56 protein-coding genes and 1 tRNA gene (1 of these 57 running past the window's edge) are annotated in these 56,918 nt (G+C 60.4%); 34 read left to right on the forward strand and 23 right to left on the reverse strand.

The features are described from left to right. The first annotated feature begins 237 nt into the window (after positions 1–237). The gene (locus tag H6B51_RS02735) at positions 238–492 is read left to right on the forward strand and encodes a cysteine-rich KTR domain-containing protein (RefSeq protein ID WP_204882228.1); all 255 of its coding nucleotides are present in this window, start codon (positions 238–240) and stop codon (positions 490–492) included. A 1,822-nt stretch (positions 493–2,314) separates the two neighbouring features. On the opposite strand, the gene H6B51_RS02740 is transcribed toward H6B51_RS02735, so the two are convergent. Next, entirely contained in the window at positions 2,315–2,584 is a 270-nt protein-coding gene (locus H6B51_RS02740; protein WP_204882229.1) for a hypothetical protein, read from the reverse strand. A 315-nt stretch (positions 2,585–2,899) separates the two neighbouring features. Here H6B51_RS02740 and H6B51_RS02745 point away from each other — a divergent pair, with 315 nt between their 5' ends. Both H6B51_RS02745 and H6B51_RS02750 read left to right on the forward strand, forming a co-directional pair. Then, entirely contained in the window at positions 2,900–3,127 is a 228-nt protein-coding gene (locus H6B51_RS02745; RefSeq protein ID WP_204882230.1) for an Arc family DNA-binding protein, read from the forward strand. Positions 3,128–3,450: 323 nt separating this feature from the next. After that, positions 3,451–3,789, forward strand: coding sequence for a hypothetical protein (locus tag H6B51_RS02750; protein WP_204882231.1), 339 nt, complete (start codon positions 3,451–3,453; stop codon positions 3,787–3,789). A 46-nt stretch (positions 3,790–3,835) separates the two neighbouring features. Here the strand turns inward: H6B51_RS02750 and H6B51_RS02755 are convergent, their stop codons facing one another. After that, positions 3,836–4,306 (reverse strand): tyrosine-type recombinase/integrase, encoded by a 471-nt coding sequence (locus H6B51_RS02755; protein WP_335342092.1) that lies wholly within the window; start codon positions 4,304–4,306, stop codon positions 3,836–3,838. A 70-nt stretch (positions 4,307–4,376) separates the two neighbouring features. Continuing rightward, on the reverse strand, positions 4,377–5,279 hold the full coding sequence (locus tag H6B51_RS02760; protein WP_204882232.1) for a tyrosine-type recombinase/integrase: 903 nt from the start codon (positions 5,277–5,279) through the stop codon (positions 4,377–4,379). A 142-nt stretch (positions 5,280–5,421) separates the two neighbouring features. Here H6B51_RS02760 and H6B51_RS02765 point away from each other — a divergent pair, with 142 nt between their 5' ends. The 3 genes from H6B51_RS02765 (at position 5,422) to H6B51_RS02775 (ending at position 7,004) form a co-directional block, all read left to right on the forward strand. Next, positions 5,422–5,982, forward strand: a complete 561-nt coding sequence (locus tag H6B51_RS02765) for a stalk domain-containing protein (RefSeq protein ID WP_243421109.1) — start codon at positions 5,422–5,424, stop codon at positions 5,980–5,982. A gap of 249 nt (positions 5,983–6,231) precedes the next feature. Then, positions 6,232–6,744 carry a hypothetical protein gene (locus H6B51_RS02770; protein WP_204882234.1) on the forward strand — a complete coding sequence of 171 codons (513 nt, stop codon included), beginning with the start codon at positions 6,232–6,234 and terminating at the stop codon, positions 6,742–6,744. 17 nt (positions 6,745–6,761) lie between these two features. Continuing rightward, positions 6,762–7,004, forward strand: a complete 243-nt coding sequence (locus tag H6B51_RS02775) for a hypothetical protein (protein ID WP_204882235.1) — start codon at positions 6,762–6,764, stop codon at positions 7,002–7,004. A gap of 367 nt (positions 7,005–7,371) precedes the next feature. Here the strand turns inward: H6B51_RS02775 and H6B51_RS02780 are convergent, their stop codons facing one another. The 6 genes from H6B51_RS02780 to H6B51_RS02805 all read right to left on the reverse strand — a co-directional run bounded on the left by H6B51_RS02780 (position 7,372) and on the right by H6B51_RS02805 (position 11,881). Further along, complete coding sequence (locus H6B51_RS02780) at positions 7,372–8,802, reverse strand: tyrosine-type recombinase/integrase (RefSeq protein ID WP_204882236.1); 1,431 nt, start codon at positions 8,800–8,802, stop codon at positions 7,372–7,374. Then, positions 8,760–9,620 (reverse strand): MobP3 family relaxase, encoded by an 861-nt coding sequence (gene mobP3 / locus H6B51_RS02785; protein ID WP_335342093.1) that lies wholly within the window; start codon positions 9,618–9,620, stop codon positions 8,760–8,762. Before mobP3 ends, H6B51_RS02780 begins: the two co-directional genes overlap by 43 nt. Next, entirely contained in the window at positions 9,608–10,027 is a 420-nt protein-coding gene (locus H6B51_RS02790; RefSeq protein ID WP_204882237.1) for a hypothetical protein, read from the reverse strand. Before H6B51_RS02790 ends, mobP3 begins: the two co-directional genes overlap by 13 nt. A gap of 349 nt (positions 10,028–10,376) precedes the next feature. Continuing rightward, positions 10,377–10,784, reverse strand: coding sequence for a helix-turn-helix domain-containing protein (locus H6B51_RS02795; RefSeq protein WP_101691962.1), 408 nt, complete (start codon positions 10,782–10,784; stop codon positions 10,377–10,379). Further along, complete coding sequence (locus tag H6B51_RS02800; protein ID WP_204874784.1) at positions 10,781–10,990, reverse strand: helix-turn-helix transcriptional regulator; 210 nt, start codon at positions 10,988–10,990, stop codon at positions 10,781–10,783. Before H6B51_RS02800 ends, H6B51_RS02795 begins: the two co-directional genes overlap by 4 nt. 183 nt (positions 10,991–11,173) lie before the next feature. After that, a complete protein-coding gene (locus H6B51_RS02805) occupies positions 11,174–11,881 on the reverse strand; it encodes a hypothetical protein (protein WP_204882238.1) in 708 nt (235 codons plus the stop codon). 214 nt (positions 11,882–12,095) lie between these two features. Between H6B51_RS02805 and H6B51_RS02810 the strand changes: the two genes are divergently transcribed. The 7 genes from H6B51_RS02810 (at position 12,096) to H6B51_RS02840 (ending at position 19,077) form a co-directional block, all read left to right on the forward strand. Next, positions 12,096–13,073, forward strand: a complete 978-nt coding sequence (locus H6B51_RS02810; protein WP_087397099.1) for a substrate-binding domain-containing protein — start codon at positions 12,096–12,098, stop codon at positions 13,071–13,073. A 92-nt stretch (positions 13,074–13,165) separates the two neighbouring features. Next, positions 13,166–14,251 carry a phosphate/phosphite/phosphonate ABC transporter substrate-binding protein gene (locus H6B51_RS02815; protein ID WP_204882239.1) on the forward strand — a complete coding sequence of 362 codons (1,086 nt, stop codon included), beginning with the start codon at positions 13,166–13,168 and terminating at the stop codon, positions 14,249–14,251. Between the two features lie 75 nt (positions 14,252–14,326). Continuing rightward, positions 14,327–15,079, forward strand: coding sequence for a phosphonate ABC transporter ATP-binding protein (gene phnC, locus H6B51_RS02820; protein WP_204882240.1), 753 nt, complete (start codon positions 14,327–14,329; stop codon positions 15,077–15,079). After that, positions 15,076–15,897: a phosphonate ABC transporter, permease protein PhnE gene (gene phnE, locus H6B51_RS02825; RefSeq protein WP_204874788.1), complete on the forward strand. Its 822-nt coding sequence runs from the start codon at positions 15,076–15,078 to the stop codon at positions 15,895–15,897. The genes phnC and phnE (H6B51_RS02825) overlap by 4 nt, the downstream gene beginning before the upstream one ends. A 12-nt stretch (positions 15,898–15,909) precedes the next feature. Beyond that, complete coding sequence (gene phnE, locus H6B51_RS02830) at positions 15,910–16,719, forward strand: phosphonate ABC transporter, permease protein PhnE (protein WP_204882241.1); 810 nt, start codon at positions 15,910–15,912, stop codon at positions 16,717–16,719. Positions 16,720–16,721: 2 nt separating this feature from the next. Further along, entirely contained in the window at positions 16,722–18,242 is a 1,521-nt protein-coding gene (locus H6B51_RS02835) for a bifunctional metallophosphatase/5'-nucleotidase (RefSeq protein ID WP_204882242.1), read from the forward strand. Positions 18,243–18,306: 64 nt separating this feature from the next. After that, on the forward strand, positions 18,307–19,077 hold the full coding sequence (locus H6B51_RS02840; protein ID WP_204882243.1) for an inositol monophosphatase family protein: 771 nt from the start codon (positions 18,307–18,309) through the stop codon (positions 19,075–19,077). Between the two features lie 226 nt (positions 19,078–19,303). Here H6B51_RS02840 and H6B51_RS02845 read toward each other — a convergent pair whose 3' ends face one another. The 11 genes from H6B51_RS02845 to H6B51_RS02895 all read right to left on the reverse strand — a co-directional run bounded on the left by H6B51_RS02845 (position 19,304) and on the right by H6B51_RS02895 (position 30,722). Continuing rightward, complete coding sequence (locus tag H6B51_RS02845; RefSeq protein ID WP_087337329.1) at positions 19,304–19,840, reverse strand: flavodoxin domain-containing protein; 537 nt, start codon at positions 19,838–19,840, stop codon at positions 19,304–19,306. Between the two features lie 59 nt (positions 19,841–19,899). Beyond that, positions 19,900–20,967 carry a hypothetical protein gene (locus H6B51_RS02850; RefSeq protein WP_204882244.1) on the reverse strand — a complete coding sequence of 356 codons (1,068 nt, stop codon included), beginning with the start codon at positions 20,965–20,967 and terminating at the stop codon, positions 19,900–19,902. Then, a complete protein-coding gene (locus H6B51_RS02855) occupies positions 20,937–21,578 on the reverse strand; it encodes a 5-bromo-4-chloroindolyl phosphate hydrolysis family protein (RefSeq protein WP_087337322.1) in 642 nt (213 codons plus the stop codon). Before H6B51_RS02855 ends, H6B51_RS02850 begins: the two co-directional genes overlap by 31 nt. Position 21,579: 1 nt before the next feature. Then, a complete protein-coding gene (locus H6B51_RS02860) occupies positions 21,580–23,199 on the reverse strand; it encodes a vWA domain-containing protein (protein ID WP_204882245.1) in 1,620 nt (539 codons plus the stop codon). A gap of 194 nt (positions 23,200–23,393) precedes the next feature. Continuing rightward, positions 23,394–24,218, reverse strand: a complete 825-nt coding sequence (locus H6B51_RS02865; RefSeq protein WP_204882246.1) for a MurR/RpiR family transcriptional regulator — start codon at positions 24,216–24,218, stop codon at positions 23,394–23,396. Positions 24,219–24,228: 10 nt separating this feature from the next. Next, positions 24,229–25,014 carry an inositol monophosphatase family protein gene (locus tag H6B51_RS02870; RefSeq protein WP_204874802.1) on the reverse strand — a complete coding sequence of 262 codons (786 nt, stop codon included), beginning with the start codon at positions 25,012–25,014 and terminating at the stop codon, positions 24,229–24,231. Further along, entirely contained in the window at positions 25,011–25,808 is a 798-nt protein-coding gene (locus H6B51_RS02875) for a PHP-associated domain-containing protein (protein WP_204882247.1), read from the reverse strand. The genes H6B51_RS02870 and H6B51_RS02875 overlap by 4 nt, the downstream gene beginning before the upstream one ends. Before the next feature lie 18 nt (positions 25,809–25,826). Further along, the gene (locus tag H6B51_RS02880) at positions 25,827–26,663 is read right to left on the reverse strand and encodes an energy-coupling factor transporter transmembrane component T family protein (RefSeq protein WP_204882248.1); all 837 of its coding nucleotides are present in this window, start codon (positions 26,661–26,663) and stop codon (positions 25,827–25,829) included. Between the two features lie 5 nt (positions 26,664–26,668). Further along, complete coding sequence (locus tag H6B51_RS02885) at positions 26,669–28,360, reverse strand: ABC transporter ATP-binding protein (RefSeq protein WP_204882249.1); 1,692 nt, start codon at positions 28,358–28,360, stop codon at positions 26,669–26,671. A gap of 1 nt (position 28,361) precedes the next feature. Then, positions 28,362–29,207 carry a DUF8171 family membrane protein gene (locus tag H6B51_RS02890; protein WP_087337301.1) on the reverse strand — a complete coding sequence of 282 codons (846 nt, stop codon included), beginning with the start codon at positions 29,205–29,207 and terminating at the stop codon, positions 28,362–28,364. A 141-nt stretch (positions 29,208–29,348) separates the two neighbouring features. Beyond that, positions 29,349–30,722, reverse strand: a complete 1,374-nt coding sequence (locus H6B51_RS02895; protein ID WP_087239155.1) for a PhoH family protein — start codon at positions 30,720–30,722, stop codon at positions 29,349–29,351. Between the two features lie 410 nt (positions 30,723–31,132). Between H6B51_RS02895 and H6B51_RS02900 the strand changes: the two genes are divergently transcribed. Continuing rightward, the gene (locus tag H6B51_RS02900; RefSeq protein WP_204882250.1) at positions 31,133–33,406 is read left to right on the forward strand and encodes a choice-of-anchor I family protein; all 2,274 of its coding nucleotides are present in this window, start codon (positions 31,133–31,135) and stop codon (positions 33,404–33,406) included. Positions 33,407–33,422: 16 nt separating this feature from the next. Continuing rightward, a complete protein-coding gene (locus H6B51_RS02905) occupies positions 33,423–33,665 on the forward strand; it encodes a hypothetical protein (protein ID WP_204874808.1) in 243 nt (80 codons plus the stop codon). Positions 33,666–33,735: 70 nt separating this feature from the next. Here the strand turns inward: H6B51_RS02905 and H6B51_RS02910 are convergent, their stop codons facing one another. After that, a complete protein-coding gene (locus H6B51_RS02910; protein ID WP_204874809.1) occupies positions 33,736–34,383 on the reverse strand; it encodes a PepSY domain-containing protein in 648 nt (215 codons plus the stop codon). A gap of 258 nt (positions 34,384–34,641) precedes the next feature. Here H6B51_RS02910 and H6B51_RS02915 point away from each other — a divergent pair, with 258 nt between their 5' ends. The 6 genes from H6B51_RS02915 to H6B51_RS02940 all read left to right on the forward strand — a co-directional run bounded on the left by H6B51_RS02915 (position 34,642) and on the right by H6B51_RS02940 (position 40,601). Continuing rightward, a complete protein-coding gene (locus H6B51_RS02915) occupies positions 34,642–35,388 on the forward strand; it encodes a sigma factor (protein WP_243413643.1) in 747 nt (248 codons plus the stop codon). Further along, positions 35,385–36,344 (forward strand): anti-sigma-I factor RsgI family protein, encoded by a 960-nt coding sequence (locus H6B51_RS02920; protein ID WP_204882251.1) that lies wholly within the window; start codon positions 35,385–35,387, stop codon positions 36,342–36,344. Before H6B51_RS02915 ends, H6B51_RS02920 begins: the two co-directional genes overlap by 4 nt. Positions 36,345–36,517: 173 nt before the next feature. Beyond that, complete coding sequence (locus H6B51_RS02925) at positions 36,518–37,768, forward strand: PepSY domain-containing protein (protein WP_204882252.1); 1,251 nt, start codon at positions 36,518–36,520, stop codon at positions 37,766–37,768. Next, positions 37,737–38,447, forward strand: coding sequence for a polyphosphate polymerase domain-containing protein (locus H6B51_RS02930; protein WP_087337285.1), 711 nt, complete (start codon positions 37,737–37,739; stop codon positions 38,445–38,447). Before H6B51_RS02925 ends, H6B51_RS02930 begins: the two co-directional genes overlap by 32 nt. 26 nt (positions 38,448–38,473) lie before the next feature. Next, positions 38,474–39,154, forward strand: coding sequence for a DUF4956 domain-containing protein (locus H6B51_RS02935; RefSeq protein ID WP_204874813.1), 681 nt, complete (start codon positions 38,474–38,476; stop codon positions 39,152–39,154). 4 nt (positions 39,155–39,158) lie between these two features. Continuing rightward, a complete protein-coding gene (locus tag H6B51_RS02940; RefSeq protein ID WP_204882253.1) occupies positions 39,159–40,601 on the forward strand; it encodes a CotH kinase family protein in 1,443 nt (480 codons plus the stop codon). Between the two features lie 752 nt (positions 40,602–41,353). Here H6B51_RS02940 and H6B51_RS02945 read toward each other — a convergent pair. After that, a tRNA-Val gene (locus tag H6B51_RS02945) sits at positions 41,354–41,429 on the reverse strand. 169 nt (positions 41,430–41,598) lie between these two features. Here H6B51_RS02945 and ymfI point away from each other — a divergent pair. The 8 genes from ymfI (at position 41,599) to H6B51_RS02985 (ending at position 49,642) form a co-directional block, all read left to right on the forward strand. Continuing rightward, positions 41,599–42,321, forward strand: coding sequence for an elongation factor P 5-aminopentanone reductase (ymfI, locus tag H6B51_RS02950; RefSeq protein ID WP_204882254.1), 723 nt, complete (start codon positions 41,599–41,601; stop codon positions 42,319–42,321). A 142-nt stretch (positions 42,322–42,463) separates the two neighbouring features. Beyond that, complete coding sequence (locus H6B51_RS02955; protein ID WP_204882255.1) at positions 42,464–43,699, forward strand: ABC transporter substrate-binding protein; 1,236 nt, start codon at positions 42,464–42,466, stop codon at positions 43,697–43,699. 165 nt (positions 43,700–43,864) lie between these two features. After that, a complete protein-coding gene (locus H6B51_RS02960; protein ID WP_204882256.1) occupies positions 43,865–44,785 on the forward strand; it encodes a branched-chain amino acid ABC transporter permease in 921 nt (306 codons plus the stop codon). 10 nt (positions 44,786–44,795) lie between these two features. Then, positions 44,796–45,929, forward strand: a complete 1,134-nt coding sequence (locus H6B51_RS02965; protein ID WP_418055054.1) for a branched-chain amino acid ABC transporter permease — start codon at positions 44,796–44,798, stop codon at positions 45,927–45,929. Next, positions 45,922–46,773 (forward strand): ABC transporter ATP-binding protein, encoded by an 852-nt coding sequence (locus H6B51_RS02970; protein ID WP_204882257.1) that lies wholly within the window; start codon positions 45,922–45,924, stop codon positions 46,771–46,773. The genes H6B51_RS02965 and H6B51_RS02970 overlap by 8 nt, the downstream gene beginning before the upstream one ends. Before the next feature lie 2 nt (positions 46,774–46,775). Beyond that, positions 46,776–47,486, forward strand: coding sequence for an ABC transporter ATP-binding protein (locus H6B51_RS02975; protein ID WP_204882258.1), 711 nt, complete (start codon positions 46,776–46,778; stop codon positions 47,484–47,486). 268 nt (positions 47,487–47,754) lie between these two features. Beyond that, a complete protein-coding gene (locus H6B51_RS02980) occupies positions 47,755–48,477 on the forward strand; it encodes a stalk domain-containing protein (protein ID WP_204882259.1) in 723 nt (240 codons plus the stop codon). Between the two features lie 313 nt (positions 48,478–48,790). Continuing rightward, positions 48,791–49,642, forward strand: a complete 852-nt coding sequence (locus H6B51_RS02985; RefSeq protein ID WP_204882260.1) for a zinc dependent phospholipase C family protein — start codon at positions 48,791–48,793, stop codon at positions 49,640–49,642. Between the two features lie 47 nt (positions 49,643–49,689). Here the strand turns inward: H6B51_RS02985 and H6B51_RS02990 are convergent, their stop codons facing one another. Beyond that, positions 49,690–50,004, reverse strand: coding sequence for a TIGR04076 family protein (locus H6B51_RS02990; protein WP_204882261.1), 315 nt, complete (start codon positions 50,002–50,004; stop codon positions 49,690–49,692). Positions 50,005–50,367: 363 nt separating this feature from the next. Between H6B51_RS02990 and H6B51_RS02995 the strand changes: the two genes are divergently transcribed. From H6B51_RS02995 to recJ, 5 genes are all read left to right on the forward strand, one after another. After that, complete coding sequence (locus H6B51_RS02995) at positions 50,368–50,739, forward strand: metal-dependent transcriptional regulator (protein WP_204882262.1); 372 nt, start codon at positions 50,368–50,370, stop codon at positions 50,737–50,739. A 151-nt stretch (positions 50,740–50,890) separates the two neighbouring features. Beyond that, positions 50,891–51,532, forward strand: a complete 642-nt coding sequence (locus H6B51_RS03000) for an HAD family hydrolase (RefSeq protein ID WP_335342094.1) — start codon at positions 50,891–50,893, stop codon at positions 51,530–51,532. A 63-nt stretch (positions 51,533–51,595) separates the two neighbouring features. Continuing rightward, complete coding sequence (locus H6B51_RS03005; protein WP_204882263.1) at positions 51,596–53,197, forward strand: peptide chain release factor 3; 1,602 nt, start codon at positions 51,596–51,598, stop codon at positions 53,195–53,197. Between the two features lie 141 nt (positions 53,198–53,338). After that, positions 53,339–55,642, forward strand: a complete 2,304-nt coding sequence (locus H6B51_RS03010) for an S-layer homology domain-containing protein (RefSeq protein WP_204882264.1) — start codon at positions 53,339–53,341, stop codon at positions 55,640–55,642. A 411-nt stretch (positions 55,643–56,053) separates the two neighbouring features. Then, positions 56,054–56,918, forward strand: partial view of a single-stranded-DNA-specific exonuclease RecJ gene (gene recJ, locus H6B51_RS03015; RefSeq protein WP_204882265.1) — the beginning only. The gene runs 1,202 nt beyond the window's last position; only the first 865 of its 2,067 coding nucleotides appear in the window; its start codon is at positions 56,054–56,056; its stop codon lies off the right edge, out of view.

Here is a 56,918-nt window from a genome sequence, read left to right on the forward strand (position 1 = left end):
CTGCGCCAGCTCATCACTAAGCGCAGACATTGTCATCTGTTTATCCATGTTTTTATTATATCATGTCGGGCTGTATCACGCTTACTTTTCTGTGCGGTGTTGCCTTAGAACAGGCCCTGGAGAATCAAGGCATAGCCCATTGTATCGGTGCTCCGGGTGCGCTATGCTGGTAACAGGGCGGACTTTCACACGCACGAGCGGCGGCGGGCGTGAAAAATTGAACCAGGAGGTGATAGCATGAGTGGGACAGCGGCGCAGCTGGTTTGTAAAATAACCCCGGGCGGCACATGGGTCATGTGCCCGGTATGTCGGCGGGGGAAGCTGCTGAAGCTGACGGAGAACACCAGAGCGCAGGGGCTGGTGCTGTTCTGCCGGAATTGCAAACATGAGACCGTGGTGGAGATCGGGCGGGGAGGCAGCGGCCTGCCCAGGGTGTGGGAAGAGGCCAGGGAGGAGCCCTTGCACGGAAGCGCAGCCCGGGCGTGCTGCTGATCCTGGCCAAGGAGCGGGGAATTTCACGGGGAAAACGGTGATTTTTTGCGGGGTGATCTTGCCGGTTGGCTACGTGCAGGCGCACGGGTGCCCATGTGCGGGCAGGGGCGCACGGGTGCGGGGCCTACGGCCCACCCACCCCCCGGCCCGAAAAAGTTTCAGGGGGCGGGGGTGCAAGACCGTGTGGCCCCTCTGGTGCGAGAAATTCTCCCCAATGGGAGTTGAGGCCAAAACAGTCATAAAGCCGGGGGAAAAGTGTACTTTTGCAGGGGCGATTTAAAGGCAAACTACCAGGAGGCTTGGGCGCACACGTGGGCGGGCGCGGATGCGTGCGGGCCTTCGGCCAGAGGTGCCCCGGCCCCAAAAAAATTTACGGCCTTGTGGGTAAGACCGTGGGCCACCCTCCATGCGGGAATTTTTCCCCATGCAAAAAACTGTTTCCCCACCCCCTAGCCAAAAAACAGCACGGCCCAAAGAATGGCCTAATCGGGTGGGTTCGAGACAATCCCGAATTGCTCGTACGTGTGCGCGCGCAGCAGCCGAGACTGGTTACGCAGCCGGTGACCTCCGGCTTATGCTTGGGTAAGCCCTGCTCCCCAGCGGTGCCTAGTGAGTGCCTGGTGGCGCTCCTGGCCCATCCTGCGGGATGGTTAGCCCCTGGGATACCCGCTCGTGCCGGAGGGCCTTTACGTGGGGCGCAGCTTGGCCCCAGCTGGCCTGCTGAGGCCCTGGTACGTAGCCGGTGGCCCCCGGTCTATCCCGGGGTATGCCGCCGCTCCTGGCGGTGCCCGGCGAGTGCCTGGCGGCGCTCCAGGCCCCTCCTGCGGGGTGGCAGCCCCTTGGGATACCCGCTTGTACTGGAGGGCCTTTACGTGGGGCGCAGCTTGGCCCCAGCTGGCCTGCTGAGGCCCTGATATGCAGTCGGAGGCCCTGGGTATGCCCGCTCCGGGGCGGTGTCTGGTGAGTGCCTGGCGGTGCTCCTGGCCCCTCCTGTGGGGCGGCAGCTCCTGGGATACCCGCTCGTGTTGGAGGCACAGACGTGGGGCACAGTCTGGCCCCTTCTGGTCTGCTGAGGCCCTGCTACGTAGCTAGAGGCCCCCGGTCTATCCCAGGGTATGACGCCACTCTCAACGGTGCCCGGTGAGTGCCTGGTGGTCTTGCTGTCCAGAGGAGATCCAGCAGGCGAACCGCAGACGGAGACCTATCTCAAATCCGTCTGCGCTGGCGTATTTGGGGGAGTATCTTGGGAGCCTTTTGCCCGCCCAGGATGCGCCCGGTTCCTGCGGAGGTTGGTAAGCCTCCATCTTCAAATACGAAATCGCTTGCGGATTTGGGGAAGTATTCCGCTTTTCGTTCTGCCCAGGTCTGTAGCCTGGGATACCCGCCCGTATGAGAGAATAGCAGCGGGGCGCAGCACAGGCCACATCACCGATTATGGGAGTGCAGCCAGGCTTACGGGGTATTAGGGGAGCCCCCTAAAAGGGCGTTTGGCTGGCCAAATGCGATGCTTGCGGAAACTGTGGTAACTGATGGATGGGGGCTGATCTGGGAAAGTTCTTGATTGCCTTTTGAATCCATCTGTACTACGGGCAAATCCGTCAACGTTGGCGGATTTGAGGTAGCAGCTGCACGGTACACACTAATCTGAAATCTGAAAAACGACAGCGTTGTCGTTTTTGGCGGCGGGATCGGAGCATAAGGAAATCAAATCGGCAGACGCTTGCCGATTTGGCAGTGTGTCCGACTTGGACACATAACAACAACGAGCGGGCATCCTTCTGAGGCAGGATACCCGCTCGCTATTCTGCTGGGGAATGAGTCTTTATGCCACGCAAAAACGGCGGCTGGTGACAGTTTTGGTGAATCGCTCTACCAGCTCGGGGGCGGCTGCCTTCAGGGCCTTGCTATCCAGCCGGGAGGAGGTTACCGGCTTCCAGGTGACCTTATATTCCCCGGCCCGCAGCTCCTGGGCGTCGCCCATGTGGGCCTTGATCGTATCCTTGATCGCCTCCGCCTCGGCCTGGGCCTCCTCAATAAGGCTCTGGAGCTGGCGCAGCTCCCGGATCCTGCTTTCAAGTTCGTAGCTGCTCATACTGCAAACCTCCTGTTAACTGGGGTCAAGTGCCGGGGGGCTTTACGGCATAGCGTTCTGCTCAGTGCGTCTCAATCTCCCGTATCCTGTCCCGGTCTAACCTTGTGTTCTTGGGATCCACCTTGACTTGACCTGTTCCTCTTGACATTATGAATTATAGCATATCTAGGCCTAGATAGCAATACGCAGAGTGCACAGATATCTAGGCCTATATTTGGCAAATATATATCTATGCCTAGATTGCTTTTTGTGGTATAATAGCAGCACAATGGGGGAGATGTCTCTATTTATTGCATTCCCAGGGAGGAGACAAGTATGGCAGAAAAAACAGAAGCCCAAAAGCGGGCACAAAGAGCATATATGGAGAGATTTGCGGTTGCACGGGTTCGCATGGAGAGGGAGAAGTATGAAGCCGTTCAGGCCCATGCAGAGGCCCACGGCGAGAGCGTGAACAGCTTTATCAACCGGGCAATAGCTGAGGCGATGGAGCGGGACAGTGCCGCTTGTACGGTCACTGGTGGGCCTGCTGAGGGCACAAAATAACCCCGGGCACAGTGCCTAGGGCTTGACAGTGTGGCCACAGCGGCCTATAATGGATATAGAAAGAGGCGCTGCCGAATCGCCGTATCGGTCAGCCCTTAGAGTAGTTTGAAGTGATCGCTGTACTTGTCAGGGTGCCGGCGGTCACTTCTTTTTTGCCTGAATAAACAGGCTGCAAACACCAATGATGACCAAACAAAGCTGAAGAACTTCGGATGTACTCATGGGCAGCCCTCCTTTCCGAAGATCGGAGAGCAAAGAAGCTGCCCTCCGTCAAGAGGGCTGACCGCTGCTGTCCGGCAGCGCCAAGGTCAGGATAACATAGAATGGAGTCGAAAGCAAGTGGGGGGGCTTTATGTCTGGTTTTTTGGCCTATAGGGATGAGGTCAGCGGTCAGGGTGGCAGATAGAAACCCAGACAAAAACCAGACGGATACCCCGAATAAGTTCAGAAATGCCAATGCAAGTAGACAAAAGAACAGAACAGAAAAGGCGGGGAAGTATTGCGCCACAAGGGAAAGAGACGATAGCGGACAAAAGACCGGTAAAGTGGAAAATGCACAAAAAGTAATTGGTAAGGATGAGGTCTCCGGTTCAAATCCGGATAGCAGCTCCAAAAAGTACCTGGATTCTTATGAATCCGGGTATTTTTTTGAACTTTTTTAAGGAAAAATATTTAGCGTTGGAACAAAGTGCTAACATTTGCTAACATTCAATTTTTAAATGGTCCATTTTGTTCCATCATTTGAGCCATTTGAAGAAGCATATCCGCCATTTGAGGAGCTTTATACAACAAGTCGATTGCTCTCTTGACAGATTCCGGTGTTTGAGGTTCAGGGGGATTGCCAGCAGCTTGTGGCTTGCACTCCATGGTGGAAAAGAAATGTGTCTCTACTTTTTTAGCCAGGCGCTTGCGGTCCTCTGTCATGATATGGGAGTAGACATCTGTAACCATATTTGCTTGGGCGTGGCCAGTATCTCCTTGAACAGTTTTAATATCGCCGCCGCTAAGTTGCAATTTTAAACCGGTGCTGGAATGGCGCAGACTGTGGAAGACGACCTTAGGTAAATTGTGCTGACGGATAAATTCGCTGAACATCTTCGCAATCAAGCGGTCTTCATATGGGCGTCCATTGTCTTGCGCAATCACCAAATTATAATCCTGATATTCGGCTCCGGCCAAACGCTTTTGCTTCTGCTGTAACTGACGGGTCTCTAGCAGAGCATTGGCAACCGTGGATGGCAGATAAATATTACGGATACTGCTTTCCGTTGGGCGCCTTCAGTACAAGAATTGTGGACGCCTCTGTAGATTTCATAGATGGGAACACGAAAATAATATCACCACGGCCTTTGCTTTGCAGAGCATTTACACATTTTTTATCGCTGCGGTGCAATTCTTTCGTGACCTGAACATAGCATTCCTGGTGTAACATCAGATTATCATCAATGAAAACACAGTCCCATGTAAGGCCGAGTATTTCTCCGATCCTCATGGAGCAGCCAAGTGCTAACAGCAAGCACAGTTTCAAAACTGGATCTGTACAAAGGGTGATAGCCAAGCTGGCGTGCTCACTGCTCCAAACAGCCCTGGGATGCTTCTTGATGCGGGGAAGTTCAACCGCCATGGCCGGGTTTGTGCCTTCCAGGTAGCCCCACCGCAGAGCCTGATTTAAGGCGCTGCGAAGGATGGCGTGAATCTTATGTACTACGTCGATGGAAATTGTTTTTGCGGAGTCATCTTTTCCGGGCATATGTTTGACCGGTTCGGAGAGCAGAGACTGATAATAGTGTTCCAGCTTCCGGGTGGTAAGGCCCGCTATGGGGCACTCGCCGATATAGGGCAGGATATAGTCGTTGATCCGATGCAGATTACAGGACATGGTGCTGTCGGACCAGTGGCTCAGCCCATGCAGTTTGACATACTCCTCTAACAGCGTTTTGACATCCACAGTGCGCTGGAATAGTTGGCGGTTTTTATCTGGATCCAATAAGTTCAGCGGCGGCAGCAGTTTTCCCTGTTTTTTCAGGAGAGAAATTTCGGCAAGACGCAGTTCAGCTTCTTCCAATGAGTCAAAACTTTCAAAAATAATCTTGGGATAGCCGGGACAGCGGTAATTGATCTGATACCGCTTCCCGTGTTTTTTTATGCTCATTTGGTGTGCTCCTTTTCTTTCATAAACCCTTACCAATGCCTCCTTCCGGGTGAGATATCTGGAGCACTTACTCGCATTAACAGTATATGGAGACTGTTCACTATATCGTGTCATGATTACAATACAGCATCCCAATGGTCCCATGGGTACATACCTTTATGGTGCTACGTACGACTTCGTGGTAGACAGTAGTTTAGGAAGTGGAACTGCCGCCACAGAGACTCCATCCGATCCAGTCTCAGTGTCCGAAATTGCATACTCCACCAGCTACTCCATCCTGGTCGATGGACAGTCCGTGGCCTTTGATGCCTATGCGCTGAAGGATGCAAACGGCAATGATACCAATTACCTCAAGCTGCGGGATGTGGCCTATGTGCTCAATGGGTCTCAAGCCCAGTTCAATGTTGGATGGGACGGGACGGCTAACGCGATTACCATTAACACGGGAGAGTCTTATGCGTCCAACGGTTCCGAGATGTCCACACCATTCTCCGGTGACCGGATCTATACGCCCAATCAGGCGGCAGTTCTTGTGGATGGCCAAGCCTCTGATTTGCAGGCGATTACGTTGACAGATGACAGCGGAAGCGGCTACACCTATTTCAAACTTCGAGACCTAGGACAGGCCCTTGGGTTCAATGTCACTTGGGATGGAGAAGCCGGAGCAATTGTCATTGACACCACCCAACCTTATCAGGGCTAAAAGGACAGCACCGATACATTGGCTTTTTCTACACATAAAACCATATAAGACATGTAAAAAATGTCCTGCTGAAGACAGTCATCCGCGAGGACGTGGATGTAGATCCACGCCCTCATGGCTTCTGTAGAAGCTGTTTGGCTGCCGTGCCCTATTATTGTTTATGCCGACGCAATTTTTGCGCAAACTGGCTTCGTTGCAATGGTTGTAAAAAATCCGAGGCCATGGTATACTGACCATGAGGTGAGGTGCGTGCGATTCCAGCCATTTGTTTTCGACCGGCAAGGCTGTCGGATCCCTGTGATCATCGAGCCGATGACGCAACGGGACGCCGAGTTGACCAATGAGCAGCCTCTGTGGCAGACCTCATGGACCAGCGAATTCCTGTCGGATGAACGATTTCAGCGATATGCGGCAAGGGTTGGAGATGAACTGATCGCCCTGGGTGCCTATGAGATTCTGGAGAATGCTTTGGTAGTCCATATCGTGTATCTGGAGGCCCAGCCAGAGTCGAATCCCACCCTCGATGAAGGACAGCCGAAATACACGGGAATCGGGCGACTGATGGTTGCCTATGGCATCAAGCTCTCCATTGATAACGGCCTGGCTGGCGATGTGGTGCTGGAGGCGAAAACAACAGCCCTGGCAAAGCATTACGAGCGGGACTTCGGGGCGGTGCGACTCCCAATGTTTCAATCGTCCGCCCCCAGATATTTAATCGCGGATGAGGCTGCAAAACGGATCTTTTTCGCCTATCTGGTTTGAGACGGGAGGTGCCCTGTATGGACGAGAATATCAGCCGGCCGGTGTCTGATGCGGAGTGGTATTTCAGGAAAGACCCGGAGAGAGAACGGTTTTACGAGATCTTCTTCCAGCTGTGCCGGAAATACGGCGTGCGATGGGGTAAGGCGACGGAAAAAGAGCAGGCATTCATCGAAGAGGTGACCAGGGTTACCTATGAGCGGGACAGGGCGGTTCGGCTTGGCCTGCCCCTGTCCGATGTCCGCCCGTCTTTTGCCTCGTGATTGGGCCTGACCCACACCGTGACCCACACGCCGAAAAAAGCGGACGGAATCAACGGACGCAAGAGTGCTGGAGAGTATGGCCCGCCGGACGAAAAAGGGCACAAAAGGCCCCAAAAGCAACAGACCTCACCCTTCCAGTCAGTTGGTAAGGATGAGGTCCCCAGTTCGAATCTGGGTAGCAGCTCCACAAAAAGACCGCTTTTCTTTTGAAAAGTGGTCTTTTCTTTTGCAATTTACAACAATTTCGGGCACATTGAATTTCGCCAGTTGTCTTTGACCACAGAACAAGCCACAGAGAGAAAAATCACGGGCCTCCGGGACATTTTGCCTCCGGAGGCCCGTTTGTGCGATTCGCCGAATGGCCTGGTCAACCTGCCAGATCATCCGGTTTCCCGTGTTCTTTCGCTGCGGCGATCTCTTCTTTCATCTCCCGGATCAGCTTCGCCAGCTTCATTTCGCACTCGGCCTCGGTCTTTGCGTACACATTCCGGGCCATGCGCTGGCCATTGACGATGGGGGAGTAACGGCCCTCCCACAGGTGGTCATTGATCCGGCTGACGCAACCAGTGCCCGGTTTGCGCCGCTGCCCCTTGCGGGCCTGGAAGGTGCTGGGGGCCGGTTTCCGGGATGCTGATTCCCGCATGGGCTTCGGTTCGGCTCTCCCGATCCCCCTGTCGATCTTGTCCGCTGCGTTCTGCCGCATGGCGTCAGTGATGTGAGCGTATGTGTTCAGGGTGGTGGTGCTGGACACATGGCCGATGATGGTGCTCAGGGTCTTGATATCCATCCCATGCTCCAGAGAGGCAGTGGCGAAGGTATGCCTTAAATCGTGGAAGCGGAGTCTTTTGCACTCCGCCCGTTCCAGCACCGTCTGAAGCCGCTTCCGGACGGCGGCCGGGTCCATAGGGGAGTCTTCCTTGACAGGGGAGGGAAACATCCACCGTGAGTGGACGGCTTGTTTGTAGGTCTTGAGCACGTTTAGGACCGGGGCAGGGAGGAGTACCGTCCGGTTCCCCGCCTTGGTCTTGGGCGGGGATACTGCCAGTTCTCCCTTGACCCGGTGGACCTGCCGCTCCACCCGCAGGGTGCCGGTCCGGAGATTCAGGTCACGCCACTGGAGGGCCAGGATCTCGCCCCGGCGCAGGCCAGTGGCCAGTTCCAAGAGAAGCAGCTCGTAGCAGCCGTCCTCCCTGGCCTGGATCAGCAGCCGCTGGATCTCCTCCGGAGTCAGAACCTTCATTTCTCTGCCCTTGACAGGCGGAAGTTTACAGCTGTCCGCCGGGTTGCGGAAGATCAGTTTCTCCTCCACTGCCTTGTCCAGTGCGGCGTGGAGGGTGGTGTGGATGCCCCGGATGGTCTGGTCGGAGAGACCCTCTCCATAGAGTTCTGTGCGCAGCAATCTGCCATTCTGCCTAAGATGGGTATAGAACTGCTGGATGTCCCCGGTGGTCAGCTTGTCCAGCTGGATACCGCCCAAGGCGGGAATGATGTGTTGGTAGATCCGCCGTTCATAGGACATCTGGGTGTTAGGACGGAGACTCGCTTTCTTGTAGTCCTGGTACCAATGATCCAGCCAAGCACCCAGGGAAAGCCCTGCTTTTGGAACTTCAGGGGCGGGAGTCTCCAGTCTCTCCCGCAGGGCCTTCAGCTTTGCCACACATTCTGTTTTTGTCTTAGCAAGGACATTTTTGGTTTTGGGCAGGCCCTTTTCGTCATAGCCGATGACCACTCGGCCCTCCCACCGGCCGTCCTTTCTCAGACGGACGCTGCCGTCGCCGTGTTTTCTGCGTTTTGCCACGGGGCCATCTCCTCTCCTATGCTCTGCGCCATTTCATGAGTCAGACGTCGAATGGCCCGCCGTGCCTCCCGCACCAGCGCATCCCTTGACTGGGACTTCTGCTCATAAGTGTGGAGCATCTCCTGCTGGAAGATTTGATTGGTCAGCTGAGACTTGATTTTGTGGATGCCTTCCCGCGTCAGGTATGCCTCACCGGGCACCGTTGACCACGCCATCATGTGGACGTGTGGGTGGTCACCCTCGTCGTGGTAGGCGGCGTACCAGCGGAAGTGATTTGGCGGGATGTTCATCGCGGCGGCGATGTCATTGCGGTTTGCCAGGAGCAAATTTTGCCACGCCCTGGCGTTGTCGTAGCCAAGACGGGTTGCATCCTCACGTTTCAGGGAGATGATGTGGGTCCATACGTTGCCGGTGTAGTGATCCAACTCCCGCATTGCTTTTTCTAAATCCACGCCGTCCTCATCCCCAAAGAGGCCGTGGTCACCCAACCGCTCTGCCCTGGGACGGGTGGCAATGTACTTCATGTAGCCGTCCGACTGCTGAACCTGCGGCCAGATTTCTTCCAGTGCCCTGGTGATGAAGGCGGAGGCGTTGTCCTTGGTAGACTTGTCTTTGTAGTCCAAATACTCGTCCAGTTCTTTGGACGAAGGGAAATCTTTCACCAGTTTTCTGACCAACTGCTCCTGCTTTCTCGTTGGCGGACGGTCATCCGGGAGCAGTTCCACCCGTTCCCGTGTTCCAATGTACTGCAGATATCCACTGACAGGATGGTTTCTATCGCACTGCAGGTAGGGACTTTTCAGGATCAGTCTTGCCACTCATCGTCCTCCTCCCAGGCCCCACGTACCCGCTGCTCCAGCGAGACACGGCCGTTGGTCTTTTTCACATTTTGCACGCTCTCCGCTCTCCGGCGGCGGAGGTCCTCGTCGCTGAACTGATAGGTGTCGGCCAAGATACCAGCCACCATGTCCTGCTCCACCGCCTGCTTGAAGGTCAGGGAGGACAGCCGCTCCTCCAGTTGTCCCAGCCGCCCGTCCAGGTAGGACTTGATAGACGTTGGCAGGAAAAGGCCGGCGTCGTTGGCGCTGAGGTAGTCCAGGTAAAAGTCCACCGCCCGCTCAATGAAGGCGGTCATGCTCCGGCTTCCATCCTCCTGAAACCGGCGCTCCAGAATGGCTTTCTTTTCCGAGGTGAGATAGAAAGCAAATCTCTCTTTTTTGCCCATAAACTGCTCCTTTCCGGGGCGTGACCCCTATTTTTTCGTTATGGCAGTAGGAGTTCGGGGATTGTGACCACAAACGTGATCCCCGCCGCCTGTTTTTGACCCCACTTTTGATACACCCAAAACTCCCGTAACTGCCCGCACTGCGGGCAGTTGTGACCGGCCGAAGGCGCCACCGGCGACCCCGGCGTTTATCCTGCTTTCCCTTTCGTCCTTCGGTTCCGCTCCAAAAGGGCCGGAAGCCTTGTACCGCAACGCCTCCCACAACCGGCCCACACTGGCCTGAAACCCGCCGAGAGGGGCAGGGACTCTGCCCCTCCCGCAATCGGGGCACACAGTGGCCCACAGGCGGTCACGTTGGGCTTTCCCGCGCCCGCAGGAGTTTCGCCACTCGCTGGCGTTCTGTGGCTAACTCCAATTCCGCCAGTTGGCGGTCGTAGTGCTGGTCAATCACCTCTCCGATAGGCCGGAGAGTAAACAGCAGATTTCCGTTGCGCCTGCCGCTGGACTTGGTAATGACCTCGGTGGGTTCGGTGGTGATGAGACCACGCTCCTCCAGTTGACGGATGTACTTGCGGACAGTATTTTCACTCATGCCCACTGCTTCGCCGATGGTTTTGATGCTGGGCCAGCACTGATGCGTCTTTCGATTTTCGCACCGTTTCAGGAAACTGTACACCGCCAGCTCGCCATAGTCCAGTCCCAGCTGGAACAACTCGTTGGGCAGGAAGAAACCGTCCCGATAATTTCCGTACTTCATGTGCTGCCTCCTGTGTGTTCCTTCACCCACTGGATGAACTGCTCCTTGGGTACCACCATCCTGTTGCCGATGCGCAGTACCGGGAAGCCCGGCTCGTGCATCAGTTCATATCCGCTGGACGGTGAGACGCCCAATACCTTCGCCACTGTTTTTGAGTTGAGAAACAGCGGCAGCTCCTCATAATTTTTGTAGGCAGACTCTTTCATTTTGATTACCCCCTCTACTACTTTACCCGAGGACATTTCTGAAGTGACATAGAATTGACACACCTGTGCTTCTTTTAACCCCCTCACTATGTATTGGGGAAATAATATCCTTTTGACATATTTCTGACAGAAAAGCGGAGCGCCTGCTTGGTCAGCAGACGCTCCGCTCAGTGTTGGGTCGATTCAGTTTTGCGCCGGTTTCCGCAGACGGCATTTTCCATCTGCTTCGTCCCGATCCTTCAGCAGACGAGCCAGGGCAGAGAAAAACTTCTTTTGCAGATAGTCCACGCTGCCCCGGTTGAGCTGATGGGCCTCTGCGTACTTGCGGATGGACAGGCCGTCTACAAACCGCTCCCGGAAATAGTCCCGGTATTCTGACAGGATGGTTTTCAGAGCGTTGTCCAGAAACTGCAGATCCTCTTTCAGCTTGGCGAAATCACTTCGTGTGATGGCCGCATATCTTTTTTCTTTCACGCAAAGGTGGTATTTGTTCCAGTCGAAGGTGTAGTTCTCGCAGAGTTCCTTGGCGTATGCGTGGTAGGTGAGAGACTGCTGATACTCTCGGGAGTCGTATTCTTCATCCAACTGCCGCCGATGCCGTTTGCGCACCGGCCCCCGGAAGCCCTCATCTTCCAGTCTTTCGATGGCAGCCGCTGAGATCTTCATGTTTATCTGCCGCTTGTACTTGGCCTTCCGCTCTCCATCCACTTTTACGAAGGCGCAGAAGGATTTTTTGCTGGAGGTGCAGTACCTGGGGACATCCGCGAAAGGATAGGAAGTCCAGATGACGGTCTCCTCTCCGGTGTCGGCATCGGTGGCCGTGGAAATCACATAGACCACCTTGCCATCGTACCGCCGGTAGTACCCAGCACAGATCCGCCTGCCCGCCATTGCCGTACCTCCATTCTTTTTCTGCCTTCAGTATAGCGAAGCGCGGGCTTTCTGTAAATGGTGGAGGTTTTTCTTTGTTTTATTCCCCAGCAGGATTTGAGGGCGCTTGTCTGTTATAGGCGATTTATTATTTAGTAAAATTTTAGTAAAATCTATTGACTTCGACAGCATCAGAAATATAATGGGTTTAGAACGACATAAAAGGGGGAACTTCATGGCAACAATTAAAGATGTAGCCCAGGCCGCCCAGGTCTCGGCTGCCGCGGTTTCCCGAGTTCTAAATAAGGATGACAATATCTCTGTCACGCCGGAGGTGCGGGCCCGGATTTTTCAGGCGGCTCACGCCCTGGGCTATGTGTCCCCACGGCAGCGGAAGGCGGCGGAGCACAAGACTCATCTGGTCATCGGGGTGGCGGACTGGCGAATCATACGCCCGGATCGGCCCAATGTGCGGCTGTCCTCTCTGTCCTGCCTGGTGCAGATGATGACGGACCAGTATGAGGTCTCCTTTGTGCGGCTGACCTTTGGGGAGCCCCAGAAAGTGGACGGCATCATTGCCCTGGGTGTGTTCAGCGAGAAAGAGATCGACTTTCTCCGCTCTCTGTCCTTTGCTATCGTTTTCGTGAACTCCAATCAGCACAACTATGAGTTCGACCAAGTGCAGGTGGACTTTGACCGGGGCCAGGAGCAGATGGTGTCCTATCTGCTGGATCAGAAGCGGTACACCGGCCTGGGGTATATCGGCGGCATCTACGACGGGCCCAATGGCCGCATCGGTGCCCACCGCCTGGCAGCCATCCAGCGTATCTTGGAGGAGCGCGGCCAGTACGATCCCCGCACCTTCCATGTGGGGGAGATCAGCCGGGAGAGCGGCTATGCACTGGCCAAGAAGGCCGTGGAGGAACATGCTCTGGCTGAGGCCATACTGCTGGGCAGCGACGAGGTGGCTGAGGGCGCTCTGGAGGCTTTCCGGGAGCTGGGCATCCGTGTGCCGAAAGATGTGGCGGTCATTATTTATCAGGATATTCAGACTTTGGAGAGCAAGTGGCCCACCGGCACCTGCCTGGAGATGTTCCCGGACTATGTGTGGGAAAACGCCCTGGAGCTGCTGTTCGGGCGAATCAGCCAGCGCCGCTCTCAGGCGGTCACCGTCACAGTGCCTACCCACCTGAAGATCGGCGACACCGCCTGATCTCCTACAATGGTTATAAGAGGAATTTCCTCTGTAACAGATACATTCTAAATCAAAGGCAAAATACAGCAAACATCGAGGAGGATTAAAGTATGAAAAAAGCACTTTCTCTCCTGCTGGCCGGCGTGATGTGCATTGGCCTGTTGGCCGGCTGCGGCGGTCAGAACACGGAGGACACCCAGGGCTCCGGCAGCACGCCGGACACCAGCAGCACCCAGGAGAGCGGGAACAAGACTATCGATACCCTGCGCATCGCCTTTGTCCCCTCTCGGGAGCCGGAGGAGATCATCACCGCCACCGAACCCCTGAAGCAGATGCTCACCGATGAGCTGGCTAAGCTGGGCTACGACGTGGGCGAGGTGGACATCACCGTGGGTACCAGCTACGAGGCGGTGGGCGAGGCCCTGTCCGCCGGCACCGCCGATGTGGGCCTGATCCCCGGCGGCACCTATGTGCTCTATGACGACGGCTGCGACGTGCTGCTGACCGCCACCCGGGACGGCCTGTCCATCGACTCCGACAACGCCAAGGACTGGAACGACAACGCCCCCACTGAGCCCACCACCGAGCAGGTCACCAGCTATCGGGCCCTGATGATCGCCGGCCCCTCCGAGAAGGGCCAGGAGCTGGCCGCTAAGGTCAACGCTGGCGAGGCCTTGACCTGGGAGGACGTGAGCAGCGCCAACTGGAGCGTGGCCAACTCCTCCTCTCCCGCCGGTTACATCTATCCCTCCCTGTGGCTGCAGGAGAATTTCGGCCACAACATCACCGACCTGCCCCACGCGGTGCAGTCCGACTCCTACGGCAGTGCCTTCGCCCGTCTGGCCTCCGGTCAGGTGGACATCCTCTGCACCTACGCCGATGCCCGTCGGGACTATGAGGACGAGTGGACTGGCGAGTACGGCATGACCAACAGCATTTGGGACGACACCGCCGTGGTGGGCGTCACCCCCGCCATCTACAACGATACCATCAGTGTCAGCAAGACCTCTCCTATCATGGACGACGACTTCAAGGCCGCCCTGTCCGAGGCTTTCATCAATATCGGCAACACTGAAGAGGGCAAAGAGGTCATCGCTATTTACAGCCACAACGGCTACCTGCCCGCACAGTCCTCTGACTACGACTCCGAGCGGGCCGCCCAGGAGATGATCCAGTCCCTGAACAGCGCGGGCTAAAACAATCCAGCAAGGACCACACACGAGGGAGGGAGGCCGCGGCTTTCCTCCCTCCTTTGAAATGGAGAGAACACCATGATCGAGTTTAGAGAGGTAGAAAAACGCTATCCCAATGGGTATGAAGCCCTGCGGCACATCAACCTGACCATTGACCAGGGGGAGTTTGTGGCCATCATTGGCCTGTCCGGCGCAGGCAAGTCCACTCTGATCCGCACCATCAACCGGATGCACGACATCACCCAGGGGGAACTGACGGTAGACGGCACCGACGTCATGTCCCTCCACGGGAAGAGCCTGCGGAAGTTCCGGCGGAAGATCGGCATGATCTTCCAGTCCTTCAACCTAATCACCCGAACCACCGTCATCAAGAACGTGCTCACCGCCTTTGTCCCCGATTTGCCCTGGTGGCGGGCGACTCTTGGCTTCTTCACGAAGGATGAGAAGATGAAAGCGTTGGAGGCGCTGGACCAGATGGGCATTCTGGACAAGGCCTTCGTCCGGGCGGACCAGCTCTCCGGCGGCCAGCAGCAGCGGGTGGCCCTGGCCCGGACCCTGGCCCAGGACCCCCAGATCATCCTGGCAGACGAGCCGGTGGCCTCCCTGGACCCGGTGACCGCCAAGCAGGTCATGGACGATTTCCAGCGGATCAACCGGGAGATGCACATCACAGTCCTGATCAACATCCACCATGTGGAGCTGGCGCTCCAGTACGCCACCCGGGTGGTGGGCATCCGGGCCGGTGAGATCGTCTACGACGGCCCGGCGGACCAGGTGGATCAGGCGGTTCTGGACGCCATCTACCAGGGGAAGCAGGAGGAGCCGGCATGAGCGTATACGACAAGATCTTCCCGCCCAAGCTGCTGACACTCCCCAACGGAAAACAGATATCCAAGCCTCGCTCTCGGGCGCCCCTGGCAGCAGTCATTCTGGTGGCCATGACGGCCCTCTCGGTAGAGGTCACTGGTTTTGATATGGGCGTTCTCGTCAGCCGGATCCGGGAGTTCTTTGTTATCCTGGGGGAGATGATCCCGCCGGAGTGGGACTATATGTCTCAGATCTGGCAGCCCCTGTTTGATACCATCAAGATGTCTCTGCTGGGCTCTTTCATCGGTTCGATCCTGGTGGTTCCCTTTGCCATGCTGGCCTCCACCAACATCATCCACAGCCGGGTGGTGGTGGCCGCCATGCGGCTGTTGCTGAGCATCATCCGCACCCTGCCCACCCTGGTCTCCGCCTTGATCGCCACCTACATCTTCGGCCTGGGCACCCTGGCGGGCACCACGGCCATCGCCATCTTCACCTTCGCCTACATCGGCAAGATCCTCTACGAGGAGATCGAGACCGTGGACATGGGCCCCTTCGAGGCCATGGAGGCTATGGGGGCTACCAAGGTGCGCTCCTTCATCAGCGCCATTGTTCCCCAGGTGCTGCCCTCCTATCTCTCCAACTGCCTGTTCTGCTTTGAGGGCAACGTGCGCTATGCCTCCATCCTGGGCTATGTGGGCGCCGGCGGACTGGGCCTGATCCTCAACGAGAAGATCGGCTGGCGGGAGTACGCCAGCGTGGGCATGATCCTGCTGGCCCTGTTCGTCACCGTGTTCATCATCGAAACCATCAGCCGCGCCGCCCGGAAGCGGCTGGTATAAGGAGGGGACGCCATGAACAACCGAATCGAAGCGGCCTATGAGCAGCGGCCCCGCCGCTGGGTGTTTGAGCTGGCCGTGGCACTGGTCGTAGTGGTCCTGCTGGTCTGGAGCGGCTCCGCCGTGGAGACGGCGGGCACCACCCAAAACGGCGCGGTGATCGCCTGGAACATCCTGGCGGGCATCTTTCATCCGGACACAGACCTGCTGTTCAATTTCACCACCCAGGGCGTACCCTATCTGCTGCTGGAAACCATTTGTATCGCGTTCCTGGGTGCCATTGTAGGCGCTATCATCTCCATACCCCTGGCGTTTCTCTCGGCCTCCAACCTGACCCCCAAGCCTGTGGCCTTTCTGGGCCGAATCATCATCATGGCGGTGCGCACCGTTCCCGCCTTTGTCTACGGACTCATGTTTATCCGGGTCACTGGGCCGGGCGCCTTCGCGGGACTTCTGACCATGTCCCTGTGTTCTGTTGGCATGGTGAGCAAAATGTATATCGAGGCCATCGAGGACCTGGATGTGCGGGTGCTGGAGTCCCTGGACGCGGCGGGCTGCACCACCTGGCAGAAGATCCGCTACGGCATCCTGCCCCAGCTGATGCCCAACTTCGCCTCCACCGCCATTTACCGCTTTGACATCAACCTGCGGGATGCCACCGTGCTGGGACTGGTGGGAGCCGGCGGCATCGGCGCGCCGCTGATCTTCGCCATGAACTCCTACCGCTGGGAGGAGGCCGGCGCCATCCTGGCGGGTCTCATCGTGCTGGTGCTGATTGTAGAATGGATCTCCACCAAGATCCGGGTCAAGCTGGCCAGGGGGTAATCATGGAAAAGACATTTCAAATCTATTATACTTCAGACACCCACGGCCATATCTTCCCGGTGAACTATGCCTCTAACTGCCCGGAAAACTCCGGACTGCTGAATCTGGCCGCCCAGGTGGAAAAAGACGGGAACACCCTGGTGCTGGACGGCGGCGACTCCCTGCAAGGGACGCCTTTGACTCAATATTATCTGGAACACTGCAAAAAGTGGCCCATCCACCCGGTGGCCGCCGCTTTCAATGCCATGGGGCTGGACTACTTCACCCTGGGCAACCACGACTTCAACTTTGGCTATGAGGCACTCCGGGATTATCTGCAGGCGATGGACGGAGTTTGCCTGTGCACGAATGTAGAGGACTTGGGGGGAGAGCTGCGCATCCGTCCCTGGGCGGTGCACACCCTGGCCAACGGCCTGCGGGTAGGGATCACCGGCGTGGTCACCGACTTCGTAAACGTGTGGGAGCAGCCACAGAACTTGGAGCGGATTCGGGTTACCGACGCCTTTCAGGCCGCACGAGCGACTTGCGCCGCCCTCCGGGAACAGTGTGATGTCTGTGTGTGCATCTACCACGGCGGCTTTGAGGAGGAGCTGGAGACAGGGCGGGTGCTCTCGGACAGCGGTGAGAATCTGGCCTGTAAAATTGCCCGGGAGCTGGACTTCGACCTGCTCCTCACCGGCCACCAGCACATGGCGGTGGAGGGAGTGAATCTGTCCGGCACCTACGCCGTTCAGCCCCCCGCCAATGCGGGGCAGTTTCTCCATATTTCCGGTAAGTGGGAGGGAACACGCAGTTCCTTCCGATCCAGATTGACAGCGGTGGGCGCAATCCACCCAGCAGAGCCTTATCAGAGTCTGCTTCCACTGGAGAATGCCGTACAGGACTGGCTGGACCAGCCTATCGGGGAGTTGGATCGCACCATCCCGCCGGAGGGGAAATTGGAAGCGGCTCTCTACGGCAGCCAGGTGGCTGCCCTGTTCAATCAGGTGCAGCTGACAGAGACCGGGGCGGACTTCTCCTGCACCAGCCTGGGCAACGACCCGGTTGGCCTGGCCTCTCCGGTGACTATGCGGGGGGTGACAGCGGCCTACCTTTTTGCAAACACCCTGGTGGTGCTGGAGGTAACGAAGGAGGTGCTGAGACAGACCCTGGAGCGGTGTGCCACCTACTTCACCCTGGTTGATGGCCAGCCCCAGATTGCAGAGGAGTTCCTGCTGCCCAAAGTGGAGCACTACAACTACGACTTCTATGCCGGGCTCTCCTACACCTTCGATCTGCGCCGGCCCGTGGGCAGCCGGGTGATCCGCCTGGCAAAACTGGACGGCTCCCCGCTGGGAGGAGGGACCTTCCGCCTGTGCACCAGCAACTACCGGGCCACAGGCACGGGTGGATACGAGATCTTGAGGGAGTGTCCCGTCCTGTGGCGCGGGGGCACAGAAATGCCGGATCTCACCGCCCGCTACATCCAGGCCCACAGCCCGATGCCTCAGTTGCATAACGTGGAGATGCGGGTGATCTGGTGAAGCGTTCTTGACAAGCCACAAGGAATGTGGTTTTATAAATCAGACAGAGGAAAGAAGGTGGAGGATGGACAGATTCAATGTTGCTGTGGATGTTGTTCAAAATGCCGGAGATCTTCTGCGGCAGTGCCGTCTGGAAGAGTCAGAGATCTGCCAGAAGACGGGGCACCAAGATCTGGTTACTCATTGGGACCGGAAAATCGAGCAGTTATTGCGAAATGAAATACTGACAGCCTTCCCCCAGGACTCCATCGTGGGTGAGGAGTATCCGCCGGAGGCGCATCGCACCGGGTCGATGACTTGGTATATTGATCCCATCGACGGGACCACGAATTTCATCAATCAGCATCAGAACTACGCCATCTCCGTGGGGTGCTGGGAGGGAAGTACCCCGCTGTTCGGCCTGGTGCTGGATGTGGAACGTGAGACGCTCTACTGGGCAAAGCGCGGAGGAGGCGCATGGCAGGATCAGACGCAGATCCATACCTCCGGCCGGCGGGAGCTTTCGGAACTGCTGCTGACAACGCCGGGCCTGCAGTATACCTTTCTGGAGCCTCATCCGTACCAAGAGCGGATGATTCGGCTCTCCCGGAAGGTTCGGGGTGTCCGCTGTCTGGGTTCCGTGGCCTTGGAATTGTGTGAAGTGGCCGCAGGCCGGGCAGATCTGTTTGTAACCATGCGATCCTCTCCATGGGATCACAACGCTGCGCGGATCATCCTGGAGGAGGCCGGCGGCGCGATCTTCACGGTGGATGGAGATGAACTGCCCCTGGATCAGAAAAGCACGGTGGTCGGATTAAATTCTTACAGCATAAAGAGTTGCGTTTTTAGTGGATGAACACATATTTTCACCCTGACTATCGTACCACGCTTGATAGAATAGCTGGGCCAACGAAATCGTTGGCCCAGCTTTTTGCTCTGAACGGCTGACTTGTGCTCTTTTGGTGGATAATTTTCGGGGTGATCCTTTTATGGGATACAAACGGGATTGAGTCATTGCTCCCTATACGCGATCAGATGCTCATCGGCCGCTCTGATCAGAGGCACTTCTTTCCTGGTATATCTTATCCGCGCAGGATTTCGTCGGCGATGGGAACCAGTGCGGAGAAATCGGTAAAGTCCACCTGTTTTCCGTAAGTCTCCAGTAGCGCCTGGTCCTCACCGGACCTCTGTCGCGCCGGTTTACTCCGCAGGGAGAAACACATGGCGGCCATCATGGCCCGGTGACGTGGGGACAGAACGGCATAGTCAATGCCGCCCCGGAGGTGGAAGAAGATAGCCTGAGAGAATAGCTCTGGAGACATCTGCCGTTTCAGGGATACGAGGATATGCGCCCGGTTCTGCGGCTCCCCGGGGTCGGCCAGACCCACAGTGGCCACAATCAGCCGCTGGCCCTCCCGGAGGGAAAGAACTTTCATTGTCTGCTTGAGCCCCAGCACCCCGCCGGCATAGAGCGCCCCAAGATAGACGAGGATACTCCCCTCAGCCAGCCTGTGGAACTCCCCACAGGGGATGGCGGATAGGCCGGTGAGCCGGGAGAGCTCCTCCGCATACCGGCGGGTCGTGCCGTATTTGCTGCCATAGACGATAAGCCCATCCATCTGTGAAAATTCCTCCCTTTGCACAGCGCAACTATCCAGCCCTGCGGTAAAATTTACGTTCACGACAGCGCGGCGATGATCTTCTCCATGGCGGCGTAGCTGGGCATGGCGGCCACCTGGGTGATCTCCGCGGCCAGGTGGGGGACGCCGAAGTGGTCTTCGTCGGCGCCCGTCCCGGATACCTCGGTACGGAAACCGTGGTTTTCCCAGGCCAGGCGCTGGATCTCCTCGTCCATCAGGGCGTCGATGCCCGCCTCCCCCGCCTCGTCCAGGGCGATGTAGATATGGGAGGACCAGACGGTGGGTGTGGGATAGATCAGCACGATGTCATCCTTCAGCTGTTCCCAGTCCTCCGGGTTCTCCACGGCGAACTCCAGCAGTTGGTTTTCATAGCCGGCGATCATGGGCTTGGCCCCCATGCCGGTCTTGAGGAACTGGTCGAAGAGGTCGGAGGAGGACGCCTCCATATAGCCCAACTTCTCGAAGATGGCCTGCAAGCGGGGCAACACCGCCTCCACGCTGTCCTCATCCGCCACCCCGCCGCACAGCACATTGGCCAGCAGCCCCGCGAACATATTCCCGGAGTTGGAGCGCACGGGGTCGGTAGTGTTGACAGCCACGGTGCCGTAGAGCTCCGGGAGCCCCAGGTCCGCCCAGGCGGTGCCCGCCTCGATCTCCGCCACCAGGCCGGCCATATCCATATAGTACACCCCATCCCGCTCCGTCACCAGCCCCTCTTTCTGGAACGCCTCCAGGATGGGCCGGTGGGTATAGAGGACGATGGGGGTGTTGAACACGATCTGGCTCCTGTCCGGCGCGCCGTAGAGCTGCTGGTAATACTCCAGGGCGGTCTGGCTGGAGGGAAAGAGGAAATTCCGGCCCTCGTGATCCGCCGTTACCATGTCCAGGGAACCTGCCTTGGCATAGTCCAGGGTGAGCCCGTAGTTCCGATCCAGGATGTCCTGTACCGCCTCGTCCTCCAGCAGGCCGATCTTCTCGCCCCCCACATAGCCCCGCAGGACAGCGGGCTCCGGCTGGGGGCCGCCTCCCAGAAACAGATAGACCGCCGCCGCCCCGATGACGGCCAGCAGGATGATCAGACCGATCCATTTTGATTTGCTTCCCATTGGAATCCCTCCGTGTTCAGCAGGCCCTCCATGACCTTCATATCCGCCTCCGCGTCAAACCGCTCCGAGGCCATCAGCTGACTGAGCTGTGCCTCGAATCCAGTTTTCAGCTTGGGCAGGATGGCCCGCACCTTCCGCTGGAACTCCCGCACCTCGGAAGTCCCCAGCCCGGCCTCCTGGAACTTCACATACTGCCCCAAGATCCGGCCCACCGTGTCCAGGTAGTAGGTGAGGAAGCGGTTGGCCGACGGGATCTTCTCCGGATGCTCCCGGAGATACCGGTAGAGGCGATCCCCCGTCTCCGTGAGGGCCAGGGCGTCCTCATGGGTCCGGACGTCTGTGATGCGGCCGGCGGCCGACCGGATGGCTCTCAGATCCCGCGCCGCCTCCTCCATCAGGGCCTGCATCTCGCCGCCGTCTGGCCGCTTGGCGAAATAGAGGGTGACGGGGTCTGCCTTGGGGGTCAGCAGAAACCACAGGCCCAGATAGATTCCCACCCCCAGCGCGGCGCTGAAGAGGAAACTCCATCGGAGGGCCAGTGCCAGAACCAGAAAGACCGCGATTCCCGCCCCCAGCGACAGTACCAGCTGCCGCAGCTGTCCTTTTTTCATCTCAGTTGTACCCCTTCACACTGCGGAAGGCCCCGATCAGATCCTCCCGTCCGTCAAAGACCCGCGCGTGAGTCAGCTCTGCCAGCTCCTCCAGCTGGGTGGGGTCGGCGGAGCCGAACATGATGGAGAACACCGGTACGTCTGCTCCGAATGCCTCATAGGCGGTTTGGAAAGCGTCGATGCTGCCATCAGATACCCCGTCCGTCAATAGTATGATGGCGGGGGTGTACTGGCTCAGATCGTAGTTTCCCAGCTGCCGCAGGCTCTCTGTAGCTGCGGCGTAAATATCTGTGCCGCCGGTGGCCTCCTCCGCCTCCACTTTGGTGTAGAGGGATTCCAGTTCGCTTCCATTTCCGACGGCGGTGTAGATGTCCCGCGGGTAGCCCTCAAAGGGGATGAGGATATTGACCTCATGCTCCGAGGCCTGGAGCAGATTCTTCTCCGCGTTCTCCTGGATCAGGATCTGGCTCATGGCCTCTACCATTTGCTCCCGGCCGGTTCCCTCCATACTGCCGGAGTAGTCCAGACAATATATGGTGAGAGAGGGCTTGCGGAACTCTGTCTGGTACAGGTTCAGGCACTCCATCAGCACCTCGGTGGACGGCATCCGGATGGGGGAAAGTACCCGGTCGGGCTGGATGCCCCAGTCGGCGCGGAATACGTCCGCGTTCTCCGCCGACACCCCCTCGTAGCCGGTGCGGCGGCCGGTGCGCTGGATCTCGTTTTGCACCTCGTCGGACAGGAGGTACTCCTGCAGATCCAGGAATGCCTGTTCCTTCTCGGCATCCCCGTTGTCCACATAGCCCAGGGGAGAATCGGCAATGGAGAGACCGTCATAGGGGTAGACGGCATACAGGGTTTCCTCCCCACGGGCCTCCAGTTCCTGATTGGCGCTGATGATAAGGCACTCATAGTTCACCATGGCGTCATAGCCGCCGGTGAGAAACAGATCCTTCAGCCAGTCAGAGCTGCCGGAGGACCGGTCTACGCCGGAGAGCAGCTGGGTGATCTGTTCCGAGAGGCCGGGAGTCTGGAGGCTCTCCGACGTGATCACATCCGGATTGCCCAGTAGAGCATAAAGAAAACCAATGTAGGCGCTGCACCCGGAGTTGGACTGGGTGGCGGAGGTCATGCAGAAGTTCAGCTTCCCGGACTGGATGGCGGAGAGGAGGTCGCTGACCGACACTTCCGTGCCTACAAAGCCCAGCTCCTCCGCCAAGCTCTGGCGGATGCCAAAGACCACCGGGGTAATGGAGATGGACTGGGTATGTTTGACACGGTACTGGGTGTCCCCGGCGGTGAGCCACAGGCTGCTGGCAGGCCACACCGCGTCGTAGTCGATGCTCTCTCCCTGGAGGGTGCGCATGATGTCCAGGGAGCCTCGGTAGTCCATTTCGATGTTCACACCCCGTTCCCGGGCAAAGTCATCCAGGATGCCCTCCAGCTCCTGGTTCTCCGAGCCGGAGAGAATGCGCAGCGTCACGTCACCGCCATAGTCGAAGGCGTGATCTCCGCTGGCGGAATCGCCGGTGGAGACTGCACTGTCAGACGGCGTCGGACCGCAGGCTGTCAGAATCAATGCCAATGCCAGGATACATACAGATAAAACCGCGCGTTTCATAGCAGCAGATCCTTCCTTTTCAGATGTGGTGCGCAGGCAGCGCAAGCCCATGCGCGGAATATATAAAATAATCCTAATCTACCATATCACAGCCGCCTTGCGCCCACTACCGCGGCGCAGTAAAATGCGTGTAAAATTTGTGCATCATCCTGGAAAATGAACGCATCCCCCATGTGCGGGCATGGGGGATGCGTTCATCCGTCTGGAAAATAGTCCTTTTTCATCCGGTGCAGCGACTGGAGACGCTGCGTACCTTCGTCTCCCAACCGTTCCGCCACAGCGACTGCCAGAGCATCCAGCAGGGCGGCGGGAGCTGCCATAGAGTGATACTCCTTCTCTGTCCCCCGGTAGGCAAAGAGGCTGATGTCCGCCCGCTCCTCCGCGGGCAGGCAGGTGCGGCCCACAAAGGCCAAGGTCCGATAGCCGGCGGACCGGCTGTGCTCCAGGAGGATGCGGCCCTCCCGGGAGAGCTTGGAGAAGCTGAACAGCACCACCAGATCGTTCTCCGCCGCTTGCGCGAGTCCTTCCAGCAGTTCAGAGCCGCCGGAGGGAAGGAGAGACACCTGTAAGCCCAGCCGCCGCAGGCGGAAATGGAGCAGCTGTGCCATGGAAGCGGAGGCGTTTTTTCCGTGAAGAAACACCCGCCGGGCAGAACAGAGAGCCTCCACCGCCCGGTCAAATTCCCCGGTGGAGAGCTGTTGTATGGTCTTCTCCAAGTATGCCCGCTGCCGCTCCAGCCAGGCTTGGGGGGAGAAATGATCCCCCTGACTGAGCGTGGCCGTCAGCTTTACCGCCGGGCCGGGAGACTGCTCCAGCACCAGAGATTTCAGCGCCTTGAAGTCCCGGCAACCCACATGGCGGGCGAAGCGGGAGACCGTGGCGTCGGAGAGCTCCAGCCGCTGGGCCAGTTGGCCGATGGAAGAAAACAGGAAAGCATCCGTGTTGATGTTGATATAGTCCAGGATCTTCTGCTCCGCCCGGGTCAGTTCCCCGGCCGGGGTGGGAAGGTGCAGGTCCATGACAACCCCCTCATTCTTTCAAAATTGCTTGCAGCGCGCTGTGGAGCCGCCCGTTAGAGGCCAGCAGAGGCCCGCCCTCCCGGAGGGATAGGGGGCTGCCGTCGGGGGCGGTGACTTTTCCTCCAGCCTCCGCCGCGATGCGCATTCCGGCGGCGTAGTCCCAGGGCTGGAGAGACAGTTCCACATAGCCGTCCAGCCGTCCGCAGGCCACCCAGCACAGGTCCAGGCTGGCACAGCCGGTGCGGCGCACGTCCTGACACCGGTCATACAGCGCCCGCATCTGCCGGAAAGCCGCATCCGCCAGCTCCCGGCGGCCTGGGACGGTGCCCGTGGACAGGAGGCTGTCCTCCAGCCGGGAGACATCGCTGACGTGGATCGGGACTCCGTTTCGGAGCGCTCCGCCGCCCCGGCGGGCGGTGAAGCACTCCTCCGTATAAGGATTGTATACCACACCAAAGACAGCTTGTCCACCCTCCGCCAGAGCCAAGGAGATGGCGCTGTGCCGGAAGCTGTGGATCAGGTTGGTGGTGCCGTCCACCGGATCCAGGATCCAGCAGGGGCGGCTCCAGTCCAGCCCCGTATTGTCCTGCTCCTCTCCCATAAACTGGACATCCGGGGCCAGGGCGGCCAGACGCTTCCGCAGAAACGCCTGTACCGCCACGTCCACATTGGTCACATAGTCCGTTTCGCCCTTGGAGCGGATGCTCTGAACGGCGGCGGGATCGGTCAGCAGTTCCCCCGCCTCCAATACCGTCTGGACGGCCCCCTCCGCCAGGGAATCCGTCAGGGCGGTCATGCGGTGGCCTCCCGGGTCAGAATGGCCACGTAGTCGCCTCCCAGGGCATGGATCTCCTTCAAGGACCGCTTCAGCAGACAGGCGGTGCGCACCTGGAAGGCGGCGGTGTCGGAGAGATCAATGGCGTAGCGGCCGGCTGTCATCTCCCCATAGAGGGCGGGGACGGTGTCCACCTCCCGTTCAAAGACCGTGGTGACGCAGCCGTACTGCACCGCCTGATGGGTGTCGCTGCCGGACACCACAGGGATGCCCAGCTTTTTCCCCAGGTCATGGGTGAGCCGCTCCGTCCTCTCCCGGTCAAGAGCCAGGTCTTTCCCGTTCAGATCCAGAAATTTCAGGCGGCGGAGCTGCTCCTCCGGCAGTTCGGGCACATGGCCGCCGGCGCGAAAGGGATGGCCGCAGCCCACCAGCACAGGGTATTGGTCGAACAGCTCCATGAGCCGAGAGAAGGGCAGAAAATCCCCCTTTTCCTTGTGGGGCTCCAGCCGCCAGTTCAGCTCCAGAATAGCCTCCAGGGGCCCGATGGACAGGATATGACCGCCCTCCGCCACATCCGTCTCCATGCCGGGGAAGATGCGCAGGCCGTTCTCCAGCTCCAGAGCGTCCCCCGTCCTTCGGCTCACCGAGGCGATGTAGCCGTACACATCGGCAAACTGGAGGGTGTTGAAGTGCTCCGTCAGGCACAGGGCGTCCAGTCCGGCCCGTCTGGCCTCGCCGAAGAGCCAGTCGGTGTAGGCGGTGGAAAATGGGAGCTTTTTGGCCAGCTTCCCATGGGTGTGAAAATCCAGGCGCAAGAGAAATGACCTTCTTTCTTACAGCAGTGTGGAGATCAGGACGGCCACCGCCACCACCAGGAAGGAGACGGCCAGGAACAGTCCATCGTTATAGGTGACCTTCAGGGCGGCCAGCTTGATCTTTTTCACGGACTTGTTTACCGCCGCGTACCGGTAGCCCCGCAGCTCCAGTGCCTCCACCGTGGTGCGGGAGCGCTTGGCGGTGTTGAGCATCAGAGGGTAGAAGGACTGCATGATGATCTTCACCTGATAGACCAGGTACTTCACCTTGCCCCCGAAGGTCTCGTGGGCGGGGGGATTGCCCCGCAGCCGGTAGGAGAGCAGCACGTTCTGGAATTCCTCCATCAGCATGGGCAGCATCCGGTAGGCGTAGGAAATGGAAAAGCTCAGCCGCTCCGGGCAGCCGTACCACATGAGACCGTTGGACAGCTTGTCCGGGTCCAGCCCGGAGAACACAGTCACCGAGGCCAGGGAGATGGTGGCCACTTTCAACGTGAGGATGAGTAACGGGGCAATGGCGGAGGCGTCGCCTCCAAAGAGCAGTGTCACCAGGAACAGATACCCCGTCTGGGAGAACACCCCCAGCGCGAAGAGGAACAGCACCAGCCCCGCCACCCGGGCCAGGATGGTGGTGGCCATCACCAGCAGGAAGCACCCCAGCAGAAAGGGGATGTCGCTGACAAACCAGGGGACCAGGCCGAAGAACAGGTACCAGGCCAGCAGGACCCGGGGGTCCAGGGCGGCGATGACGGTGTCGTCGTTGCCGTAGGCGTTCTTCAGCACCTGATTGCGGAGAAAGTCCATGGAGAACTTATCCAGAATGCTCTCCGAGAGTTTGGCAGTCAATTTTTCCACAGCGGTCACACCTCCTGAAAGGATGACAGGAATTCGTCAATGGTATAGCACATGGCCCGTCTGTCTAAGGCCTGCGCCATGGAGAAGATCTCCGGCGGGCGGATGCCCACCTGCTCCACGATGCCGCTCCGGGCAAAGATCGCGTCCCGGGCACCGTCGGCCACCACACGCCCGCCCCGCAGCACGATGATCCGCTCCGCCCACTGGCACACCAGCTGCATGTCATGGGTTGCGATGACGGCGGTCTGAATGATGTCCTTCATGTCGTCCAGAACGGCCATGATCTCCCGCCGGGTGGCGATGTCCAGGTTGGCGGTGGGCTCGTCCAGCAGCAGAATGCCGGGATTCAAAGCGATCCCGATGGCCAGGCTGGCCCGGCGCATCTGCCCGCCGGACATGAGGCGACCGTCCCGGTCTGCCAGCTCTGTCAGCCGGAACCGCTCCAGCAGCTCCCCGGTGCGTTTCTCCCACTCCGGGACGTTCCGCACCTCCATGGCGTAGGCGATGTCGGCGCGGATGGAGTCCTTGATGAACATCTCCTCCGGGTTTTGATACACCAGGGAGATCTGCCGGGACAGATCCTCGGCCTTTTTGTCCCCAATGGCCTCCTCAAAGAGGGAAACTGTGCCGGAATTGGGCTTCAGCAGACCCACCATCAGCTTCATGAGGGTGGACTTGCCCGCCCCGTTGGAGCCGATGAGGGCCACCTTTTCCCCTTTCCGTATGTTCAGGTTCAGGCCGTCGAACACGGTGTGGGGCTCCCCCTTTACCGAGCGGTAGGCCAAAGATACGTCCTGGAAGGAGACTGCGCTCTCTCCGTCTGGGACAGCTGGCGCCGGACGTTCCCGGGAGATATAATGCAGTCCGGCGAAGGCGGTTTTTCCTCCCTCCACGGTGGTGGGCAGGAGGATGTCCGCCGGGAGACGGCCTGCCCTCCGCAGCCGGTGGGCCGCCTGGGTCACCTGGGGCGGGAAGATGTTGCATTCCTCCAGCTCCTCCACCCGCTGGAGGGCATTCTCCGTGGGCAGTATCCAGCGCACCTGGCCGTCCCTCATCAGCATCACATGCTTGCAGTAGTCGGCGATGTACTCGGTATGGTGTTCAATGACGAGGATGGTCTTGCCGTGGTTCTCATTCAAGTCCCGGAGGACCTCATAGATCCGGTCGGCGTGCATGGGGTCCAACTGGGCGATGGGCTCGTCCAGGATCAGAATGTCCGGCTGGAGGGACACCGCGCCGGCCAGGGCCAGCAGGTGGGTCTGACCGCCGGAGAGCTGCCAGACATATTCCTCCTCCCTGCCCTCCAGACCGCACTGCCGCAAAGCAGTCCTGCCCCGCGCCAGGTAGTCGGGGAAGGCGTAGTTCAGGCAGGCATAGGAGGCGTCGTCCAGCACGGTGGGCCGGACGATCTGGTTTTCAAAGTCCTGATATACATAGCCCACCTTCTGGGCCAGGACGCCCACGTCGCTCTCCCGGGTGTCAAGCCCCTCCACCCGCACGCTTCCCTCCATGGTCCCCGTGATAAAGTGGGGGATCAGGCCGTTGAGGGCCTTACACAAAGTGGACTTCCCGCAGCCGTTGTTGCCAACGACCGCCAGGAAGTCCCCTTTCTCGATCTGAAGGGAGATCTCTTTCAGGGTGGGCTGAGGGGCGCCTGGGTAGGTATAGGTCAGGCCGTCGATCTCAACCGCGTTCATGTCAGTTCACCGCGGCCTTTTTCCCGGCGTTCTTTTTGATGACCAGCAGGGCGATGATGGCCACCGCGGCGGCCGCTACCATGCCCACGGCCATGGCGGTGCCGCTCTCCGCCCACTCGGCCTCCCAGTCGATGAGGGACATGCCGGCGGTGGCGGCCAGCTCGGCCACGATGGCGCACACAAAGCCGACGGCGCACACGGCCAGGGCCTTGGGGCTGATGCCGCTGACGGCGCTGTCCGGGGTGCGGGGAGCCATGCCCAGCAGGGGCTCGATCTTGCCGTACAGCTTGGGTACCAGGTACAGAGTGGGCAGCAGGCAGAACAGGATGCCGGAGAACAGCAGGTCATTGAGGAAGGCGAAGCCCTCGGTGGCGAACACGCTCTCAGGCAGGCCGGCCACAGCCTCGAAGTCCTCCACCGCCAGCTGGACCTTCAGGATGTCCACCGCGGTTCCCATCAGCAGCTGCGCGGCGGTGCCGGTGATGGCGGCCACGCCCACCAGGGCGCGGTTCCTGGGGTCCTTCACCAGCCGGCCGGCGATGTACACGCCGATGGTGACGGTAAGGAACTTCTCCAGCTCGCCCAGGCCGCCGAACTGGCCCAGCATGATCTCGCTGAACACCAGCTCGCCGGTGGCGGCGCCCAGGGCGGCGGACAGGGGGTCGAACAGCATGGCCAGGGTCAGGGGAATGAACAGGAAGTACTCCACGGAGAACTCCACGACCCCCACCTGGAACTTGGGGATCAGCTCCGTGAACAGGGTGGCCAGCCCGTACAGGGACATGGACAGGACAAAGATCATCAGCTTCTGGGACTGTGTGGCAGTCTGCTTCTGTGCGATACTCATAGCATATTTTCCTCCCTATGATGGTGTGTTTCTCGCTCACACAGGCACAGTGTACCACCGGGATGTAAATTCTTCCCCCAAAGTCCTGTAAAATGTAAATAAATTTTCTTATCTGCCGTGTTATGTAAGTTCTGCCCTCATTTACATCCGCATCGCCGCGTCCAGAGCCAAAGAGGAACGCTCGCACTCGTCAGGGAGCATGGTCAGCTGGACGCACAGGGGACTGCCCTTCATGCGGGCGCTGGCATAGGTCAATCCGTTGCTCCGGGTGTCCAGCAGGGGGTGGTCGATCTGGGCCGGGTCCCCCAGCAGCACTACCTTGGTGCCCTTTCCCACCCGGGTGATGATGCCCTTGACCTGCCGGGGGGTGAGGTTCTGGGCCTCGTCGATGATGAGCCAGGTATCGGTGATGGAGCGGCCCCGCATGAAGTTCATGGCCTCGGCAGCGATGACGCCGGTGTCAAAGAGGTAGTCAATGCGCCCCCGCAGCTCCTCCTCGCTGCGCCGCTCCTTTTTCTTCCCCTCCAGGTCCAGCAGGATCTCCAGGTTGTCCACAATGGGCCGCATGAGGGGGGAGATCTTTTCCTGCTCACTGCCCGGGAGAAAACCGATGTCCGCGTCAAACTGGGCATTGGGGCGGCACACCAGAATCTTCCGATAGGGCCGTTCCTCCGCCTCCAGCACCTGCTCCAGCCCTGCAGCCAGGGCGTAAAAGGTCTTGGCGGTGCCCGCCGGCCCTTGGATGATGGCCAGGGGCGCCTCCGCCACCGGCAGCAGCAGGGCCTCCTGCAGGAATTGCTGCCCCACGCTCCGGGGCTTGACGCCGAATGGGCGGACGCCGCCAAAGCGCAGGGCGGTGACCTTCCCCTCCCGGAAACGGCCCAGCATGGTCTTTTTCGGCTCGGTATCCGAGTGCAGAAGGACAAACTGGTTCTCGGTCAAGGAAACCGGCTTCCGCTCCCCCGCGCCGTCCACGGTATAGAGTTCTTCCGCCGGAGCTCCCTTTTTCTTGAACGCTGTGAGCAGGCTGTCCGAGATGTAGACCTCCGCCCGGCCGGTGTAGGGCTGGGCTCCATCCGGCAGCCGGTCGGTGGTGAAGTCCTCCGCCGGCACCTCCATCATCTGGGCCCGGATGCGGGCGACCATGTCCCGGCTCACCAGCGTCACCGGCGCTCCCTCGTCCATGAGGCCCCGACACACCTTCAGCACCCTTCCCGCCCGGCTGCCGGGTTCTATCCCTTGGGGAAGGGCCGCGTCCACATGGTTGACCTCCAGGCGCACGGTGCCTCCACTGGGCAGGGTCACGCCTTTTACCAGGTCTCCTTGGAGCCGTAATCTCTCCAGGAAGCGGAGCACATGTCGGGCGTTGTTTCCCGCTTCACCGTCAGCCCCCTTCCGATCATCCAACTCCTCCAGCACCGCCAGTGGCAGCACGATGTGGTTGTCCTCGAAGGACTCCAGAGCGTAGGGGGCCTGGAGGAGGACATTGGCGTCCAGCACATAGGTCTTCTGCATACGTTGCGCCTGCCTTTCTTCTTTGCTGTCTTATGACCATTGGGCGCGGCATCCACAAAAACAGCGCCGGTCCGCCCTGTAAGGGCGCAAACCGGCGCTGATCATACTCTGTCGATTTTGATCGGGCTGTCTGAAACCGTACTCCATACTGCCGCTCCCAACCGATGCCTACCGCATCTGTGTTCAGTATAGCAGACGCCTTTCCCAGCGTGCGACGGTATTTCAGTAAAGAAACCGTCAAATCCATGTGAAGCGCGTTTGCTATGAACCCGGTTTCGTTCCAGACCTCCTCTGCCTACAAGAAATTTACACATTCCCTCTTTCGGATTTTACAGTCGTGGGATTATACTAAATCAAATAGGGAGAACGTACCGCTCCCTTTCCAAAACAAAATCGCAGGAGGAAACAGCATGAGAAAAGCAAGACGGCCGGCAGCCATTGCCATGGCCCTCGCCCTGGCGCTTCAGCTGGGCACTGTGGTGCCAGCGGCGGCAGCGGGCATCAACTCGACCGCTGGGTATGAAAACGGCAATTCCCCCCTGAATCTGAACCTGATTGCCCGGTACGCCTCCGGCCAGTACAACGTGGACGGCGGCGTCATGGAGATCGTGGCCTACAGCCAGAGCAATGGCTATGCTTACGCCATCAACGGCCAGAGCGGCCTGCTGGCGGCAATCCCCCTGGGGGATCTCACCGCCGGGATCTCCGTCACCCGGCTCAGCGGCACGGACATCGACGTGAAGGCCCTGGTGGAGGCGGCGGACAGCTCATTCCGCTATGGGGACATGACCTCCGTGGCCATCTCTCCGGACAGCACCACCTTGGCCGCCGCCCTCCAGGCGGAGGGATATCATGACGCCGGCCGGGTAGCCCTGTTCGCCTGCAATGCCGACGGCTCCTTGACCCTGAGGGGACTGGTGGAAACCGGTGTGCAGCCGGATATGGTGACCTTTGCCGGCAGCAGCACCGTCCTCACCGCCGACGAGGGGGAGCCTCGGGAGGGCTACGGCGACGGAATCGTTGATCCCAGGGGCTCGGTCACTGTGGCAGATGTGTCAACCCTCACCAGCGAGGTGGTGGGCTTTGACGCTTTCGACGCCCGCCGTGACGAGCTGGCCTCAGCCGGGATCGTGCTGAAGAAGGGAGTCGATCCCTCCACGGACCTGGAGCCGGAGTATATCGCCGTATCCGGCGGCAAGGCCTATGTCACCCTGCAGGAGAACAATGCCATCGCCGTGCTGGATCTGGCCTCCCGTACCTTTGACGGGATCTACTCCGCAGGTTTTGAGGACTACAGCGTCACCCCCATTGATATCGACAAGAAGGATGACGCCTATGCGCCCAGGACCTACGGCAGCCTCATGGGCATCCGGATGCCCGACGGCATCGCCGCCTTCCAGGTGGACGGCAAAACCTATCTGGTCACCGCCAACGAGGGCGACGCCCGGGAGTGGGGCGACGAGGATCTGGGCACCTTCTACCTCAGCGAGGACGAGCAGGACTTCGGCGAGGAGGGCGTGACCTCCCCCACTGGAGCCATCACCGGGGAGAACTCCGGCCTGGAGGGCAAGGTGGTCTTCTTCAAGGTGGAGGACTTTGACGGCTTGGACAGCGGCAAGGACTACCTCTTCGGCGGCCGCACCTTTACCATTTATGAGGCCGGGGAGAACGGCGTCACCGAGGTGTTCACCAGCGGCAACGACTTTGAGACCCTCACCGCCCGGTACCTGACCGATTACTACAACTGCTCCAACGACAACACCGTGGTGGATGACCGCTCTGGCAAGAAGGGACCGGAGGCGGAGAGCGTCACGGTTGGTACGGTGGACGGCCGCACCTATGCCTTCGTGGCCCTGGAGCGCACCGGCGGCGTCATGGTTTATGACGTGACCGAGCCTGCCTCCGCCCAGTACGTGAACTACATTAACACCCGGGATTTCGCCTCCATAGTGGAGGGCTCCGAGGAGTATGAGGACGGGGAGCTGGACAAGTGGGTCACCGGCGGCGATGTGGCCCCCGAGGGTCTGCTGTTCCTGAGTGATGCCGTCAGCCCCACCGGAGAGGCCCTGCTGCTGGCAGCCTGTGAGGTATCCGGCACGGTGGCTGTCTATCAGGTGGGCGGCGAGCCCCTGTCCGTCCTGCCCTTCACCGATGTGGAGGCCCGGGATGCCCAGGCGGTGCGCTATGTCTGTGAGAACGGCCTGATGGCCGGCGTCAGCGCGGACCGCTTTGAGCCCAATGGGACGCTGACCCGGGGCGAGGCGGTCACGGCCCTGTGGGCGCTGGAGGGCCGCCCGGTGGTGAATTATCTGATGGACTTCTCCGATGTGGACCCGGCGGCCTCCTATGGCGAGGCCGTCCGCTGGGCCGCCTCCGAGGGGATCGCCGGCGGCTACGGCGGCGGCCTGTTCGGCCCGGACGATCCCATCACCCGGGAGCAGCTGGCGGTCATGCTCTACCGCTACGCCCGGCATGAGGGCTATGACACCGCCCAGGGCGGCATGGCCGTCCGGGAGTTCGCCGACTATGACCAGATCGCCGGCTACGCTGCGGAGGCCATGACCTGGGCGGTGGAGGCCGGCGTGCTCACCGCGACCTCCTTGGACACGCTGGCCCCCGGCCAGGCAGCCACTCGGGTGCAGACTGCCCAGGCGCTGCTGGCCCTGTCCCAATTCACCAAATAACCAGGCGAATTGGGGTGTGAAGACCATGAAGCGTTTGGATAAGGAACGCCGGAAGCTGGAAAAGGTCGGATTCTCCGGGCAAACGTTGGAGCGGGCGATGGAGCTGCTGGAGCGGACGAATGCGTCCATCCTGGCCGAAATCCTGGTTAAGATAGTGACCAAACAGGAAAAAACGCCGTCCATGGCGCTGCACGAGATGGCGGCAAAAACGCGGGAACTGGAAGCCAAATTGGGATTCCCGCCCAAGGAACCGTCCTAAAAATCAACAGAATGAAGCAGCGGGGAGAAGACAGACGTGCCTTCTCCCCGCCGTTTTTATGTGCCGACGGTCAGTCCCGCAGATCGGCATTCCAATCAAAGATTTTTCCAGTTTGCGGGTCAATCTCAAATTCGTACTTCATGCCGTCCAGGAACAGCTCCCCTTCGTAACGCCCCCGGCCGTCGCCGGACTCTTCCCAGACAGATACGTCCGCCGCACTGGCGCCGGAAACCTTGCCGGCCACGATGGAAGCGGCCTCCTCCGCTGTGACAGGGCTGCCGTCCAGAGCGTCCAGCCACTCCTCGTCCACCTCGTAGTCCGCACCAACGATGCGACCGTCGGCCATGGCCACCTCAAAGTCGTAGTCGCCGTAGTCGGTCTCGAACTCGATGTCATAGATGGGGATGCCATTGTCGCTGTCGGTCTCGTTTTTGATGTTGTAGGCGTCGCCCTCCGGCACGTCCGCATTGTCCAGGGCGATGGCCAGGGCCTCCTCCCGGCTGATCTCCCCGGCGGCGACTCCCCTCTCCGGGTCGGGGGACACAGGCGGCGTCTGCCCCTGGCCGGCGGGCGTTTCCGGAACGGAGGACGCCGGGGGAGTCTGGCCGCCGGAGGGGGCCGTCCCGCCGGGCGCGGCGCCGCCCGCCTGTCCGCCGCAGCCGGTCAGGCAGGCCAGCAAAAGCGCCGCTGTCAAACCGAAAGAAAAGATCTGTTTCATCCCGCGCGCTCCTTTTCTGTGTGCGTGCCTCCATCCTACCACGAAGAACCCTGGCGCGCAACCCATCCAAGGGAACACAAAACCGCCCCATCCGTTTCTTTACATACATTTGACAAAGATTTGACATCCAGACGGTCGCGCCTCCGTTTCGCAGCCGCTAAACTTTACAATAGTGTTTTCTACCCTTTGAAAATTTCTGCTGTGACCCCGAAAATCCGGCGGCGTGTCCGTATCCTACTGCCGGAGGGGGATGGAGGGATGGCAATGGTGCGCACAGAGCACGACATCGTTTCCCAGGTACGATCGGCCAAGACGGACTCGGAGGCGGCGGACGCCCTCATCCGTCAGTACATGGGCTTTATCCGCTCGGAGACGGTGAAGTTTCTTCATACCGCCCCGGAAAACGGCCATGAGGACGAACTGAGCATCGCCATGCTGGCCTTCTATGAGGCGGTGCTGGCCTATGAGAAGAGCCGGGGCGCTTTTCTGCCCTACGCCGCCCGTGCTATTAAAAACCGGCTCATCGACCACTACCGGACGGAGAAGCGCCACGGCAACGTGATCTCCCTCCACACCCCCCTGGGCGGGGAGGAGGACGGCGGCGAGCTGCTGGACACCATCCCCGACACCGTGGACCACGCCGGGGACTATGCGGTGCGCACCGCCAGCCGGCGGGAGATCCAGGAGTTTTCCGAGAAGCTGGCCCAGTTCGGCCTGACCTTCTCCGATGTGGCGGACAACTGCCCCCGGCAGGAGCGGACCTTCGCCGCCTGCCGCCGGGTGCTGGACTTCGCCCGGACCCAGCCGGAGCTGCTGAAACGGGTGGAGGACACGGGCAAGCTGCCCATGGGGGAGCTGTCCGCCGGCTCCGGCACCGACAGGAAGACCATGGAGCGGCACCGGAAGTACCTGGTGGCCATCCTGCTGGCCTTCACCAACGGCTATGAGATCATCCGGGGCCACCTGTGCCAGGTGGGCCCCAAGAGAGGGGGCGACGAGGCGTGAGCTATCTGGTCATGGAGGTGCATCCGGCCTACGCGGTGGTGCTGGACGAGGAGGGCCGCTTTTTGAAGGCCGCCAACCTGCGCTATCAGGTGGGGGACACAGTGCGGGACATCGTGGAGCTGCGGCACCCCAGGGAAAAACGCCCCGCCCTGTGGAAGTCCCTGTCCGGCGTGGCTGGCCTGGCCGCCTGTCTGTGCTTGGTGTTCTTTGGCTACTACCAGCCAAACTTCACCCCCTACGGCGCCCTGCGCATCCAGATCAACCCGGATGTGGAGCTCACCCTCAGCCGCACCGACCGGGTGCTGGAGCTGGAGGGGCTCAATGAGGACGGCCAGAGCCTGATTGCGGGCTACGAATACAGCGGCAAGGACCGGGAGGACGTGACCGGGGAGCTGGTGGAGCGGGCCATCGATATGGGCTACCTCTCCGGCGGGGAGACGGTGTCCATCACGGTCACCAGCGCCGACGCCGACTGGCAGGCCCGGGAGGAACAGGCGGCCCGGGAGGATCTGGAGGAGCGGTACGGGGAGACCATCGTGATCCAAATCGGCCCCGCGCCGGAGGAGGAACCGGCCACCGAGGTGGTGATCCCGGTGGCGCCGCCCAGCCCCACGCCGTCCCCCACCTCGGACCTCACGCCGGAGCCTGTGCCGGAGCCCACGCCGGCGCCCTCCGCGCCCCCTGTCCCCTCTGCCGACCCGGGGATCACGGACTACGATGACACGGACTACGGCCCCAACGCCGACGGGGTCACCGATTATGAGGATACGGATTACGGTCCTTACAGCGACGGCGTCACCGACTATGAACCTCCCGACGACGGCCCTTATGTGGACGGTGACACCGACTATGAGGACCGGGATGACGGCGATGACCGGGACGACGATGACGACGACTGGGACGGCGATGACGATGATGATGGCGACGATGACGGAGAGCGGGATGACGACGATTAACGCAGAAAAATTTCCGCCGCGGCCCCGGTTTTGGAGACCGGCCGCCGTATCCTCCCTGTGTCAGCCGAAGAAGAGGAAAAAAGTTTTTCCCAGGCCCCGGTTTTTCGGCAGCGGCTCCGTAATCTAAAAGCAGAACACACAAACCAAACACCCTTTTCAAGGAGATGAATGAAATGAAACAGAACATCCGCACCAAATGGTTTGCCCTGACCCTGACCGCCGCCCTGGCCCTGACCACTCTGACCGCCTGCGGGAACGGCGCCGGCACGGCGTCCCTCCCCGAGACCCCCGGCACCAGCGCCCCCCTCCTGGAAGAGAGCGGCGGCGTGGCCGGCACCGTCCTGCTGAGCGTGAACCCGGAGATCGAGATGGACTATGACGATCTGGGCAACGTGGTGGCCCTCACCGGCCGCAACCAGGAGGCCCAGACCCTGCTGGCCTCCTACACCGGCTATGAGGGCCGGCCCTGTACCCAGGTGGTGGGAGAGCTGGTGGACGAGATCAATGCCCTGGGCTACTTCGACGCCACCGTGGGCGGCCACGAGAAGAACATCATCCTGAAGCTGGAGCGGGGCTCCGTCTACCCCAATGACCAGTTCCTGAACGAACTGGCCGAGGCGGTCCGGCTGGTGGTGGAGACCGACCAGATCGGCTCCCAGGCCGTGACCCTGGACCAAGACGACTACGACGACGCCTACGGGGACAAGGGGTACATCAACGCCTCCGCCGCTCAGAGCATCCTCTCCACCCAGCTGGGCCGGGACGATCTGCAGTTTGTGGAGAAGGAGTACGACCTGGACGACGGGGAGTACGAGGTGGAATTCGTCCTGGACGGCGTGGAGTACGAGTATGAGGTGAACGCCTACACCGGCAAGGTCACCGAGATGGACGCGGAGTTCCAGGACTATGACGACACCGACTATGGCCCGGGCAGCGACGGGATCACCGATTACGGCGTGACTGACTACGACGACACCGACTACGGCCCCAATGCCGACGGGATCACCGACTATGACGACACGGACTATGGCCCCAACAATGATGGAATCACCGATTACGACGACACCGACTACGGTCCCAACGCCGACGGCATCACCGATTACGACGACACGGACTACGGCCCCAATGCCGACGGCATCACCGATTACGACGACACGGACTACGGCCCCAACGCCGACGGCATCACCGATTACGACGACACCGGCTACGGCCCCAACGCGGACGGGATCACCGATTACGACGACACCGACTACGGCCCCAATGCCGATGGCATCACCGACTACGACGACTGGGGCGATGACGACGACTGGTACGGCGACCCCACCGGCGAGGACCACTGGGACGACGATGACGACGGCTGGGACGACACGGACTACGACGACCGGGACGACGATGACGACTGGGACGACGATTGGGACGACTGAGCCCCTCCGCCTGCGCCACGAGGTCAAGCACCAGATCTCTCCCCAGGAGGATCTGGTGCTCGCCTCCAGGCTGGGGAAGCTCTTTCCCCGGGACGGCCACGCCGGGCCGGACGGCTCCTACCGGGTGACCAGCCTGTATTTCGACACCCCCTACGATACCGCCCTCCGGGAGAAGCTGGACGGGGTGGACCGGCGGGAGAAGTTCCGCCTGCGGTACTACGGGGAGCGCCCGGATTTTCTCAAGCTGGAGAAAAAATTTAAGGTGAACGGCCTGTGCGGCAAGCGGTCCGCCCGCCTGACCTGGTCGGAGGCGGAGCGGCTGCTCTCCGGGGAGGACGCCTTCCTTCTGGAGCGGGGGGAGCCCCTGCTGTCGGAGCTGTACCACAAGCTCCGGGGGACGCTGCTGCGGCCCAGGACGGTGGTGTGCTATGACCGGGAGGCATTCCTGTACGCCCCCGGAAACGTCCGGGTGACCCTGGACCGGGACCTGCGCACCTGCGGGGACAGCGCCGGCTTCCTGTCCCCAGGAGCCTTTCCCCTCAGGCCCCTGGAGGGGGTGACGGTACTGGAGGTCAAGTACGATGCCTTTCTCCCCGACCTGGTGCGGCTGGCCGTCCAGACGCCGGGCCGCCGGGCGGGGGCCTGTTCCAAATACGCCCTGTGCCGGCGGTTTGACTGAGAACGAAGAAAAGAGGTGTGGCTGCCATGCCCACGTTCACCTTTCAGGACATCTTCAAATCCAGCTTTCTGGAGCGGCTGGACGCGGTCTCCCTGCCGGACGCCGCCATCGCCCTGGCGCTGGCCTTCTGCCTGGGCCTGTTCATCTTCCTGGCCTATAAAAAATGCTACGCCGGGGTCATGTACGCCCCCAGCTTCGGGGTGACCCTCATCGCCCTCACCCTCATCACAACCCTGCTGATCCTGGCGGTGACCAGCAACATCGTCCTCTCCCTGGGCATGGTGGGCGCCCTGTCCATCGTCCGCTTCCGTACCGCCATCAAGGAGCCCATGGATATCGCCTTCCTGTTCTGGGCCATCGCGGCGGGCATCGTGCTGGCGGCGGGGCTGATCCCCCTGGCGGTGGTGGGCAGCCTATTTGTGGGGGTGGTGCTGCTGGTGTTCTCCCGGCAGAAGAACGGGGAGTCCCCCTACATCCTGGTGGTTCACTGCGCCGACCAGGATGTGGAGGGGCAGGTGCGCGCCCTGGTGGAGGCCCGGGTGCGGCGGCTGAATCTGAAGAGCAAGAGCGTGGCCCCGGGCCAGATCGAGCTGAACTACGAGGTGCGCCTGCGGGATGCCGACACGGAGTTCGTCAATGAGCTGGGGGCCATGGAGGGCGTGGGGAACGTGGTGCTGGTCTCCTACAACGGGGACTACATGGGGTGAGGCCATGATCCGCCACCGGCATATCGATCTTATCTGCGGCGGGGCCATCCTATTGGCCCTGGTCCTCACCGGTCTGCTCTGCTTCGGGGAGGCTCTGGGCCTCCGGCCCGCCAGCGCCGCGCCCGGGTACGCCTCCCGCCTCTTTGACGATGGCCGGGTCCACACCGTGGACCTGCGGGTGGAGGACTGGGCGGCTTTCCTCGAAAACGCCCCGGCGGAGGAGTATATCCCCTGCACCGCGGTCATCGACGGGGAGGAGTTTTACCAGGTGGGCCTGCGGGCCAAGGGGAACAACTCCCTCCGGCTGACGGAGGAGTACGGCCTGTCCCGGTACAGTCTGAAGCTGGAATTCGACCACTATGTGGACGGGGGCAACTACCATGGCCTGGACAAGTTCTCCCTGGACGCCTCCTTTCAGGACAACAGTTATCTCAAAACGTACCTGGTCTACGACATGATGGACTATATGGAGGTACCGGTGCCCTTGTGTAGCTACGCCTGGGTGACGGTGAACGGTCAGCCTTGGGGGCTGTTTCTGGCCATCGAGGAGCCGGAGGAGGCCTTTGCCCGGCGGAATTTCGGCCCGGATCACGGAGCGCTCTATAAGCCGGACTACCGCTCCCTGAACGCGGAGAACGCCGACGTGGCCCTGCGGTACATTGGCGATGACCCAGACCGCTACCCCAACATCTTTGACAACGCCAAGTTTGACACGGACGGGGCGGACCGGGAGCGGCTGATCCAGGCCCTGCGGGTGCTGTCTACCGGCGAAAATCTGGAGACGGCGGTCAACGTGAACGAGGTGCTGCGATACTTTACAGTGCAGGTCTTTGTGATGAACTGGGACAGTTACCTGGGCCATACCGGCCACAACTACTTCCTCTACGAGGAGGACGGGGTACTCTCCATCCTGCCCTGGGATTACAACTTAGCCTTCGGCACCTATGCCCTGGGCATGACCAATCCCGTCCGGGACCCTGACGTGCTGATCAACTGGCCGGTGAACACCCCCGCCCGGGGGGAGGTCATGCTGGAGCGGCCTCTGTATCACAATCTGATGAAAAACAGAGACTATTTTGCCCGGTACCACGCCTATTTCGGCCAACTGCTCTCGGAGTATTTCGAGAGCGGCCGGTATGAGGCAGTCATCCGGCAGGCACGGGTCATGATCGTTCCCTATGTGGAGGTCGATCCCACCGCCTTCTGCTCCTATGAGGATCATCTGCTGGCGGTGGACACGCTGCTGGAGGTGTGCCGCCTGCGCTCTGAGAGCATTCGGGGGCAACTGGAGGGGAACTACCCCATCACCCTGGCCCAGCAGGAGTCGAATCCGGGGGCGGGGGTGGACGCCTCCCATGTGGATCTGCGGGCGCTGGGGGATTTCGACGACCTGGAGGCTGCGAAGGAGCGGCAGAATGAGGCCGCGGCAATTGCGGGGGTGGAATAAGAGGGTAGCTCATATTGTTTACTGTCCCGTAAATTTTGAGCTGCCTCCGGCATAAATGGATTACGTTATTTCCCTCCAAAAATTACAACGCAGACGGGCAGAAAATGCCTCCCCACTTTGTCGGCGGACGTGCCGCCGGCAAAAGAGGGGAGGCGCTTTTGACCACATTTTCAGCCACAGCGCGATGTGGAGTATACGGAAACAGGATGCTCAAAAAGTGGCGGAAAGCAAGCAGATCGGAGTGTATATCGCTATAAAGTACGAAAAATAGTTAGAAAAAAGTTCCAAAGCCGCTTGGTAAGGATGAGGTCTCCGGTTCAAATCCGGATAGCAGCTCCAAAAAGCCTTGAAAACTTTGGTTTTCAAGGCTTTTTTGTTGCAATTTTTGATTTTACCGTGACCCACGATAAGGGACAATAAGGGACCTGTTGACACTACCCTCTAACTTATAAATTGATTTGGTAGTTTCCTTGGCTAAATAAAACCGCCCGGCCGCTTCAAAACCAACAAACCGGCGCACTGTTTTTTGTATATCATTTTTTCGGATTTCTGCGCCCCGGATGTGTTCAAATAGGGCGCTGATCCCTATCGGAGCTCGGAAACTGAGGCAATTCAGGGGCAGGCCCTTCCGACGCCCCAGAATACCGCGAAAATATCTTTTTTTCAAAACGTAAATTTCTTAAAAATAAAAAAGCCACACCCTCTGATACTCTAAGCGTTCCGCCTAAAATATCCAGATTGGTGTGGCTTTATGGTGGACGATACAGGACTTGAACCTGTGACCTCCCGCACGTCAAGCGGATGCTCTACCAGCTGAGCTAATCGTCCGAACAGCATGGACTATTATAGCGAAAAGCGGGGAGGTTGTCAAGCGATTTTTGAAATTTCCCTTTTCATCCCTGGGAGGGGCTGGTATACTGGAGGACATGGGGCGATGCGCCTTCCCCCAGACGGGCGGCAGGCGAAATATGATTCTTATTTTAAGGAGGGGAGACCCATGGCGGGACGTGTGGTGCTCATTACCGGTGGCAGCCGGGGTATTGGGGCGGCGGCCGCCCGGCGGTTTGCCGCCGGAGGGGACAAGGTGGTGGTCAACTACTGCCGCTCCCGGGAACAGGCGGAGGCCCTGGCGGCGGAGCTGGGGGGCATGGCGGTACAGGCCGATGTGTCCGACCCCGCTCAAGTGGGGAAAATGGTTGACAATGTGTTGGAGAAATTTTGTCAACTTGACATTCTGATATGTAACGCCGGCATTGCCCAGCAGAAATTGTTCGGCGATCTGACCGATGAGGACTGGCGGCGGATGTTCGCCGTCAACGTGGACGGGATGTTTTATACCATCCGGGCGGCCCTGCCTCACTTCATCCACAGGAAGGCGGGGAAGATCCTGACCCTGTCCTCCATGTGGGGACAGGTTGGAGGGTCCTGCGAGGTTGCCTATTCCGCCTCAAAGTCCGCTGTCATAGGGCTTACAAAGGCACTGGCCAAGGAATTGGGTCCCTCGGGGATCACGGTAAACTGTGTGTCACCTGGGGTCATTGATACCGAAATGAACGCCAATCTGACGGCGGAGGACCTGGCCGCCCTGGCCGAGGAGACTCCCCTGGGCCGGACCGGTAGGCCGGAGGAGGTGGCGGAGGCCCTGTGGTATCTGGCTTCTCCGGGGGCAAATTTTATTACCGGGCAGATTTTGGCCCCCAACGGCGGACTTATCATCTGAAATTGTTTTTTAGCGTTCATAAAATGTTCATAATATACACAACAGCCCCCTGGAAACAGGGGGCCGTTGTACAGATTGCAGGTTGACAATTTTGCCTGACGCGCATATAATTGTCAACAACTTCTCAAAGGAGGAACTAGAAATGAAAAAGTCTCGCATCCTGTCTCTTGCGCTGGCGGGTGCCCTGAGCTTCTCCATGCTGGCCGGCTGCGGCGGCGGCGAGGGCGGCTCTGCCAATACTCCGTCCGGCAACAGCAGCACCCCCGCCGGCAGCGAGGAGACCACCCCTGTCAGCGGCGGCTCCGCTTCCGGTACCTTTAAGCTGGGCGTCATCGGCCCCCTGACCGGCGGCGCCGCCATCTACGGCACCAACGTGCTCAACGCGGCGCAGATCGCTGTGGACGAGATCAACGCTCTGGGCGGAGCTGTCCAGTTTGAGCTGATCAGCGCCGACGACGTACATGATCCTGAGACCTCCGTCAACGCCTACAATAACCTGATGGATCAGGGAATGCAGGTGCTGGTGGGCACCGTTACCTCCGGCCCCGCTCTGTCCGTGGTGCCCCTGGCCTATGAGGACCGGGTGTTTACCGTGACCCCCTCCGCCTCCGGTGACGACGTCATCGAGGGCAACGACAATGTGTTCCAGGTCTGCTTCACCGACTCCAACCAGGGCTCCCGTTCCGCGCAGTACATTGACGAGCACTTCGAGAACGTGAAGATCGCCATCATCTACAAGAACGACGATCCCTATTCCCAGGGCATCCGGGACAACTTTGCCGCCGAGGCCGAGACCCGCGGTATGGAGATCGTTTACGAGGGCACCTTTAACGAGTCCACCCAGACCGACTTCAACAATCAGCTTACCAGCGCCCAGTCTGCCGGTGCCGACATGATCTTCCTGCCCATCTACTATACTCCCGCTTCCGTGATCCTGACCCAGGCCAACGCCATGGGCTATGAGCCCACCTTCTTCGGTGTGGACGGCATGGACGGTATTCTCACCGTGCCCGGCTTTGACACCTCCCTGGCCGAGGGCGTGTACCTGCTGACTCCCTTCTCCGCCGACGCGGAGGACGAGGCCACTCAGAACTTTGTCAGCGAGTATAAGAGCCGCCACAACGACGAGATCCCCAATCAGTTTGCCGCTGACGCCTATGACGCGGTGTATATTGTCTACGAGGCCATCCAGGCCGCCGGTGTTACCGCAGACATGAGCAACGAGGAGATCTGCGATGCCCTGATCGCCGCCATGGGCGACCTCTCCGTTGTGGGTCTGACCAGCGCCGGCTCCGAGATGACCTGGGATGACAACGGCGCCGTGTCCAAGGATCCCACCGCCGTGGTCATCGAGGGCGGCACCTATGTGACTCCCTGACAGATCGGACCGTAATGGGAATACAGACAGGTACGGCTGCCGGCTCTGCCGGCAGCCCCCTGTTGTTTCTATCCGCTTTTGCTCTATGGCAGAAACCGGGGCAGGACCCCGTCGGGTCCTGCCCTGGTTTCTGCTATAAAAGAGAAAGAGAGGTTGTCAGAGCTTATGGAATTTTTGCTCTACCTGATTAACGGAATCAGCATGGGAAGCATTTACGCCATTATCGCCCTGGGCTATACCATGGTGTATGGTATTGCCAAAATGTTGAACTTCGCCCACGGAGATGTGATTATGGTGGGCGGCTATGTCTCCTTTTACGCTACCACCTACGCCACCGGCCAGCTGCTGGGGGACAACCCTTCCGGAACAGCGGTGGGCGTGGCCACTCTGGTCTCGGTGCTGCTGGCCATGATCGTGTGCACGGTGCTGGGCGTGATCATTGAGGGTCTGGCCTATCGTCCTCTGCGGCAGGCGGGCTCACTGGCGGTGCTCATCACAGCCATTGGCGTCAGCTACTTCCTCCAGAACGCGGCTCAGCTGCTTTTTGGGGCCAATCCCAAGAACTTTACCTCTGTGATTGGCGGACAGCTGTCCCTGTTTGACGGGCAGCTGCGTATTTCCAATGTGGCGCTGCTGACGGTGGCGGCCTGTGTGGTCATTATGATCGGCCTGACCTTGTTTACCGGCCGGAGCAAGATGGGCAAGGCCATGCGGGCCTGCTCGGAGGACAAGGGGGCGGCCCAGCTTATGGGCATCAATGTCAACCGCACCATTTCCCTGACCTTTGCCATCGGCTCGGCCCTGGCGGCCATTGCCGGCGTGCTGCTGTGCTCCTATTCGCCGGTGCTCCAGCCTACCACCGGCTCCATGCCCGGCATCAAGGCCTTTACCGCCGCGGTGTTTGGCGGTATCGGATCCATTCCCGGCGCCATGCTGGGCGGTATCCTGTTGGGCATCATTGAGGCCCTGGCCCAGGCGTACATTTCCACCCAGCTGTCCAACGCCATTTTGTTCGCGGTGCTGATCGTGGTGCTGCTGGTGAAGCCCTCCGGCCTGCTGGGCAAGTATGTGCCCGAGAAAGTGTGAGGTGGCCCAGATGAAACAGAACAAGAAGTCTTCCGGAGGACTGGGACAGTATTTTAAGCAAATGAAAACCGCCAACAAGGTGGATTACGCCACCTATCTGGGGGTCATTCTGGCGTTTGTGATCGTGAGCATCTGCCAGTCCCAGGGGATGCTCAACCGGTCCATGACCGGTATGCTGGTGCCCATCTGCTGCTATGTGTGTATGGCGGTATCCCTCAACCTGACGGTGGGCATCCTGGGCGAGCTGAGCCTGGGCCACGCCGGATTTATGAGTGTGGGCGCCTTTACGGGCATCATTACCTCCATGAGCCTTCAGAGCTCTATCCCCAACCCGGTGGTCCGTCTGGTCATTTCCCTGGTGCTGGGCGCTCTGCTGGCCGCTGTGGTGGGCGTGATCGTGGGCGTTCCGGTGCTTCGTCTCCGGGGCGATTACCTGGCCATTGTCACCCTGGCCTTCGGCGAGATCATCAAGGAGCTCATCAACTGCCTGCTGGTGGGCTATGACAAAAACGGCCTGCACATTGCCCTGAACATCGACGGCACCAAGACCGTCCAGAGCCTGGGGCTCAGCGAGGACGGCTTTGCCATCATCAAGGGCGCCCAGGGCGCGGCGGGCAACGAGCGGATCGCGTCCTTCACCGCCGGCTTTGTGCTGGTCATGATCACCCTGATCGTGGTGCTCAACCTGGTGCGCAGCCGGGCGGGCCGGGCCATCATGGGCCTGCGGGACAACCGCATCGCCGCCGAGAGCGTAGGCATCAACATCACCAAGTATAAGCTGATGGCCTTTGTCATCTCTGCCGCTCTGGCGGGTGCCGCCGGCGCTCTCTTCGGCCTGAACTACTCCTCCATCACCGCCGCCCAATTTGACTTCAATACCTCCATCCTGGTGCTGGTGTACGTGGTGCTGGGCGGCTTGGGCAACATCTGGGGGTCGGTCGTCGCCGCTACCGTGCTGTACGTGCTGCCTGAGGCCCTGCGTGAGTTCTCCGACTACCGGATGCTGGTGTACGCCATCGTCCTCATCCTGGTCATGCTGGCCACCAACAATCCGGTGCTCCGGGGCTACTTCACCCGGCTGACGGAAAAATTCCGCAGGCAGCCCAAGGCTGCCGCGCAGAAGGGAGGAGTGGGCCATGAGTAAGTCCAAGCGCCCTGAGACCAAGCTGGTGCCGGTGCCCAGCGTCAACAAGATCCCCGAGCGGGACGTGGACAAGAGCCCCATCCTGGAGTGCCAGCACCTGGGCATCGACTTCGGCGGCCTCACCGCCGTCAACGAGTTCAACATGGCCATCGGCCGCACCGAGATCGCCGGGCTCATCGGCCCCAACGGCGCCGGCAAGACCACCGTGTTCAACCTGCTCACCAAGGTGTACCAGCCCACCCGGGGCACCGTCCTGCTGGACGGGGTGGACACCCACAATATGTCCACCGCCCAGGTGAACCGGGCGGGCATTGCCCGTACCTTCCAGAACATTCGTCTCTTCGACAACCTGAGCGTGGAGGACAACGTGAAGATCGGCATGCACAACCACATCCGCTACCCCATGTGGAGCGGGGTGTTCCGCCTGCCGGGCTACTGGAAGAAGGAGAAGCTGGCCCACGAAAGCGCCCTGGAGCTGCTGAGCATCTTTGACATGCAGGATCTGGCCAACGCCAAGGCCGGCTCCCTGCCCTACGGCGCCCAGCGCCGGCTGGAGATCGTCCGGGCCCTGGCCACCAACCCCTCCCTGCTGCTGCTGGACGAGCCCGCCGCCGGCATGAACCCCTCTGAGACCGCCGACCTGATGGAGAATATCGTCAAGATCCGGGATACCTTCAACATCGCCATCCTCCTCATCGAGCACGACATGAGCCTGGTTATGGGTATCTGCGAGGGTATCTGCGTGCTCAACTTCGGGCAGATCATCGCCAAGGGCACCCCCACCGAGATCCAGAACAACCCGGAGGTCATCAAGGCCTACCTGGGCGATCAGAAGGAGGTATGACCATGGCGGCGCTGCTTGAAGTAAAAAATATCAACGTGTACTACGGCGCCATCCACGCCGTGAAGGACATCTCCTTCGAGGTCAACCAGGGGGAAATCGTCACCCTCATCGGGGCCAACGGTGCCGGCAAGACAACCACCCTCCAGACGGTGTCCGGCCTGCTGCGCTCCCGTACCGGCTCCATCCAGCTGGAGGGCAAGCCCATCCAGAACGTCCCCGCCCACAAGCTGGTGGCCCATGGTCTGGCTCAGGTGCCCGAAGGCCGCCGGGTCTTTCAGCAGATGACGGTGGAGGAGAACCTGGAGATGGGGGCCTTTACCCAGGCCAATTCTACCGTCGCCCCCAACCTGGAGCGGGTGTTCGACCAGTTCCCCCGGCTGAAGGAGCGGCGGCGGCAGATCGCCGGCACCCTGTCCGGCGGCGAGCAGCAGATGCTGGCCATGGGCCGGGCGCTGATGTCCAACCCCAAGATCCTCATGCTGGATGAGCCCTCCATGGGCCTGGCCCCCATTCTGGTGGAGCAGATCTTCGACATCATCAAGCGCCTCCACCAGGCGGGCACCACCATCCTGCTGGTGGAGCAGAACGCCCGCATGGCCCTCAGTGTGGCCGACCGGGGCTACGTGCTGGAGACCGGCCGCATCACCCTCACCGGCCCCGGCAAGGAGCTGCTGGCCGACGAGGCCGTGAAAAAGGCCTACCTGGGCGGCTGAGCCCAGCCTACAACAGAATCCGTTTCGCAAGGGGCCGCCGGAACAACTCCGGCGGCCCCTTTCCACACTATTTGAGAGATAATTTACGTATACGAAAAAATGGTCTGGCGAAACGGGAAAAAATGTGATACACTAAAGGAAGCTGAAAGGGCGGAGCTCCGCCCGTGGTCTGAAACGGGCCCTGACAGACCGGCCGGGGCCGTTTTGGAATACCCTCCCCTGAGGATGCGGAACCGGGGGAGAAGTCTGAACAAGGAGGAACCCTGTTATGAAGAGAACCCTGCGTACCCGGTTGATCGCCGGCGCCGCCGCCCTGGTCCTGTTGGTGGGGACCGCCGTGGCCGCCAGCACCGTCACCACCAAGATGATTGAGGCCAACTACATGGGCATCAAGATCGTGGTGGACGGGGTGGAGATTACCCCCAAGGACGCCAACGGCAAGGTGGTAGAGCCCTTTGCCAGTGAGGGCACCACCTATCTGCCTGTCCGCGCCATCGGCGAGGCCCTGGACAAGGAGGTTGCCTGGGACGGCAGCACCGCCACCGTCTATGTGGGCGACGTGCCCGGCCAGGCCGTCAACTGGATGACCAAGCTGCCCCCCTATCAGATCAACAGAAGCTACAGCAAAATCTATGACGGCACCGATCACAAAAGCTACATGACCATTTCCGGCCAGAATATCACCCAGGGCATCTACCTCTATGGCGATCAGGATGACCCCGGCTATGCCCTCTGGAACACCAATTTCCAGTATCAGTCCATGACCTTCACCGTGGGCCACATTGACGGCAAGAAGGACCGGAACGCCGCTGTGGACGTGTACCTGGACGGCGTGCTGTCCAAGAGCTACACCGTTGGCTGGGATCAGTACCCCCAGACCTTTACCGTCCCCCTGAACCGGGCCGCCAACGTCAAGATTGAGATTACCAATAGCGAAGGTTACAGCTGGGATGCTGTGGATTACGGCATCTACAACATCTCCTTCTCCTAACTCCATACCCACCCCAGCGGGGCTGCCGCGCGCTTGCGCGGCAGCCCCGCTTTTTTGCCCCTGCTGTCTTGTCAATGGGTTGGTATGCCGAAAATTTTGATTCGCAGACCGTAACAACCGGGGAAAACCGGGGAGTAGATGTGGAGAAAACGGGGCTTTCCCGGGGGAGGGCGGAAAAAGGCGGTGAAAAAGTCTGTGGAAAAGTGGATAACTCCGGTGCAAACTTCCGCTTTACTCTTTTCCCGGCAGGTTGCTATAATGGGAACATAGAATGGAACTCTGTGGACTGCGGTTAGGAGGAATGAGCAGAAACATGCCTAATTATTACGCTCACCTGAAGTTCGGAGACAAGGTACTGGACGGGCTGCCTCAGGAGCTGGCCCGGATGATCGACGCGGAGCGTGAAGCCTTCGACCTGGGCTGCCTGGGCCCGGACCCTCTGTTTTTCTATCAGCCCATCCGCCCCAACGCCGTCCGCCGGGAAGGGGTGCGGATGCACCGCAATTCCGCCCTGCCCGCCGTGGAGCGCCTGCGTCAGGCCATCGAGGATCAGGTGCCCATGTCCGTTGGCTACGGGGCGGGCTTTTTGTGCCATCTGGCCCTGGACTCCGCCTGCCACGGCTACGTGGACGAGCGGGCCGCCGAGGGTCCCATCTCCCACATGGCTATGGAGAGCGAATTTGACCGGATGCTCATCGAGGAGGATGGCCTGGATTCCACCGCCAGGGCCCACCTGCCCTCCGCCCCGGAAAAGGGCAGCCCCGTGTGGGGGGCCGCCGCCCAGGCCTACACCCACGCTACGCCCCGGCAGATGCGCCGGGCTTACCGGGCCATGAGCTGGTACCTCAGCTTTTTTGCCCGCTCCTGCGGCCGCCCCACCGGAAAGGTCATCGGGGCGGTGAGCCGGATGCTTCCCATCCAGTCCGCCAAAAACGTGGCCCTCAGCGAGACCCCCCACCCCGCATCCCTGGAGAGCAGCGCCGACCTGGACCGGCTGCTGGAGGGGGCGGTGGAGGAGACCACCCGCCAGATCAACGCATTTTTCCAGGCCATTTGGGCGGATACCCCGGTGCCCCACTGGTTTGACCGGGATTTCAAGGGCACCCCGCCGGAGAGCCGGGCGGCCCAGTCCTGGGCCGGTGTGCTCAGCCACTCCCTGACCTGATCTGAAACGCCAACCGGGCGGCCCTTGTGGGCCGCCCGGTTTTGCGCTCAGGCAGGCTCCACCGCTTCCAACAGAAAACTGACCGGACGGATACCGTCGGTACAGCATACTACTGAGGCGCCCTCGTTCCGCTGCCAGGGTGTGTAGGTTGCCCCACAGGACAAGGCGGAGACGGTGCGGTAAATATCGATCCAGGCCCAGGGGCAAAAGCCGGGGGGCATTTCCGCTCCGCCGGTATAGAGAAAAGAATCCCCTTCCACGAAGAAATCGCAGATACATTCCTCCGGCGGCTCTGTCAAATAACGCTCAATCAGATCGGCATAGAGCTGCCTGCGCAACACCGTGATCTTGACCTGTTTCACAAGACGACACCTCCGCATATGAGATAGTTTTATTATAACAAAACTTATGTACGAGTCAAGGCGCAGGTATTGGTGGAAAAATATTAAAAAAGGGGATTGACAAGAGTGGTTAGTTGGTATAAACTTAAAGCCGCACAGGGTTAGCGAGAACTAACCACAGATTGACCTGGCGAGCTGCCGCCAGTAATCCGTTGTATGAAAGGAACGGTCCGATGCTTTCCACCATTCTGATCAGCCTGCTTATTCTGGCGGTTTTTGTGACCGCTTCCTACCGACAGGGGACAAACCGCAGGAGGCGCAAGGACGACTGCGTGGGCCCCGTCTGCCGCAAACGTCCACCCAGCATTTAGAAAGGAGTATCCCATGGAGCTGACCAACACCAACCTGCGCTACCTGCTCACCATCTACCACCTGTCCCGGAAGCGGCTGGAGGTGTCCTCCAAGGACGTGGCCGCCGCCCTGGAGGTGTCCCGGGCCTCGGTCACCAGCATGATGTCCATCCTGGTGGAAAAGCGGCTGGTGGAGAAGGAACGCTACGGCAAGATCCATCTTACCGCCCAGGGCCGCCGCCTGGCGGGGGGGCTGGCCGACCAGGCCGACCGGCTGGCCGCCGCCCTTCGGGGCTGGATGGAGCTGCCCGGCGAGGAGGCCTGGATGGCAGCCTGTGCCGCCGTGTCCGAGCTGTCCTGCCGCTCTGCTGCCCCTGCCGCCCGGTGGGAGGCGCTGACCGCCTGAGGTTCCCCATTCCCTCTTTCATGCCGCAGCCCGCTCCGTTGACAGAGCGGGCTGCGGCATTTTTTGGGCAAAAAGGCCTGGGGGGCTACTTGAAATGGGGTCGGAGGGTATGATATAGTATTAAAGCATGTGATTTTGGGAGGCGCTTGCCGTGTTTGACGGAATGTTGTTTGATCTGGACGGGACCCTGTGGGACTCGGTGGACAGCATCTGCCTGTCCTGGAACAGGGTGCTGGGGGCCCATGATCCCGCTCTGGCCGGGACCCTTACCCGGGAGAAGCTCATCGGCTGCATGGGAATGCTCCTGCCCGACATTTTCCGCAAGCTGCTGCCCCAGCTGCCGCCGGAGACTCTGGCGGCTATGGAGGAGGAGCTGATGGAGGCGGAAAACAGCTGGGTGGCCGTCCACGGCGGCATTCTTTACCCCGGGGTGGAGAAGACGCTGGGGGAGCTGTCGGCGGACTATCCCCTGTTTATCGTCAGCAACTGCCAGGCCGGATATATCGAGGCCTTTTTCCAGGCCCACGGACTGGGCCAGTATTTTACCGACTTTGAAAACCCCGGCCGCACCGGCAAGCCCAAGGCGGAGAACATCGCCCTGGTGGTGGCCCGCAACGGGCTGAAACACCCCCTGTACATCGGGGACACCCAGGGGGATTGCAACGCCGCCACGGCGGCGGGGGTGCCCTTCCTCCACGCTGCCTACGGGTTTGGCGTCATCGACCATGCTGTGCCCGCCGTCCATGCCTTTGCGGAGATTCCGGCGGCGGTGCGCCGCCTCAGCCCGCCGTAAACGTGGGCGACCCTTGTGGTCGCCCGTCTATCCCGTTGAATTTTTTGCAAGGAGGACAATACCTTGTCACAATATGAAGCTGAAATAAACCGCCGGCGCACCTTTGCCATCATCAGCCACCCTGACGCCGGCAAGACCACGCTGACGGAAAAATTCCTGCTCTACGGCGGAGCCATTGCCCAGGCCGGGCAGGTCAAGGGGAAGAAGAACACCCGGGCGGCCACCTCCGACTGGATGGAGATCGAGAAGCAGCGCGGCATTTCCGTTACCTCCTCGGTTATGCAGTTCCAGTACGAGGGCTACTGCATCAACATTCTGGACACCCCCGGCCACCAGGACTTCTCCGAGGACACCTACCGCACCCTGATGGCGGCCGACTCCGCCGTCATGGTCATCGACGGGGCCAAGGGCGTGGAGGCCCAGACCCGGAAGCTGTTCAAGGTGTGCGCCATGCGGGACATCCCCATTTTCACTTTTATCAACAAGATGGACCGGGAGGCCCGGGACTCCTTCGAGCTGCTGGAGGAGCTGGAGCACGAGCTGGGCATCGAGACCTACCCGGTGAACTGGCCCATCGGCTGCGGCAAGGAGTTCAAGGGGGTGTACGACCGGGGAAGCCGGAAGATCATCCACTTCACCTCCAACGGAGGAGCCAGGACGGCCACCGCCACCGAGGTGGAGCTGGGGGACCCCAACCTGGACGACCTCATCGGCAGCCGTCTCCATCAGCAGCTCACCGATGAGATCGAGCTGCTGGACGGGGCAGCCGCCGAGTTTGACCTGGACCGGGTGCGCCACGGAAAGCTCTCCCCCGTGTTCTTCGGTTCCGCCCTCACCAACTTCGGCGTGGAGCCCTTCCTGGAGCACTTTTTGCAGATGACCACAGCCCCCCTGCCCCGGAAGGCGGGAGACGAGGTCATTGACTCCATGGACGACAGCTTCTCCGCCTTCGTGTTCAAGATCCAGGCCAACATGAACAAGGCCCACCGGGACCGGATCGCCTTCATGCGTATCGTCTCGGGCAAATTCGAGGCGGACAAGGAGGTCTACCACGTCCAGGGGGGCAAGAAGCTCCGTCTGTCCCGGCCTCAGCAGCTTATGGCCGCCGAGCGGGAGATCATTGAGGAGGCCTACGCCGGGGACATCATCGGCGTGTTCGATCCGGGCATCTTCTCCATTGGCGATACCCTGTGCACCGCCGCCAAGAAATTCAAATTCGACCCCATTCCCACCTTTGCTCCCGAGCACTTCAAGCGGGTGCGCTCTCTGGACACCATGAAGCGCAAGCAGTTTTTGAAGGGCATGGAGCAGATCGCCCAGGAGGGCGCCATCCAGATCTTCAAGACCCCCTACTCCGGCATGGAGGAGGTCATTGTAGGCGTGGTGGGCACCCTTCAGTTCGATGTGCTGGAGTACCGGCTGAAAAACGAGTACAACGTGGACCTCTACATGGAGGGTCTGCCCTACGAGTACCTGCGGTGGATCGACACCGAGGACGGCCAGCCGGTGAAGGAGGAGGACCTGAACCTGGGCACCGACACCAAGCTGGTGGAGGACTACAAGGGCAACCAGCTGCTCCTCTTTGGCTCCCAGTGGGCCATCAACTGGACGGAGGAGCGCAACAAAAACCTCACCTTCCATGAATTCGGGGGCACCAAGTTCTGACGAAATTATTCCAAAGCCCGCCGCGCTTGAGCGCGGCGGGCTCTTTTGCTATGCAAGCGGTTTAGGTTGCATTTCAGGTTGGAAACCGCTATAATGGAAGGGACTTATGGAAACCTATAACAGCGGATGGAGGGAACACCTATGAGAGCGAAGCGATTGGCCGCCCTTTGCCTGGCCCTGGTCCTCACCCTGTCCCTGCTGGTGGCGCCGGCGGGGGCGGTGAGCTTCACCGACATGACCGGCCACTGGGCCAGGGAGGATGTGGAGTACCTGGCCGGACTGGGCATCGTCAAGGGCACCAGCAACACCACCTTTTCTCCCGACCGGAAGATGACCGCCTGTGAGGCCCTGCTGTTCTGCTCCCGGGCCACCGGCGTGTCCGCCGCCGACAAGGCCAAGATCGCCGCCAGCCAGGCGGAATACCTGGGCCAGACCCTGCCCGAGTCGGTGTACAGCTGGGCGGCGGAGGAGATGGCCGTATGCCTGGAGACCGGCATCATCACCCCCTATGAGCTGGAGTCCATGTGTGAATCGGGGGCCCTGCTGAAATCCATCAGCCGGGAGAGCCTGGCCATGTATCTGGTGCGGGCCATGCAGCTGGCCCCTCTGGCCAACAGCCTGACCAGCTATCCCATGAACTTTGCCGACGTGCCCGCCATCACCAAGACCTTGCAGCCCTATGTCTATCTGCTGAGCACCTACGGGGTGGTCAAGGGTAACGAATCCAATCAATTCATGCCCCAGGGGGAGCTGACCCGGGCTGAGATGGCTACCATGCTCCGGCGGGCCATTGACTTTATGGACCGGCAGGGCATCTCCGCCGAGCTGCCCGACTACACCAGCTACAGCTGGTCCGGCGGGGTGATCCAGAGCGTCACCAGCACCGGAAGCGGCAGCTATTCCGTGTCCTACACCGGAAATCTCACCGGCAGCGCCACGGTGACCATCACCACCGAGACCCCCATCTATGAGAACAATATGCGTACCACCCCCGTGTCCCTGAAGCAGGGACAGTACATCCGGGTGAACACCAACAGCGACGGCACCCTCCACTCGGTGCGGCTGGGGGGCGCCCTGAAGTCCATTACCGGCACGGTGACCTCCATTGCACAGAACAGCCTGACCCTTCTGGTGGACGGAGCCACCATGACCCTGCCCATCGACCGCTTCACCAAGATCCAGGTGGGAGAGCGGGTGGGAGGCCAGGTCCTCATTGACCCCCTGGGAGGCTATACCGACGCCCAGTGCTGGGTGGACGGTATGGGCCACCTGGCGGAGCTGAAGCTGTCCGGAGGGACCCGGGAGACTGCTGGCATCCTGACCAGCCTGGAGACTACCAGCGGGGGATACAGCCTGGTGGTCACCGCCTTTAACGGCGCCGCCTCCCGCTACCTGCTGCCTACCGGCGCCAAGGTGACGGTGAATGGTACGGAGGGAGTCGTAAGCACTGCCTATGTGGGGGAATACGTCCGCCTGACGGTGGAAAATGACGGGGGCAACAAGCTCAGCGCCCTGGCGGTGGAGACAGTGTCCGACTATCTCCAGGGTTCGGTGGCCAGCGTCTACGGCTCCGACCCCACCTACCTGTCCCTCACCAGCCTGAGCACCGGAGCTACCGCCAGCTATGAGCTGGGGGGAAACAACCTGTCAGTGAAGTACAACGGCTTGGACATTACCCTCCAGCAGCTGGCCAGCGGCAGCTTTGCCACTGTCCAGCTGGTGGGCAACCGGGTGGTGCTCATTGACGCCTACCCCGCCTCAGTGGTCACCCGGGGCACTGTGGCATCCATGACGTATGATCTTACCTCCGTGCTGGAGGTGCGCACCGCCGACGGGGAGCTGATCAGCTTCCCGCTGGATATGAGCGACCTGCCCGCCATTCTCCGGGACGGCAAGACCGGCACCCTGGAGCAGATCCGGGTGGGGGACAGCGTCACGGTGACGGTGCGATATAATAAGGTGACTACCCTGGAGTTCACCGCCCAGAAGGCCAATGCCTCGGGCACCATCCAGAGGGTGGTCCAGGACAGCTCCGGGGTGACCATCGACGTGGCCGACAGCGTGGGAGAGACCCGTACCTACCGGGTGCCCGTTACCGCCACGGTCACCCGGGACGGGGTGACCACCACCGCCAGCGCCCTGCGGCTGGGGGATCAGGTGGCCCTGGTGGTCAGCGGGGATGAGGTGCTCTCCGTCCAGGCCCAGTCCGCCAGCACTGCCGGTACTTTCCAGGCCACGGTCCTGGAGGTCAACACCGATAAAATGACCCTGCTGCTCAAGCTGAGCAGCGGCGACCCCCTGGTGGCTGATCTGTCCGGCGCCCATATCGTCACCGTGGCCGGAGCCACCCTGACTATGGGTCAGCTCAAGCTGGGCGACAGCGTGCAGCTTTACGGCAGCTATTCCAATACCCAGTTCGTGGCCACTCTGGTGGTGAGACTGTAAGTAAGCCCTGAGGAGGGGGCCTGCTGCCGCGGCAGCAGGCCCTCCTTTTTGCCGGGGCGCCGGGTGGAAACCGGGCCGGGCGGATGTGGGCATCCGCCCCTACGCCGTCGGTCCTTGTCCGTAGGGCCGCCATACATGGCGGCCGCCGTGACGGGGCGGGGGACGGAACGCCGGGCGACCACAGGTCGCCCCTACGAAACGGGGGTGTGTTTGTCCGGCGGACCGTTTGCCGCCTACGTACCGCCGGGCGGGTCTGGGACCCGCCCCTACGAAATGGGGTGTGCTTGTCCGGCGGACCGTTATCGCCCGCGTGCCGCCGTTCTTTGTTGGCCGCTTTCATTCCAACCCCTTGTCACAGGGTGGAGCATTTGTTATAATTAAGGGTAATTTTAATGGGGGGAGGGACCGCCAGTGAAATATCATCAGTGGAAGCAGGCGGCCTGGGACCCCGCCAAAGCCGCCGCCCTGGAGGCGGCCGGCCTGCCCCCGCTGGCGGCCCTCACCCTGTGCGCCCGGGGGCTGGATACCCCGGAGAAGGCCTTTGCCTTTCTGAACAGCGGGCAGGAGGGCCTCCACGACCCCTTCCGCATGAAGGACATGGACAAGGCCGCCGCCCGGCTGACCCTGGCCCTGGAGCGAGGGGAGACCGTGGCGGTCTACGGAGACTACGACGTGGACGGCATCACCGCCACCTGCCTGCTCACGGAGTTTATCCGGCGGGAAGGGGGAAGGGCGGTGCCCTATATCCCCGACCGGCTGGAGGAGGGCTATGGCCTGAACACCGACGCCCTGGACGCGCTCCATGAGGCCGGGGTGTCCCTGGTGGTGACGGTGGACTGCGGCATCACCGCCCTGGAGGAGGCCCGCCATGCCCGGGCGGTGGGAATGGACCTCATCATTACCGACCACCACGAATGTAAGGAGCAGTTGCCTGAGGCACTGGCGGTAGTGGACCCCCACCGGCCTGACTGCCCCTACCCCTTCAAGTCCCTGGCGGGAGTAGGGGTGGCCCTCAAGCTGGCTCTGGCCCTGGCGGGGCCGGATCGGGAGGGAGAGCTGCTGGAGCGGTACGGCGACCTGACCGCCGTGGGTACCGTGGCCGATGTGATGCGCCTCACGGGGGAGAACCGGGCCATCGTGGGGTTGGGGCTGGAGCGGCTGCGGCATACCGCCCGGCCTGGCCTGAAGGCCTTGCTCAGCCAGGCGGGGCTGGAGGAAAAGCCAGTGACCTCCATCTCGGTGGGCTATGTGCTGGCCCCCCGGCTCAACGCCTCGG

The sequence above is a fragment of the Pseudoflavonifractor phocaeensis genome (assembly GCF_016901955.1).
In the GTDB taxonomy this organism is placed as follows: domain Bacteria; phylum Bacillota; class Clostridia; order Oscillospirales; family Oscillospiraceae; genus Flavonifractor; species Flavonifractor phocaeensis_A.

Bases quoted from the DNA above. Each gene is read 5' to 3' on its own strand.
- H6B51_RS02735 (WP_204882228.1), top strand. From the start codon at position 238: ATGAGTGGGACAGCGGCGCAGCTGGTTTGTAAAATAACCCCGGGCGGC.
- H6B51_RS02740 (WP_204882229.1), bottom strand. From the start codon at position 2,584: ATGAGCAGCTACGAACTTGAAAGCAGGATCCGGGAGCTGCGCCAGCTC.
- H6B51_RS02745 (WP_204882230.1), top strand. From the start codon at position 2,900: ATGGCAGAAAAAACAGAAGCCCAAAAGCGGGCACAAAGAGCATATATG.
- H6B51_RS02750 (WP_204882231.1), top strand. From the start codon at position 3,451: ATGGAGTCGAAAGCAAGTGGGGGGGCTTTATGTCTGGTTTTTTGGCCT.
- H6B51_RS02760 (WP_204882232.1), bottom strand. From the start codon at position 5,279: ATGAGCATAAAAAAACACGGGAAGCGGTATCAGATCAATTACCGCTGT.
- H6B51_RS02765 (WP_243421109.1), top strand. From the start codon at position 5,422: ATGGGTACATACCTTTATGGTGCTACGTACGACTTCGTGGTAGACAGT.
- H6B51_RS02775 (WP_204882235.1), top strand. From the start codon at position 6,762: ATGGACGAGAATATCAGCCGGCCGGTGTCTGATGCGGAGTGGTATTTC.
- H6B51_RS02790 (WP_204882237.1), bottom strand. From the start codon at position 10,027: ATGGGCAAAAAAGAGAGATTTGCTTTCTATCTCACCTCGGAAAAGAAA.
- H6B51_RS02795 (WP_101691962.1), bottom strand. From the start codon at position 10,784: ATGAAGTACGGAAATTATCGGGACGGTTTCTTCCTGCCCAACGAGTTG.
- H6B51_RS02800 (WP_204874784.1), bottom strand. From the start codon at position 10,990: ATGAAAGAGTCTGCCTACAAAAATTATGAGGAGCTGCCGCTGTTTCTC.
- H6B51_RS02805 (WP_204882238.1), bottom strand. From the start codon at position 11,881: ATGGCGGGCAGGCGGATCTGTGCTGGGTACTACCGGCGGTACGATGGC.
- H6B51_RS02810 (WP_087397099.1), top strand. From the start codon at position 12,096: ATGGCAACAATTAAAGATGTAGCCCAGGCCGCCCAGGTCTCGGCTGCC.
- H6B51_RS02815 (WP_204882239.1), top strand. From the start codon at position 13,166: ATGAAAAAAGCACTTTCTCTCCTGCTGGCCGGCGTGATGTGCATTGGC.
- phnC (WP_204882240.1), top strand. From the start codon at position 14,327: ATGATCGAGTTTAGAGAGGTAGAAAAACGCTATCCCAATGGGTATGAA.
- phnE (WP_204874788.1), top strand. From the start codon at position 15,076: ATGAGCGTATACGACAAGATCTTCCCGCCCAAGCTGCTGACACTCCCC.
- phnE (WP_204882241.1), top strand. From the start codon at position 15,910: ATGAACAACCGAATCGAAGCGGCCTATGAGCAGCGGCCCCGCCGCTGG.
- H6B51_RS02835 (WP_204882242.1), top strand. From the start codon at position 16,722: ATGGAAAAGACATTTCAAATCTATTATACTTCAGACACCCACGGCCAT.
- H6B51_RS02840 (WP_204882243.1), top strand. From the start codon at position 18,307: ATGGACAGATTCAATGTTGCTGTGGATGTTGTTCAAAATGCCGGAGAT.
- H6B51_RS02845 (WP_087337329.1), bottom strand. From the start codon at position 19,840: ATGGATGGGCTTATCGTCTATGGCAGCAAATACGGCACGACCCGCCGG.
- H6B51_RS02850 (WP_204882244.1), bottom strand. From the start codon at position 20,967: ATGGGAAGCAAATCAAAATGGATCGGTCTGATCATCCTGCTGGCCGTC.
- H6B51_RS02855 (WP_087337322.1), bottom strand. From the start codon at position 21,578: ATGAAAAAAGGACAGCTGCGGCAGCTGGTACTGTCGCTGGGGGCGGGA.
- H6B51_RS02860 (WP_204882245.1), bottom strand. From the start codon at position 23,199: ATGAAACGCGCGGTTTTATCTGTATGTATCCTGGCATTGGCATTGATT.
- H6B51_RS02865 (WP_204882246.1), bottom strand. From the start codon at position 24,218: ATGGACCTGCACCTTCCCACCCCGGCCGGGGAACTGACCCGGGCGGAG.
- H6B51_RS02870 (WP_204874802.1), bottom strand. From the start codon at position 25,014: ATGACCGCCCTGACGGATTCCCTGGCGGAGGGGGCCGTCCAGACGGTA.
- H6B51_RS02885 (WP_204882249.1), bottom strand. From the start codon at position 28,360: ATGAACGCGGTTGAGATCGACGGCCTGACCTATACCTACCCAGGCGCC.
- H6B51_RS02890 (WP_087337301.1), bottom strand. From the start codon at position 29,207: ATGAGTATCGCACAGAAGCAGACTGCCACACAGTCCCAGAAGCTGATG.
- H6B51_RS02895 (WP_087239155.1), bottom strand. From the start codon at position 30,722: ATGCAGAAGACCTATGTGCTGGACGCCAATGTCCTCCTCCAGGCCCCC.
- H6B51_RS02900 (WP_204882250.1), top strand. From the start codon at position 31,133: ATGAGAAAAGCAAGACGGCCGGCAGCCATTGCCATGGCCCTCGCCCTG.
- H6B51_RS02910 (WP_204874809.1), bottom strand. From the start codon at position 34,383: ATGAAACAGATCTTTTCTTTCGGTTTGACAGCGGCGCTTTTGCTGGCC.
- H6B51_RS02915 (WP_243413643.1), top strand. From the start codon at position 34,642: ATGGCAATGGTGCGCACAGAGCACGACATCGTTTCCCAGGTACGATCG.
- H6B51_RS02925 (WP_204882252.1), top strand. From the start codon at position 36,518: ATGAAACAGAACATCCGCACCAAATGGTTTGCCCTGACCCTGACCGCC.
- H6B51_RS02930 (WP_087337285.1), top strand. From the start codon at position 37,737: ATGACGACTGGGACGACGATTGGGACGACTGAGCCCCTCCGCCTGCGC.
- H6B51_RS02935 (WP_204874813.1), top strand. From the start codon at position 38,474: ATGCCCACGTTCACCTTTCAGGACATCTTCAAATCCAGCTTTCTGGAG.
- H6B51_RS02940 (WP_204882253.1), top strand. From the start codon at position 39,159: ATGATCCGCCACCGGCATATCGATCTTATCTGCGGCGGGGCCATCCTA.
- ymfI (WP_204882254.1), top strand. From the start codon at position 41,599: ATGGCGGGACGTGTGGTGCTCATTACCGGTGGCAGCCGGGGTATTGGG.
- H6B51_RS02955 (WP_204882255.1), top strand. From the start codon at position 42,464: ATGAAAAAGTCTCGCATCCTGTCTCTTGCGCTGGCGGGTGCCCTGAGC.
- H6B51_RS02960 (WP_204882256.1), top strand. From the start codon at position 43,865: ATGGAATTTTTGCTCTACCTGATTAACGGAATCAGCATGGGAAGCATT.
- H6B51_RS02965 (WP_418055054.1), top strand. From the start codon at position 44,796: ATGAAACAGAACAAGAAGTCTTCCGGAGGACTGGGACAGTATTTTAAG.
- H6B51_RS02970 (WP_204882257.1), top strand. From the start codon at position 45,922: ATGAGTAAGTCCAAGCGCCCTGAGACCAAGCTGGTGCCGGTGCCCAGC.
- H6B51_RS02975 (WP_204882258.1), top strand. From the start codon at position 46,776: ATGGCGGCGCTGCTTGAAGTAAAAAATATCAACGTGTACTACGGCGCC.
- H6B51_RS02980 (WP_204882259.1), top strand. From the start codon at position 47,755: ATGAAGAGAACCCTGCGTACCCGGTTGATCGCCGGCGCCGCCGCCCTG.
- H6B51_RS02985 (WP_204882260.1), top strand. From the start codon at position 48,791: ATGCCTAATTATTACGCTCACCTGAAGTTCGGAGACAAGGTACTGGAC.
- H6B51_RS02995 (WP_204882262.1), top strand. From the start codon at position 50,368: ATGGAGCTGACCAACACCAACCTGCGCTACCTGCTCACCATCTACCAC.
- H6B51_RS03010 (WP_204882264.1), top strand. From the start codon at position 53,339: ATGAGAGCGAAGCGATTGGCCGCCCTTTGCCTGGCCCTGGTCCTCACC.